Origin of the sequence: Streptococcus lactarius, assembly GCF_016642265.1 — a bacterium.
Taxonomy (GTDB): Bacteria; Bacillota; Bacilli; order Lactobacillales; family Streptococcaceae; genus Streptococcus; species Streptococcus lactarius.
Genome location: NZ_MRXX01000001.1, coordinates 175,321 through 215,826, shown reverse-complemented (window position 1 = coordinate 215,826; position 40,506 = coordinate 175,321). Strand labels below are relative to the sequence as shown.

Below are 40,506 nucleotides of genomic sequence, written 5' to 3'. Positions count from 1 at the left end.
AAACAATTGAGAGGCTAAGACTTTTGTCCCAGCCTCACCTTTTTGATGTTTACCCGTATAAAAAAGAAATGTTTTTTGGAAAGAAATTTGCTATAATAAAGTTATGAGATTAAAGCCTGTAAGAACCATATTATTAGTCATCGTGAATCTCCTTTTACTTTCTATCCTTTTTATTGGATACCGTAAAATCCAAACCATTCGTGAAAATAAAGCCTATCAAGACCAATTTTCGAAAGTGGTACAGTTAGAAGGAGATACAGAAAAAGGGAAAAAAGCACAAGTCCAAGAAGGGATTTTAGGAACATCCTATGTGACGGCCTATTTTCCTACAAGAGATGGTCAACCCATCACTGTCATTAAAGACAAGATATCTGAAGACCTCAAACGCTTGGGATCGGACGAAAAAACCAAGAAGCCAGAGCATCTGACTTTCTACCATAGTGAAGAAATAGAAGCTCCCTTTGTTGGCTACCATCCGATTCAGATTAAACGGGCGGAATACCAGTATAAAAAGGGCCAATTCATCAAAGATGAAACTGTGAAATTGCCTTTATTCTATTTAGATGATGAGGATAATCCTTTGACTTTGACGGAGGTATTCGCTGATCCAGATGGAGCAAAGCAGATTTTCTTAAACGAATTGAAAACCAATCTTTCGTTTCGTCAGCTAGATGATGCCAGTATTGATCAAATGGTGGCGCATTTTTCAGAAATGGATTTGAGCCAGTGGACTTTCCAGTATGAAAAGGGAAATTTCATCATTTCGTTTCCATCTAAGGTTAAGGGGGATGATACCTTCAAGGTTCCACTTTCCAAATTCTATGATGTGATCGATACCGATCGCCTGCTTCCTGAAGATCTTGAATCGTACCAATCCTATATTGAAGAGCGCCGTCAAAAGATGGTCGCTTTGACCTTTGATGATGGGCCAGATCCCAAGACGACACCACAAGCTCTCTCCATCCTTAAGAAGTACAATGCCAAGGCCACCTTCTTTATGGTTGGTAAAAATGTCGACGCTTATCCAAATATTGCCAAGCAGGTCCGTAAAGAAGGTCACCAAATTGGGAACCATACATGGGATCACCCGCAATTACCGAAATTGAGTTTGAGTGATGCGAAAAAGGAGATTTTGGATACGCAAGAAGCGATTCAAAAAGCGACAGGTGTGCAAACCAAGATTACCCGTCCACCGTATGGAGCGATCAATAACGCCATCCAATATGGCATAGACCAGTCCTTCATCATGTGGGATGTGGATAGTTTAGACTGGAAGAACCACAATACAGCTTCCATTCTCAATGAAGTGAAGAAAGAAGTCAAACCAGGTTCGATCATTCTCATGCATGATGTTCACCAGACCACGATTGATGCTTTGCCGACGGTTCTAGATTACCTCAAAGAACAAGGCTACACTTTTGTTACGGTGGATGAATTGTTGAATTACCAACTTGAAAGTCATCGTATTTACTACAATCGAAATTAAGCAAAAATCCTCTGCTGGAAATGGCAGAGGATTCAGATTGAAGATAGAATCTTCTTAAAAACTTTCCTTAGGTGAGTACGGACGTCAGCGAACTTCTTTGAAGTTCCATGACTTAGTTTTGGATCTAAGGTTCCAAAACTCCCTAGTGCTAGAAACAATCGTGTTTCTAGCACTTTTCTCACAGCGGAAAGTTTAGGCTTTATATTGATTCATTCTAAAAATTAGAACATATTTATATTTCTTTGCAGAAACGCTTAACTTATTTTACTATACAATAGTTTGTCTGAATTTTAAATCCTCTGCTGGAAATGGCAGAGGATTTTGTTAGTCATTGAGATAGAGTTGGGAATTTTTCAGGACAATCTCTCGGATAGAAGCGTACTTTTTCAAGGTTTTGAGTTCTTCTGAGTGGGTGATAAAGGTAATCACATAGCCCTCACGGCCCATCCGTCCCGTACGACCAGATCGGTGGGTGTAGGTTTCTTTGTCTCGAGGGAGATCGTAGTTGATCACACATTCCAGATGGTCAATATCGATTCCACGAGCTACCAAATCGGTCGCAAGTAGAAGGGTTAGCTGGTGATCTTTGAAGCGTTCCAGGATAACCTTGCGGTATTTGACATTGACATCACTGGCGAGCGACACGGCCTCTACGCCACGGTATTGCAGCTTTTCTTCTGCACTTCCTAGATCAGATAGGCTGTTGAAGAAGGCAAGACCACGAAAGTCTTCGACGTGGGCGAGTTTGCGAAGGAGTTCGACCTTATCACGTTGATCCACTTGCATATAAAAATGCTGAATATTGTCTAAGCGAACCCCATCAACTGTGATTTGGATGGTATTTTCTTCTAATTGGTCTGGATCGACCTTAGCTGTCGCGCTCATATAGATATATTGGTGATCACGAGGAGCATAGTGACTGATTTTATCGACAAAATGGTACTGAGAGTCGCTCAGTAACTGGTCAAATTCATCTAAAATGATGGTCTCCACATTCATCATTTTAATTTTTTTCAGTTTGATCAGTTCAAAGACCCGACCAGGAGTACCGACTAAGATTTCAGGTCCTTTTTTTAGACGCTCAATTTGGCGTTTTTGACTAGATCCGGACAAGAAAAGTTGTGTTTGGAGGCCGAGTGGTTCAGCCCATTGCTTGGTCACATCAAAAATTTGTCCTGCCAACTCGGTATTTGGAGCCAAAATCAAGAGTTGTTGAGCTTTTCGGGGTTTGAGCTTCAGTAAGCTCGGAAAGAGATAGGCAAGGGTCTTTCCAGTACCAGTCGGACTGATTCCTAAGACATTCTCTCCTTCATAGATGGGAGAAAAGATCTGCTCCTGAATGTCAGTGAAGGTATCAAAACCAAGTGTTTCTAGCTGGTCTAACCAGCTTTTGGGGAAATGTTCTTTCATTCTTTTTCATCCTTAAATTGAATTCCAGCGCTTTGACGCATCTGGTAGAGGGTCTCGTGGACTTGCTCTGCAGTTTGTAACCATTCGAGATAAGCAGTCTCCTTTTGACCAGCCATGGCAAGGGCAAAGGCTTCCGCCTCTTCTTGCATGACATGACTACAAGGCGTGAGAGGAAGATCGATGACTTCACCAGAATGGCTGACAAATTGGGCCTGGTTGATAGCTGCTACAGCATTTAGAGTCAGCGTTCCAGTCTTGGTATAGATTTCAGCTGGTAGATGACTGGTGATGTTTTTTCCCGCCTGAATGGCAACCTGAAACTCTGGATAAATCAAGACACCCTGACCATAGAGATCAACCGAATTAGGTAATTGCTGAGCGGTGTAGTGGCTGGAGATTGGAGTTTCAAAGAAACCAATCGCTAGGTAGAGGCAGTAGACTCCGAGATCCATCAAGGCGCCACCGGCATAGACATCTGAGAAAATATTCGGCATCTCACCAGCAAGAAGGGTAGGTAACTTGGAAGAATATTTTGCAAAGGTAAAGTTAGCACCTAAAATTTCTTGACCGGCTAGAAAGTCTTTGATGACTTGAAAGGCAGCTTCTTGGTAATTTCTGGCAGCTTCAAAGAGATAGACCTGATGCTCCTTAGCAAGCTTGGTTAACTCTGTCCACTCAGATGGATTCGTCACAGCGGGCTTTTCAATGATGACATGCTTCTTTGCCAGGATAGCGAGCTTGGCCTGAGAAAAATGAAGGGAGTTAGGACTGGCAATGTAGACGACATCTAAATCACTATCCAAGAAGTCCACCAAGTCCGTGTAGCAAGAAATAGAATCATAAGGTTCACAAAAGTCTTGAGCAGTTTCTAAACGCCTTGAATACACCGCCTGTAAGCCATAGCGCCCAGTCAAGTGCGCTGCCTTAATAAATTCCTGTGAAATCCAACTCGTTCCAATAATTCCAAGCCTTAGCATTATCAATCCTCCATCCAATGTTTCATCCTATTATAACATGAAAATAGGGAAGGGCGGGATGAAAAATGCTAGGGATTATGAGAGTTTTTTGTTACAATAGAAAGTGAATAAGTCAAGGAGTAAGCAATGACCCTATCAGTTGTAGTCCCATGTTTTAACGAAGAAGAATCAATTCCATTGTTTTACAGAGAAATGGAACGTGTTCGGATGGAGATGGGAGAAAAATTTGAATATATTTTTATAAACGACGGCTCTTCCGATAGTACGCTATCGGTTCTTCGAAAGTTACATGTTACAGATTCAAATGTGCATTACCTTTCTTTTTCTCGGAATTTCGGAAAAGAAGCAGCACTGTATGCTGGACTTGAGCGTGCTAGTGGTGAATACGTGACCGTCATGGATGTGGATCTGCAGGATCCTCCAGAGTTACTGGTTCAAATGAAGCAAAAATTGGATGAAAACTCAGAATTGGACTGTGTCGGAACCCGACGAGTAACCCGTGATGGAGAACCACCGATTCGCTCATTCTTTGCACGGATGTTTTATAAATTGATCAATCATATCAGTCAAGTAGAAATGGTCGACGGTGCGCGTGATTTCCGTTTGATGCGCCGTCCCATGGTCGATGCAATTCTAGAGTTATCAGAATACAATCGCTTTTCAAAAGGAATTTTTGCCTGGGTAGGATTTGAAACAGAATACCTAGAATACAAGAATGTTGAACGCGTGGCAGGGGAGACGTCTTGGAATTTTTGGTCCCTCTTCAAATACTCGATTGAAGGGATTGTTAACTTCTCGGATGCCCCACTAAATATTGCCTTTATCGGTGGGCTCCTATCTTGGCTTTTAGCTTTTATCATGGTAATTTTGATTGTGATCCGCACACTAGTCTTTGGAGATCCGACTTCTGGTTGGCCATCTCTTATGACAGTGATTCTTTTCCTAGGAGGGTTCCAATTATTAACCATTGGGATTTTAGGGAAATACGTTGGTAAGATCTTTATGGAAACCAAGAAACGACCAGTTTATGTTGTGAAAGAAAAGAGTGATGATTAGGATGCTTAAAAAAACATTGTCTAGTTTCTATGATAAAATTGATGTTTTTTTTGATAAGGTTGCTCATTTACAATTTGTAGAACGATTTCAAGGAAAATTTGAATCAATAAATAATTTCTGTAATTTGATTAGTGATAGAGTTTACTATCTATTTTTAATTACTTACTCAATATTATTTACGTTTTTATCTTTTAACTTAATAAATTTTCAAAGTCGAACATATGATTATGTTTTTCATTTATCCAGGATTGTTGGACTTTCGGAGTCTATAAGACATCTGGATTTTCTTCCAAATCTGAATTATATATATGCCTATGGGACTGGCTATGCCTCTCCTATGTTTTATGGGAATTGGCAATTTTATCCATCAGCATTAGTATATATGGTTACAAAAAATGGTAACTTATCTTATTCTATTTTTGCCCATTTGATTATATTATCTACACTTATCACTGTTTATTTTGTAGTTGAAAAAATTTCTAAGAATAAAATGTTAGGAATTATAACTGCAATTACCGTACCGTGTTACTACACACTATTTGGTTATGGTATGACGATGGTAGTTCCATTAGTTCCTCTACTTTTTTATTCAATTTATAGAATACTTTTCTTAAACCAAAGAAATCCAATATATTTAGGCATTGTAGTAGCATTATTAATTCAAACCCATATACTTTCCACGATAATATTAGCCATTTTTTCTTTTATCTTTTTATTATTAAATTTTAATAAGATAAGTGTGAAAAAGTTAGTTTCTTTTATATTATCGGTTTTGATTGCATTATTTTTGTCTGCTGGATACATTTTGCAATACGTAGAGCAGGTTTCTTCTCAACACTTTCTTTTTTCTTGGTTAGGAAGAAATTTTCCTGTTAATGTCAATGATACTTTCTCTGTACCTTATCCATTTCAAGCAGACAACTCAGGATTTTATAAGCCATTCACTCCACTAGAATGGCCAATCCATCATTTAATAAGTATAGGGTTGCTCATTTCAAGTTTTATAGTCATATTACTATTTCGACGTATGACTTCCCTTAGTAAGACACTCTTTCTTAGTTGTTGGATATTGTATTTCTCTGCTACTAGTTTTTTACCTTGGAATACTATGCTGAAACAGACTTTCTTAGGAAGCATGCAATATTCTGGACGATTATTGTTTTTCATACCATTAATATTTATCTTATTTTTAGCTTTTACAAATGTAAAAGGTTTTCTACCACTTTTTTTGTGTATGGCTAGTTTAACTTTTTATTATCGCCAAGTTTTACCTCAGTACTTTAGTTCATCTAAGACCTATAGTCAAATGCAAAATGAAAATAAACTTAGTGAGGAATTGTTAAAAGCAGTATATATGGGGGATAAGACGAAATTTGTTGATACCAGTGGAGACGAGTATTATAATATAGATGTTGACAATGTGCATGTACGCAATCCTCAATTTTCAGAATTCTTGGATAATGGAGAACTAACTATTTCTAATATCAAGAAAAGTTATAATCTTCTAGAATTTGATGTTGATTTTAAAAATAATATAAATAAAAGTAGTTTTGTTGTTCCTCTAGTATGGTATAAAGGCTACCAAGTAGATTATTCGAGAGGTGCCTCTGGTTCTAAAGCAATGATGAAAACTCGTCCATTCACTGCTCAAGAAAATCGAGAAAATCAAAAATTGAGGAGACCAAATGAAAATAAGAAAGTGTTAAATGATGGTAAGATATACATAGAAATAAATAAACCTGGACATATCTCGATTTCTTATCATAAAACTTTCTTGCAATATTTAGGATATTGTATTGAAATAATTTCTTGGTTAAGCGTATTCGGTATCTTTTTAACACGATATAATAGATGTAAAAAAGTGTTAGAAAATTTATAGGTATTTTAAAGTTAAAGAACAGATTCTTTATTGAAAATCTAAATACAAGGAGAAAAATATGATTTTAGTAACAGGTGCAAATGGCCAACTCGGAACTGAACTTCGTCACCTTCTTGACGAACGCAACGAAGAGTATGTAGCAGTAGACGTAGCAGAGATGGACATCACAAATGCAGAGAAGGTAGACGAAGTGTTCGCAGAAGTGAAACCAACTTTGGTCTACCACTGTGCAGCTTATACTGCAGTGGATGCTGCTGAAGATGAAGGAAAAGAGCTGGACTATGCTATCAACGTGACCGGTACGGAAAATGTAGCGAATGCGTCTGAAAAGCACGGTGCAACTTTGGTCTATATCTCAACAGACTATGTGTTTGATGGTAAAAAACCAGTGGGTCAAGAATGGGAAGTAGATGATCAACCAGATCCTCAAACAGAGTACGGACGTACCAAACGCATGGGGGAAGAACTGGTTGAGAAGAATGTCTCTAACTTCTATATCATTCGTACAGCTTGGGTATTTGGTAACTACGGTAAGAACTTTGTTTTCACCATGCAAAACTTAGCCAAGACTCACAAAACTTTGACGGTCGTTAATGACCAACACGGTCGTCCAACTTGGACTCGTACTCTTGCAGAGTTTATGACCTATTTAGCTGAAAATCGTAAAGATTATGGTTATTACCACTTGTCTAATGATGCAGAAGAAGATACAACTTGGTATGACTTTGCAGTTGAAATCCTAAAAGATACGGATGTAGAAGTGAAGCCAGTGGATTCCAGCCAATTCCCAGCTAAGGCGAAACGCCCACTTAACTCAACAATGAGTTTGTCTAAGGCTAAGGCTACAGGATTTGTCATTCCGACATGGCAAGATGCTTTGAAAGAGTTTTATAAACAAGAAGTGAAATAATGTTTTCAAAAGAGGGTGGAGTGTTTATGACCTTACCTCAAAAGTTAGAAAAGGTAGACATAACTTTTGGGGATTTGGTCATTAGTGCTCCTCTCTTTTTTATTGGGTTTATGGTATAATAAAAGCAATATACTGATTGAAAGTGAGTTGTAATACTTGAAAAATGTAACTCCCCAAAAGGTTTTTTTCTGGAATATTTTAGGCAGTTTATCTTCGGCAGCTGTTTCAGTTATTCTTCTTTTTATTGTTACACGTACTTTGAATAGTTCTTCGGCAGATATTTACAGTTTTGCCTATGCGATTGCAAACCTATTTGTTATTGTCGCTAGTTTTCAAGTCAGAGACTTCCAAGCAACAGATATAAGAGAAAAGTATTCTTTTGATACCTACTTTGTTACGAGGATACTTTCAAACATTGCTATGGTTCTTCTTTTAGTAATGTATCTCATTTTTAATCCGAATACGCATTCAAATGTTGGAATCATATTTTGGGTCTCTTTCTTCCGAGTTAGTGAAGCTTTATCAGATGTTTTTCAAGGATTATTTCAGCAGAAGGAACGTTTGGATATTGCTGGGAAATCTCTCTTTCTGAGAAATACTCTTTCAACAATTGTCTTTGCTCTAACTTTAGTTATTTCTAAAAATCTCTTGTGGTCTGTCATCTCACAAACTATCAGTTCATTCGTATTCATTGCTTTATTTGACTATCCTCATTCAAAGTTTTTCCATAGATTGACCCCTTTCAGTGTTAAGCTTGGTAATATCTTTAGTGTATTGAAAGATTGTTTACCTTTATTTATTAATGCTTTTTTGCTGGTTTCAATATATAACCAACCTAAATATGCTTTGAATGATATTTTTAACCAGGGACTAATTGGTAATGGTGTTCAAAGGGATTTCAGTATTTTGTTTACCCCTATTTTTGCTATGAATCTGATGATTGTCTTTCTTAGGCCAATGATTACCCAGCTTGCTGTATTTTTGGAGGAAAGGAAAATATCGCATTTTATAACTTACAAGAATAATCTCTTCAAGATTTTACTTGGTACCTGCACCTTCATTTTTCTTATTGGTGCTTTTATAGCAATGCCAGCACTGGATATTGTATATGGAACCCATTTAAAACAGTATCAAACTAGTTTTGTAGTTTTGTTATTAGGGGGGATTGCAAGTACCTTTTCAACAGTATGTGATAATATCTTGACAATATTTAGAAAGCAACATTTTCTAGTGATTTCATTTGTCGTTGGTTACATTGTGTCACTCTTAACGGCAAAGCCTTTAGTTTCTAAATTTGAGATTTTTGGGGCATCCCTATCATTTCTTTGTGCGATGATAGCATGGTTACTGACATCCCTAGTAATTTATTTTATAACGAATCCATATACAATTTTTAGAAGGAAAAAATAATTGGCATGAAATTTTCTGTTATTATCCCTGCTTACAATGTTTCAAGCTATTTGGAGTGCTGTGTTCAGAGCATACTAAAGCAGACGTTTGAAAATTACGAGATAATCATTGTGGATGATGGTTCAACAGATAATACAGGTATTATCGCAGATGAGCTTTCGAAAAATTATCATCAAGTGGCTGTAATCCATCAGAGTAATGGTGGTGCATCAAAGGCGCGTAATACTGGAATAAGTAAGTCTTCTGGTGATTATCTTTTATTTCTAGACGGTGATGATTTTTGGAGCGATTCGCAGTTTTTAGATGCGATCGCTACCAAAATTAAAGCAAAGGCTGTTGATGTAGTTATCTTCGGTTACAGTTATTATTACGACAATGAAATAAAGGAAATTCCTATTTCTAGTCAGAACAACTTGCTTACAGCAACTAATTTTGGTTTGTTTAACGGTCCAAATTGGAATAAGTGTATTTCTAAAAAATTGATAAGTAACGGTCTATGTTTTCCAGAGGACTTGGTATCAGAAGATAGTTTATATTGTTCCTACATACTAAAGCTAGTGGAGAGTTTTTCAGTCCTAACAAGCACACAATATATGTACCGTCAAAACAGAGCAGGAAGCTTAACGAATGTAGTAAAAGAAGCAAATGTGTTGGATACATTGAGAGGAATAGAGCGTGGCTTGTTTGATGTGTCTGAGTTGCCAGATACAAAACAAAAAGCTTTGACGACTTATTTTGCAATTTCTTATATTTCAATTCTTCCTTATGCTAAATCTTATCTCTCAAATATAGAGATAAAGGAATTGTTACGAAAATATAAATATTTGTTAAAGGCTTCGATTCGTATTGAGAATAAGGCTTTTAAGTTGACTGGTATTTTTACTAATTTTTTTGGAATCAATATCTCGACAAAAATATTTTCTTACCTATTAAGATTTTATAAATAAGATAAGTTAGAAAGAGAAAGAATGAATAATCCAGCCATTACAATCATAATTCCTGTTTATAATGCACAAGATGGGCTTAAACAATGCTTAGATTCGCTTTTAAATCAGACCTTTAGGGATTTTGAAATTATTCTTTTAAATGATGGTTCCACAGACAACTCCTTGATGGTTTTGCAAACTTATGCTTCTGCTCACAACTTTATTAGAGTTATCGACAAAAAAAACGAGGGAGTTGCTAAAACTAGAAATAAAGGAATACACCTCGCTAAAGGTGAGTATATTGTCTTTATTGATAATGATGACTTTGTTGATTCTGATTATTTAGAGCGTTTTTACAATGCCATTCACCAAGAACAACTAGATATTGTTCTTGGTGGCTATAAGCGTGTTAATCAGGACTTGAAGACACTTTTCAAGCAAGATCTCACACAGTCAGAATGGTCTAAGTATATTATAGTTGCACCTTGGGCACGTATCTATCGAACTTCATTTTTAATCGATAATGAGATTGAGTTTTTTGATTATCCAATTGGTGAGGATGTTATTTTTACGCTATCAGCTTACAATTTAACGGAAAAGATAAAAATAATTGATTATAATGGCTACAATTGGTTTTTCAACGAGAAAAGTATTTCAAATACATCACAAAGAGGGTTTAATCCGAATATAGATATTGTGTACTTCTTGAGCCACCTACTTCAAGTTGCTGGTGATTCAAAATATATTCGTTATTTTATTAAACGCTATTATATTTGGTACTTACTTTTTTCTGGAAGAGCAGCCTCTAGCTTATTATTTATGGATCAATATAAAAAGATTAAGCAGTGGATTTCTAAAGAAAATATAGACTCAAGTTTAACCCCATTATCATCGGAGATAACAGGAGAACGAATGCAAACAGTTGTTTCGGTAATGGCTTTTAGAATCTTCGAACGCTTGAAACTTGTCTCACTGTTTGCAAAATTATACTGTAAAGGAAAGGAGAAGTAGTTGAGAGTTTTAATGATTATTCCTGCCTATAATGAGGAGGAAAGTATTTTCGACACGGTAACAAGTATCTTGAATTACCGCAAGAAAGTTGATTTTGATTTGGATTATGTTGTGATCAATGATGGATCAACAGATAAGACAAAACAAATTCTGGAAGAGAACCATTTTAATGCTGTTCATCTTGTGATGAATCTTGGGATTGGCGGTGCGGTTCAAACAGGCTACAAATATGCACTAGAGCATGACTACGATGTAGCAGTTCAATTTGATGGTGATGGCCAGCATGATATTGAGTCTCTATCAGAACTTCTTGAGCCAATTCGAAAAAATGAAGCGGATTTAGTTATTGGATCTCGTTTTGTTGGTGACGTTAAATCAGAGTTTCAAACGACTTTTATGCGACGTTTTGGTATTGGTGTGATTTCTAATCTCATCAAATGGACAACAGGCCAAAGAGTTTTAGATACGACATCGGGCTATCGTTTAGCTGATAAAGCTATTATCAAACAATTCGCTAAACGTTATCCCATCAAGTATCCGGAACCAGAGACTATTGTTCATATTTTGAAACGTAAATATCGAGTTGTTGAGCAACCAGCGAATATGTTTGAACGTACTGGCGGCGTTTCTTCTATTACGCCAATTAAATCCATTCGCTATATGCTTGAAGTGTGTTCATCGATTGTTATTGCAGCTTTTATGAGGGAGAGTGAATAATGTCAGTTTTATCTATTGTGATGTTGGTAGCTTCTATCTTTTTCCTTTATCTAGTCATTAGAAATATCAATAAGAATAATATTTTATTTGAACAGGCATTCATGTGGATTGTTATCAGTCTTATCTTGATAGTAATTGCGGTTTTTGACACTATTCCTGGGTACTTTGCTAGATTACTTGGATTTGAATTGACCTCCAATTTTCTATTGTCTCTTACTATCTTTTTCCTGTTGGTTATTGCATTTTTACAAACCATGACTTTGTCAAAACAAAAGGAGCAGATTAAGCATTTGGTTCAAGAATTATCGATTCTAAAAAGCCATGTAGAAATGAAAGAGGAGAATAATGAACAATAGTCACACCTGGGTGATTTGTGCTTATGGAGAGAGTGAATATTTAGACGCTTGTATTCAATCCTTGAAAAAACAAACTCTCCAATCAAAGATTATCTGTTATAGTTCAACACCACTGGATTCAATCAAGGAACTTTGTCAGCGTTATGATATTCCCTTTTATACCAAACAAGGTGGAGGAATTGGCAAGGACTGGAATAATGCCATGTCTTTTGTAGAGACAAAATATGCAACTATCGCCCATCAGGATGATTATTATGAGCCGAAATATGCTGAGAAAGTATTGGGCAAAATGGAAAGGAATTCTGATGTTTTAATAGGATATTCTGATTATTTTGAAGAAAAAGATGGACATAAAATTCCTGCTAACACGAATCTGAAGATCAAAACCTTAATGCTAAAAACCATGAATCTTTTCTCAGCTAGTCATTTTTGGCGTAATCGTGTGATGGCTTTTGGAAATCCGATTTGTTGTCCTGCAGTTACCTATAACCGTGAGAATTTGAAGAATTTCTTTTTTGATGAAGGAATGAGAGTGAGTTTAGACTGGTACGCATGGTATAAAATCAGCGAATATAAAGGTCGTTTTGCGTATGTAGCTGACAAGCTTATGTGCCACCGGATTCATGAAGAGTCTGAAACTTCAAAAACCATTGCGGATAATACCCGTAGTAAAGAAGACTTATACATGTATCAACTTTTCTGGCCCAAATGGATGGCTAAGTTACTAATGAGACAATATGTGAAGAGTCAGAATTCGAATAATTAGTTTAGTATGTTCAGGGAGAAAAATGAAAAATAGTAAAAGATTTTATTTATATATACTTATTGTAGCTGTGTTGTATGCAATACAGTATTATATTAATAATAAAATTACTCCAGTTGGAGACCAAACAGCATTTTTGAAATATGCAGAAGAATATCACTATAATTATCTCTTTTTTGGAATTGACCGTTACTTTACATGGAGTAGCAGACTACTAATTGAATCAGCAACACTTTTATTTTCTATTCATGAAAAACTTTTTGTCATTGTATCTGTTTTAGCAACTTTTGTATTACTATTACCTAGCAAAAAGTTTTCAAAGGAACTTCCATGGCTTCCGGGTTTCTTATTATTCATTTGTATTCCGGCAAGTGAATTTTTAAGTGCAGGCTCTATTCCGACCTATGTAAATTATGTTTTTCCGGCATCCTTTTTGTTATTTTCTATTTATTATCGTCATTCATCTAACCATTTTGTAAAGATTATTAGTTTTGTTAGTTTTGTATTCGCTGTTATGCAAGAACAACTAGCAGTTTATTCTTTTTTATGGCTAGCTTTTGAGTTGGTGAGAGACTGGAGAGTAACCAGGTTTAGAATCAGAAATGTATTCTATACTTTTGTTTCTTTAGCTGGCATAATCTCAGCTAAATTAGCTCCTGGTAATGGGGTTAGATTTACTAAAGAAGTGATGACTTGGTTTCCTAATTTTTCAAAGCTAAACAGTGTCCAAAAGTTAGGGCTAGGTATCTTAGAAGCAGGTGATGGACTTTTATCAGTTTCTTTCACTTTTGTTTTCCTATTCTTAATTGTAATGATAATGCTGGCTTTTTATAAACGAAACCTTATTTGTATATCCCTAAGTGGCTTTGTTTTCCTATCTATATTGAGTCAAAAGTTCGAATGGCGTAGTATTTTCTTTACGCTTTCTGCTATCAGTAAGCATGCTAGAGAAACGGGGACTTTTCAGTTTAATCTGGTATATTGTGGAGCCGTTTTATATTACATTATTCTTTTAGGTTTAGTACTTTTTGTTATTTGGAGTCTGGCTGACTTAGATGATAAAATTTGGTTACCGTATCTATTGGTAATTGGTCTTGTTGGACGTTTGGTTATTTCGTTTTCACCAACCTTATATGCTTCAGGAACTAGGACTTATTTACCTGTAATGCTTAGTATATTTATAATAACTTGTAAATTTATAAATCAAATTTATTTAAAAATGAAGATTGAAAAAATTAATTAGTTAAAAGTAGATTTTTTCTACTTTTTTTAATTTTCTAATGAAGAAGTAGTTTCCCATTTTTGCCAAAACTATAGTATAATTAGTATTGTATAGACTCTTTTAGAAGACATAGTATATTGTGCTTTTTTGGACTAAAGTATATTATAAATATTTGGTTCAAAACTTTGATTTTCTATTGTTATAAATATCGAAATGGATGGAAAAATGACTAAACTAATATCAGTAGTTGTAACCTGTTACAACCATGAAAACTATATTGAACAATGTATAAGAAGTATTTTTCATCAGACTTATCGGAATATTGAGTTAATTGTTTTAGATGATGGTTCAACAGACAATTCAAATGAAATTATTCAGGAAGTTCTGAAAGATTCGCCTTTCGTGACGAAATTTGAATCTCATGAAAATGTAGGTGTTGTAAAGAATCGGAATATGGGTCTTAGTCTAATCAATGGAGACTATTTGCTGTTTGTAGATAGCGATAACTATCTGGATATGGATTATATTGAGCAGTTGTATAGTAAATTGATCGAGACAAATGCTGATATTGCATATTGTGACCTGTTTAATCCAGAAAAAGAGGAATTTTATCTTAAAAGTCGTGAATTTGACCTCACTGATTTTCTAAATGCTAGTTTCATTGATAATTGTTCTTTGATTCGTAGAAGTATTATTGGGGATGCTCGTTATGATGAGAAGTTAAATCGTAAAAAGCTTGAAGATTATGACTTTTTATTAAATCTCATTCTTAATAATGGAGCTAAAGCAGCATATCAACCAAATACTAAGCTTAACTATCGAGTATTTGAAACAGGATCCATTTCTGGACGTGACTCTGTTCGCCATCATTATGAAATCTATCTTGAAGTTCTAGAAAAGTATCTTGATAAGTTGCCCCATGAAATCTATCAAGCAGTTAGTGATAATCTTATGACTTTAGAGGATCGATTAGAAAATTTAATAAATCATCATAATGAGGTTTCTGAATATGTAAAAGAATTACAAAGAAAACACAAGCAACTTCGTCGTAAGAGTCAAACTCAAGTAACAGAATTGAAAGAAGCGCGTAATGAGATACAATTGATTCGAAGTTCTCTTTCCTATCGTATTGGCAATTCTTTGATTCAACCTATTAAGATTTCTAAGGTTTTACTGCAAAATCCACGAAAAATTAAAGAATATTTGAAAGCTATTAAAAGAAAAATCACGAAATTGCGGAGACGTTTAATATCTCTGAAAACTTATCAATTACGTCATCGTAGAAATAGTCAACGTTCTGCCTTGTCATTTACTGGCAAAAGAGCGCTAGTCTATGTCATTTTTGAATCTGAAAACCGTTTACAAGAATACAAATTACGGTTTTTACAGGCTTTATCTCCGTTAATGGATGAGGTCATTGTTGTTGTGAATGGTTCTCTTCGTGTTGAGGATGTCAACAATCTTAAATCTTATGGACAGGTTTTAATTCGTGACAATAAAGGATATGATACAGCTGCCTTTAGAGAGGGCATCTTTGCTTTTGGCAAAGATAAGCTTAAAAATTACGATCAACTGTTCTTGGTAAATGATACCAATATTGGACCAATGAGAGATTTGTCTCAAGTATTCCATGAAATGGTTGATAAGCAACTAGATTTCTGGGGAATTTCCTTTGGAGAAGAGCAAGAGGATGTTACTAAAGAGAATCCTTATGGTTACATTCCTAAGCATCTTCAATCTTATTTCCTAGTTATTGAAAAGCTCATGCTAAATGATGATGCCTTTTATTCTTATTGGACAGATTTGACTGATACAGATTCTCGTGATAAGGCTATTGGTCGACATGAGACTCGTTTTACCAAGTATTTTGCTGATTTGGGTTATCGTTTCGATGCTGTTGTGCAAGAATACGAAGATTCTGCTATGTATATTCATCCGTTGAGGATGCTTAAAGCAGGTAGCCCTTTGGTTAAATACACAGCTTTGAAAAATTACGATGAGGAGCAATTCTTGTGGCAAGGTCTTGAGCGTGAATCAGAAATCCCTGATTTACTAGAGTATATTACTGATAAGACAGATTACCCAGTGTCAATCTTGGAAGAGATTATCAATAAATTCAAGGCTGTTCCTCGTGAACAATATATTTTATTGATTGATGGGGTTGAAAATATTATTCCGCAATGTACCCGTTACCGTGTTTTGAATAAGGCAGAACAATTACGTAAGCATGGCTTTGAAGTTAAAGTTACTAACTTATCAGATTTTCAATTGTCAATGGCCCAAAATGCTAGTCATATTATTATCTATCGTTCTCCAATTTCGCCTGAGCTTCTGCGTCTCTGCCATTTGGCTAAGGATTATGGAAAACCTGTTTTCTTTGATATAGATGATTTGGTATTTGATACGGTTTACACGGACCAATTAAGTTATACGCAAGGTCTTAATCCGGTTGAAAAAGGAAATTATGATGCTGGGGTTCGTAATTACGGTTATATGTTAGAGAACTGTGATGGTGCCATTACTTCAACCAACCAGCTGCAAGAGGAGTTGAAGAAGTATCAAAGCACGGTTTTGCTGAATCGTAATCTAGCATCTGATGAGTTAATCTCTATCAGTAGTCAATTTCTTAAGGACTATTCTCAAGTCTCAGACGTGGTTAAAATTGGTTATTTCTCTGGTTCAATTAGTCATAATGAGAATTTTGAATTGATTAAACCAGCTATTAAGCAACTGCTTAAGAAATATAGTAATGTTCAATTACATATTGTCGGAATTCTTGATATTCCAAAAGATATGAAGCCCTTTGGAAATCAAATTGTCACTCACGATTATGTGGACTGGGACAAACTGCCTGCCTTGATTAGCGAGGTTGATATTAATCTGGCGCCACTTGTGGACTCTATCTTTAATCGTGCCAAATCTGAGATTAAGTGGATTGAAGCTGCTTTGGTGAAAGTACCAACAGTAGCAAGCAAGATAGGAGCTTTTTCGGATGAGGTTGTTGATGGTGAAACAGGGCTGTTAGCTACTGATGATGAGTGGTTTGACAAACTAGAATCGTTGGTTTTATCTCTAGAATTAAGGCAAAAATTAGCAGAATCAGCTTACCGAGCAGTCCTTGAGAATTGTACCTTAAGCAAGAAAGATGAAATGGTGACTTATTTTGAACAGAATTAAACAGATAAAAGTTGAAAATTTATTTTTCATCTTAGCGACGATTTTTATTTTCTCATTTATGATTGTGTTTCCGATTAATCGTGTTCCAGATGAAATGAATCATGCGCGTATGACTTGGGAGACTTTACACAGACCAACGGATACTTCCTTTAAGTGGATGGATGAGATCCCAAGCAATGATAAAGTTAAACCAAGGGAATATAAACAGCTTCTAGCACGTAAAATTGAGATGAAGAATGAGCCATTTAGATTCGGCATTAGTCTCAAAACGATTTCTTTTATACCTCAATTAATTGGAATGACGATTGGAAGTTGGATTAGTCCCACGGTAGGTATGATCATTTATATGGGGCGTATCTTTAATGCATTAGCATACATACTTGGACTATACTTTTTAATACGCTATTTTAAGTATGGAAAGATAGCCGTGATGTTTATATCACTTTTACCTATTATGGTCCAACAAGCATCATCTCTGTCTTATGATGTGATGAATTACTTGGAAGTGATGCTAGCTATTGGTTTTATAACGAATATCGCCTATTCGAAACGATTTAGCAATCGTAATTTTGTTCAAGTAATAGGCCTTGCTATTTTGCTTCTAGCGACAAAACCAAATAATATTTTGTTATTAGGTTTGATACCTTTTGTATCATTTGAATTTAAGGGTGTATTAAAAACTTTAAATAGACCGTTTAAGTCATTAAAGCTTATAGTTTCTAGATATAAGTTTGTCTTTTATCTTTTACTACTTATAACAATAGGTTTCATTTTACAATTTTTAATGCGAAATGAAGGTGGTCTCTTCCATTATATTCATGTCCTGTTAAATACACTTGTAGATGCAAAGCAAAATGGAGACTTAAACTCCATTCTCACAATAGGAATTTTTGGTTTTTTAGGAAACTTTACATTGCAGTTACCTCTATGGTTGATTTTTGTTGATGTAGCAGTATTGTTTTTGATCTTTTTAGCAGATAAAAAAGATTTCTTTTCAAAAGATTTTTCAATTCTTGCAGCCTTGTTATTTCCAATTCAAGTCATCGCTACTGTAACAGTTATGTATCTTCAATGGACTCCCATTGTTCTTGGCCATGGCGCTTCTGTTTCAGTGGGTTCACAAGGAAGATATTTTACACCATTTTTGATACTCTTTTTACCTTTAGTAGCAAATTTAGGAAATTTTGAAATCTCGCAAAATAAAGTTTTAAAAATTTCAACCGTTACATTACTAGTAAATTATTTAATTTCCATTTTTTTGATCATTCCTTACTATTGGATGTAGGTGAAAACTATGAGTAAAACAGTTCTATTTATTTCCCCCACGGGGACTCTGGATAATGGTGCTGAAATTTCAATTGTCAATTTGATGAAATTTCTAGTGGACAAAGGATGTCGTGTCTTAAATGTTTTTCCAGATTATAAAGTCGCTTCTCAGGAAGAGTATCGAGCAGCATTACAGAATGCAGGGATTGAAACCTATGGACTTTCGGCAGTTAAATGGTGGTGGGAAGAAGCACCAGGTGGCTTACCAGGTAATCATTTTATGCGAGTGAACTCTTACAATAAGAATATTAAAGATATTCGAAATATTATTGTAGAGAACAAGGTAGACCTTGTCATCAGTAATACGGTCAATGTTTTTCAGGGTGCACTTGCTGCAGCTTACGAGAATGTCAAACATTTTTGGTTGATTCATGAATTTCCTGAGGGGGAATTTGGTTATTATAAGGAAAAATTGGACTTTATAGATAGCTTCTCGGATGAAATTTTTGCTGTAACAGGGGCTCTGACAGAGAATTTGCAAAATTATTTTCCTAAAAGAAAGATTTATTCTTTTGCACCATACACTCATATTGAATCTGTAGAAAGTGTAAAAACTGAATCTAGCTACCAACATCGTATTATTTCTGTTGGACGTCTGACGGAGAGAAAAAACCAGCTTGAGCTCATAAAAGCTTTTGGTTTACTTGACAAATCTGATGTTGATCTCGTTTTTTTAGGTGGCTGGGATGAGGACTATAAACAAATTTGTGATGATTATATCGCAGAACATCAACTGAAGTCAGTTTCCTTTTTAGGACATGTAGATGATCCTTGGTCTATGATTACTGATAAGGATATAGCGGTTTTCCCATCTAGTATGGAGACGTTTGGTCTTGTTTATGTTGAATCTGTTTTAAATGGCATTCCAACAATTTTATCTGATAATGAGGGACACAGGTCTGCCTTTGAATATATGAATGAGCAAGGCCATATGTATCATTTGGGTGATTTGGATGCATTAACAAGAACAATTTCAGATACTCTTGCTCAATTTAATCAAGAGAAACTTGAAGCAGTACAAGCTGTTCCAAGTTTGAAAGAAAGATATTCTCTTGAGAGAGTTTATTCTACAATTGTTGAGAAGCTTAAGGACAGCAAAATGAATCATAAAAAAGTAAATCAGGCAGATGTAAGTTTTCTAAATAGTAGAAAAGCTTTTAAAAAGTGTGTTCAATCGGCTCTAAAAAAACTATTACGACTGAAAAAACTTAGTTAGAATTTTTAATCTATGAGGGAGTGGTACAGAAAGGAATGTTATTTAAATATTCCTCCCGTACTATTCCTTTTTTGTTTGCATTAGGCAAAAAGCCTAGAAAATGGTATAATTGAGTAGACTGTAAATTGTTAGAAAGGGAAAATTATGCAACACGTTTTTATTATCGGAAGTCGTGGGCTTCCGGCTCAATATGGCGGTTTTGAGACTTTTGTAGACCAGTTGGTTTCGCGTCAAGTGGCTCCAGATATCCAGTACCATGTTGCTTGCCTTTCTAATGATCAAGCCTATCATCATTTTGACTATAAGGGTGTCGATTGTTTCACGATTCAAGCACCCAAGCTTGGGCCTGCGCGTGTCATCGCCTATGATATGATGGCCATCAACTATGCCTTGAAGGTCATTAAGAAGCAGGGAATTGAACAGCCAATTTTTTATGTTTTGGGCAATACCATTGGGGCCTTCGTGGCACCGTATGCGCGCAAGATCCATAAGATTGGTGGTCAATTCTATATCAATCCAGATGGACTGGAATGGAAGCGGGCCAAGTGGGCCAAACCGATCCAAGCCTATCTCAAGTATTCTGAAAAGATCATGACGCGCCACGCGGATTTAGTGATTTCAGACAACCCTGGTATTGAATCCTATATCAAGGAAGCCTATCCTTGGTCTAATACAACCTATATAGCTTATGGGACGGATTTGTCTCCGACTAGCCTGACCAGTCAGGATAAGAAAGTCAGAGAACTCTATCAGAAGTGGCAGACGCATGAAAAAAACTATTACTTGATTTTGGGGCGCTTTGTTCCAGAAAACAATTACGAGACCGCCATTCGTGAATTTATGGCTTCTTCAAGCAAGCGGGATTTGGTCATCATTTGTAACCATGAAGGCAATCCCTATTTTGAAGAACTCAGGGCTCGAACTGGATTTGATCAGGATCCACGTGTAAAATTTGTAGGAACGGTTTATGACCAAGACTTGTTGAAGTATATCCGTAAAGAAGCCTTTGCCTATATTCATGGTCATGAAGTGGGAGGAACCAATCCGGGCCTCCTAGAGGCTCTTGCTCAGACGGATCTCAATTTAGTCCTAGGAGTCTCCTTTAACCAAACGGTCGCAAAGGACACGGCTCAATATTGGACAAAAGAAAATGGGAATTTAGCTCATTTAATTGATCAAGTCGACTCTTTAGAGGACGTATCTAAATGGGGTCAATTGGCCAAAGCCAATATGAAGCAAAACTTTACCTGGGAAAAAATTGTAGGTGAGTACGAGGAATTATTCTTATCATGAAAGTAAATATCTTGTTGTCCACCTATAATGGTGAGCAGTATCTAAAAGAGCAGGTCAAAAGTATCCAAGACCAGACCTATCAGGACTGGCAACTCTTGATTCGGGATGATGGATCAAGAGATGGGACGGTAGAGATCATTCAAGAGTTGGTGGCGCAGGATGAGCGCATTCGCTTTATCAATCAAGGAGCCATCGAAAATCTCGGAGTTATTAAGAGTTTTCACACACTGTTAAAATATGAAAAGGCTGATCTTTATTGCTTCAGTGATCAAGATGATGTCTGGCTACCAGAAAAGATTGCCCTACAAGTGGAAGAAGCAGAGAAACATCTGCAAGAAGAACCTTTGCTGGTCTACACAGATTTAAAAGTGGTCGATGAGAACTTGAATGTGCAGCACGAAAGTATGATTCGCACCCAGTCTGATCATGCCAATACAGAACTGATTCAAGAATTGACGGAAAATACGGTAACTGGCGGAGTAGCCATGATTAACCATGCCCTGGCGGAATTATGGACCGGTCAGGAACAACATGCGCTTCTCATGCACGATTGGTATTTGGCTTTGGTGGCAACTGCCTTCGGGAAGCTCATCTATATCGATCAACCGACAGAGTTGTACCGTCAGCACAGTAGCAACGTTCTAGGAGCTCGAACCCTAAGAAAACGGGTTAAAAACTGGGTTCGCCCTCATATTCTTTTTGCTAAATATTGGAATCTCATCGAGTCCAGTCAAGAACAAGCAAAAAATTTATTGGATCTGCCAGTCAGTCTCCAAAATAAAGAAATCATCGAAAACTTTGTGACCATTATGAATGTGCCATTTAGACAACGTCTAGCACGGATTCGTAAATATAGTTATCGCAAGAATAGGGCTTTTCACACGTGTGTGTTCACGACCTTGATTTTAACAAAGTTTGCATATAGAGGTAGAAAATAATGTTTGACGTTTTTAGTCAGAAAAATCGAATTTTATTACGAGAGTTAATTAAAACAGACTTTAAATTACGCTACCAAGGATCAGCGATCGGTTATCTTTGGTCGATTTTAAAACCCTTGATGATGTTTAGCATCATGTATGTGGTTTTTGTTCGTTTTTTGAGGTTTGATGATGGAACTCCACATTATGCTGTCGGACTTCTCTTGTCCATGATTTTTTGGACATTTTTTACAGAGGCAACGAATATGGGTATGTTATCAATTGTTTCAAGAGGAGATTTGCTACGCAAATTAAATTTCCCTAAGCAAACAATTGTTGTTTCCTCAGTTTTGGGAGCCGCAATAAATTTTTCTATTAATCTTTTAGTAGTATTTGTGTTTGCTCTTATAAATAATGTTTCATTTGGTATTCATTCTCTAATAATTATTCCTTTATTTATTGAGATGTTAATCTTAGCTATGGGGTGTGCCTTTATTCTATCGGCCTTATTTGTTAAATATCGTGATATCGGGCCAGTCTGGGAAGTTGTTCTTCAAGCAGGTATGTACGCCAGTCCTATTATTTATTCGATTACCTATCTATTGCAACGAAATCATTTAGCAGTTGCCAAAATGTTGATGATGAATCCAATAGCTCAAATGTTACAAGATATGCGTCATTTTATTATTGATCCAGTCAATCCACGTGGTTGGGATATCTTTGAGAATAAAATGATAGCTTATATTCCATATTGTATTCCTGTATTTATTTTTGTAATTGGTTTAATTGTATTCAATAAAAATTCGAAACGATTTGCGGAGATTTTATAATGTCAAGTAATGTAGCAGTTAAGGTAGACCATGTAAGTAAATTTTTTAAGTTACCAACAGAGTCAACTCAAAGTTTACGCACAACACTAGTAAACCGTTTTAAAGGAATAAAAGGTTATAAAAAGCAAGAAGTTTTACGTGATATTTCCTTTGAAGTCCAAAAAGGAGATTTTTATGGTATTGTCGGTCGAAATGGTTCTGGAAAATCGACTCTCTTAAAAATTATTTCCGAAATCTATGTGCCGGAAAAAGGTTCCGTTACGATTGATGGGAAGTTGGTATCTTTCATCGAGCTTGGTGTCGGTTTTAATCCTGAATTAACTGGTCGTGAAAATGTCTACATGAATGGAGCTATGCTAGGCTTCTCAACAGCGGAAATTGATGCTATGTACGATGACATTGTAGACTTTGCTGAGTTGCATGAATTCATGAACCAAAAACTCAAAAACTATTCATCAGGCATGCAGGTTCGTCTTGCTTTTTCAGTTGCGATCAAGGCCCAAGGTGATATCTTGATTTTGGATGAGGTCCTCGCAGTAGGAGACGAAGCCTTCCAGCGTAAATGTAATGATTACTTTATGGAGCGTAAAAAGTCAGGAAAAACTACCATTCTTGTCACTCATGATATGAATGCGGTTAAGAAATATTGTAACAAGGCAGTACTAATTGAAAATGGTCTTGTTAAAGTAGTTGGTGATCCTGATGAAGTCGCGAACCAATATAGTTATGATAATGCAGCCAGCCAAACAGTTTCTAATGATGATGTAACAGTAGAGCATGAAGCAGTCACCAATTTAAATGTAAAACTACTTTCAGATAAGATGACTCAACCTGAGGCTCCAATAGAGTTTGAGATTTCTTATGATGTCAATCGAGACATACAAACCTATATTGCATTTTCACTGACGGAGATTGATCGAGGTCTTTGGATCTATAATGATAATTCCTTGGATGTTATGACTAAGGGATGTGGGAAAAAAAGATTTCGTTACTCATGTAGTTTGTCTTGCCTAAATGATATAAAATTGAAATTACAGGTTTCTGTAAGAGATAATACTAATACAATGCTGGCATTTGCAAAAGGTGACAATGCCCCCGTGATTTTAATCAATCGGACTGATATTTCAGATAATGATATATCAGCTAAAGACTCTGCTACAGGTTTAGTACAGAGAAACGGTAACTGGGAGACTATTGTCAATGAATAGAATTCTTTTGTATATTCACTACAATAAATCAGACGAACTAAGTGGCCATGTTCTTTACCAATTGGAACAAATAAGACCACTTTTTTCTCGAGTAATTTTCATATCCAACAGTCATTTAGATCAGAATCACATAGAAAAATTGAAAATGATTGGAATATTTGAAATTATTCAAAGAGAAAATATCGGATTTGATTTTGCAGCTTGGCGAGATGGAATGACATACGTTGGTTTTGATCATTTGGAAAAGTATGATTCTGTGACATTGATGAATGATACATGTATAGGTCCTCTTTGGTCATTGGAACCTTATTTTAGATCATTTGAATCAGCTATAGATTGTGATTTTTGGGGAATGACAAACTTTAAAAAAACGAAGTATTTTCGAGAACATGTTCAAAGTTACTTTGTGTCATATTCTCAAGCGGTAGTATTATCTAAAGTTTTTCAAAAATTTTGGACGAGTATAAAAAATTTTGAAAATGTTAGACAAGTAATTGATAACTATGAAACCAAATTGACATCTAAACTAAAAAAATCGGGCTTCAATTATAAAGTTGTTTTTAATACTTTGAACGAACAGTCTGAAGGAATGGTTCATCCTGATTTTTCTTACTATAAACCTTTTAAAATATTAGAACATCGCGTTCCGGTTTTAAAAGTTAAAGCAATTCAGGCGCATCCTCTTCAAGCTGATCAGTTAAAAAATAAAATAAGAGAAGTTACAGAATTTCCCATTGATATCTTAAATAGTGTCTATTCGTCAATAGAATTTTTTCCTGTTGAAAATGAACAAACAGAAACATATACTTTATTAAAAAAAGTTCGAAATAAAATTAAAAGAGTAATAGGGAGAAAAGGATAATGGATTTGAATAGGATATATCGCTTTTATAATAATTATCTAAGAAACCATATATTAAAAATCACCTCATTCTCCCTTGCTTTTGTGTTGTTAATTTTAAGTGTTATTAATATACAATTTACAGTCAGATCTCACTACCGTCTCCAATCAGTACCTTATTTTAATAGTTCAATGTTATTAATCGGAATTACTTGTATCTATTTAGGTATGTTTTTATCAAAAATTTGGAATAAGAAATTTTTATTAAATTTGGAGTAATCTATGGATTGTATTTGTTCTTCTCATATATACTTGATGTTAGTTTAAAATTAAATGAGAAGCAGTTTACTTTTTTTAAACATTTGCAATACTCTTTTTTAAAAGTAGATTTCATATTTTATATTGTATTAATTTTTCTAGTTGCTTTTGTCTATCATTATCTCATTTCCGTATTTTTCTCATGGTTTGAAAAATATCTAATTCCAATCTCAAATGATAGAGAGAAGTATACTTTTATATTTTATGCATTTTCTTTAACAGCTTTTTGTCTTACCGATAGTAAATTTTTTGATGCTGTAATGGAAACTAATTTCATTACTCATTTTCTTAAAAATAATATTTTAAAACTTACGATTCCTAATTTACTAGAGTTAGATATACTTATTTTAATTTTGATTATTTTTGTTTTCTTTATTTCATGTTATATTGTAAAAGGTATAAGTGAGTTAGAGAATAATAAACCGGGAGTGGGCTTAGCCATCTTTTCAAGTGTTGTTTTCTCTATACTATTAAATTATTTTCTTCAATATAGTATTCGAGCAGATTTAATCATAATGGAGAAGTACATTTTTCCAGGGGCAACATTGTTTCAAATTAGTATTTTCTTTGCTATATTTTTGTTGTTGTACTCTATTATCAATGAGTACCTGTTAGCTTCCATCATAAATATATTGCTTCTTATTGGGATTTCTATTTCAAGTTATTTAAAATATCAGTTTCGCCAAGAACCATTGTTGCCAAGTGATTTAAGTTGGTTAAAAAATCCAGTCTCTCTTTTGGGGTTTGTTGGGGTTAGTTCATATTTATATGTGATAGTGTTACTAGCATTACTTTTTTTTATTTATTGGTTTTTTAGAGGTATACTTCTTTACGGAAAAGTATTTAAAATACAACTGGTAAGGCTTGTAACAATCCTTTTAATTCTATTTTTCTATATCGGTGTCTATTATTCTTTTAAAAATAGACAAGATGGTAAAATGGATGAAAAAATTCCTGTATTAGCAACCTTAAATAATCGTTATGATATTGCATGGTTTGGAAATACAGTTAATGCACAAATGAAATCAAATAGTTATGTTTGGTTTTCTCAGTTAACATCTGAGCTTATGTATAAACCTGACAAGTACAGTAAATCTTCCATGGAAAAAATTGAAGAAAAATACCGCCTAAAATCAATCGACATAAATAAATCACGAAATCAATTTATCAGTGAACATACTGTAATTTATGTATTAAGTGAAAGTTTTTCAGATCCATCCAGGATAGAAAAAGTTCAAGTTTCATCAAATCCAGTTAAAAAAATTCAAGAAATAAAGAAAAATACAACCAGTGGATTGATGAAATCTGATGGATACGGTGGAGGAACAGCTAATATGGAATTTCAAACTTTAACAGGATTACCAATGTACAACCTTTCTCCGAGCATTTCCATTCTATATACTCAAGTAGCGCCTAAAATGAAATATTTTCCTTCAATTAGTAATTATTTTAATCCTAGAAATCGGGATGTTATTCACGTCGCCAGCCCAAGTAATTATTCAAGAAATGTTATCTATGGAAACTTAAAATTCAATAAATTCATACATTATGGAAACAAAGGGAATAAAGGATATAATGTCGGTGGAAATTATAGTGATGACTCTACCTATCGTTTGATTGAAGAAAATCTTAATAAGAATAGTCAATTTTTCTCTGTAATTACAATACAGAACCACACTCCATGGACTGAACAAAATCCTATAGATATGAGTGCAAGTTATCCAGGGTTTTCGGATGGTCAAAACAAATCTTTGTCATCTTATGTGAGAATGCTTTCTCAAACCGACACCGCCACCCAATCCTTCCTGGAAAGTCTTTCTAAAAAGGATAAAAAGATTACGGTAGTCTTCTATGGGGATCATTTGCCAGGTCTCTATCCTGAGTCAGCTTTTAAAAATAACCCTGAGAGTCAGTATCAGACGGATTACTTCATTTGGAGTAATTTTGATACGCCGAAGTTGAATTACCCTTTAGTTAACTTGAGTGATTTTTCTGCTATGGTCTTTGAACAAACCAATTCGAAAGTATCTCCTTACTATGCGCTTTTAACAGAAGTGTTGAAGAAGGCAAGTGTAGATAAAAAAGCTTTAGAAGGAGAAGCTCAGGAAATTGCGGATGATTTAAAAATGGTTGAATATGACTTGATTAGTGGCAAAGGCTACCTCTCAAAAGATTTCTTTAAAGTTCCAACCAACTAATTCAATTCAAAGGAGCACGAGCAGTTAAAAATCTTTGTATTTTTAACTGTCTGGCTCCCTTTTTTTTGTTTTTTATGCTAAACTATTAGATGGGGGTACGCTCATGATTAAGATATTTGGAAAGGTCCATTATCATTGGCAGCCGGACTTATCGGTTCTTGTGACTTATTGGTCCATTGCAGTGATTCCAGTCTTTATTGGACTGGCCTTGATGTATGAGAGTTCTAGTGTGCCGACGCTAGTTTTGTTCTCGTTCTTTTTGTTTATGGCCTTACTTGCGATCGGGATTCATCGCTATTTTACCATTTATGATGATGGAATTTTGCGGATTATTACAGCCAATCCTTTTACACCGATCAAGGTGAAGATTGAATCAATCGAAAAAATCGAAGTGAACAAGAAGTCGATCAAGCTGATTTTTAATAACGGCTCACGCAGTCGTACTTTCTGTATGCGGAAATGGCCTAAAAAATACTTTATCAATGCACTTGCTTTAAATCCCTATTTTAAAGGAGAAGTCGTCTTGACGGACAACTTTATCCATGTGGATTATTACGAGATGTATTATGCGACCAAATAAAAAACTCTCTTAATCTTTTAAGAGAGCATGTGTGGGGCATTCTTTGATGGCCTCAAGAACATCGTCTGTGATAGGAACTTCCTTTTCGAGGAGGTCATCTTCTGTGGCAAATTTAACGATGCCATTGTCATGGTAATCGAATAATTCAGAATAGGTTTGGCAGAGACCGCAAGCGATGCAACGATCTGGAATTAACGTAACTTTCATATTTCTATTGTAATGATTTTTACGAGAAAAAACAAGGAGGAAGTCATGGCAAAAGAACCATGGGAAGAAGATATTTATGATGATGGAGAAGAAACATTGAAGCGAACGAGTAAATTGAATGGGATTAAGGCAGATCGTCTATTGACGATTTTAGCGATTATTTTCTTTGTAATAGTAGTAGCAATGGTTTGTTTGCTGATTTTCCTATCTACTGGAGGTAGCAACAAATCCAAACAAATGTCTGGCTTCTACAATGGAGAAACCAAGGTTGAGCAGAAATCCTCTGCGCCTGCTGCTCAAACAGCCAAAGACGATAACTCAAAAGATGAAAAATCGTCGGAAGGAACTATCACTGTTCAAGCTGGTGAAGGTGAAGCAGCCATTGCTGCGCGTGCTGGTATTTCCATTGCGCAATTAGAACAGCTCAATCCTTCTCATATGTCTACAGGATCTTGGTATGCCAATCCTGGTGATGAAGTGAAAATTCGGTAGGAGTAGCTCATGAAACAAATTCAAATTGCAATTGATGGGCCTGCTTCAAGTGGGAAGTCTACGGTTGCAAAAATTATTGCCAAGGACTTGGATTACACCTATTTGGACACGGGAGCTATGTATCGAGCAGCGACCTATTTAGCGTTGCAAAACAACTTGTCTGCGGAGCAAGTGGAGGACTTGTTGGCTCTGTTGGATCAGTATCCGATCAGCTTTGGTCGTTCGGAAGAAGGAGAGCAGCTTGTTTTTGTAGCCGATGTGGATATTACCCATCCAATTCGTGATAACCAAGTAACCAATAATGTTTCGTGGGTCGCAGCGCTTGCGCCTGTCCGTGAAAAGTTAGTGGCTCTTCAGCAAGAGATTGCTGTCAAGGGTGGAATCGTCATGGACGGTCGCGATATTGGAACAGTTGTCTTGCCAAATGCAGAGTTGAAGATTTTCCTAGTGGCATCTGTAGAAGAACGTGCAGAACGTCGCTACAAGGAAAACGTTGAAAAGGGCATCACAGCGGATCTTGAATTGTTGAAGAAGGAAATTGCTGAACGGGATTACAAAGATAGCCACCGGGCTGTTTCGCCATTGAGACCTGCAGAGGATGCCATCCATTTTGATACAACAGGTGTTGGAATTGCAGATGTGGTGGCCTTTATCGAAGAAAAAGCGAAAAAAATTCTTGACAAAGAATAAAAAACTTGATATTATATAAAAGTTGAGAAAAGCAGAAGTGAGAACTTCTCGCCTTGTGACGCAAGTTGCCTGGCCCCTACGGATCAAGTTTCAGTAATGAAATACATCATGTAGTTCGGGCCTGCTTTGCAGGTCCGTTCTTGTTTTTCTCGAATAATAAAAGAGAGGTGAAAACCATAGCAAAACAAGACTTATTCATCAATGATGAAATTCGTGTACGTGAAGTTCGCTTAATCGGTCTTGAAGGTGAGCAATTGGGGATTAAACCACTTAGCGAAGCGCAAGCACTTGCGGACGACGCTAATGTAGACTTGGTTCTCATTCAACCTCAAGCTAAGCCTCCTGTTGCGAAAATTATGGACTACGGTAAGTTCAAATTTGAGTACCAGAAGAAGCAAAAAGAACAACGCAAAAAACAAAGTGTTGTGACCGTGAAAGAAGTTCGTTTGAGCCCAGTGATTGACAAGGGTGATTTCGATACAAAACTTCGCAATGCTCGCAAATTCCTTGAAAAAGGAAATAAAGTGAAGGTATCCATTCGCTTTAAGGGTCGTATGATTACCCACAAAGAGATTGGTGCTAAAGTTTTAGCCGACTTCGCTGAAGCGACACAAGATGTGGCGATCATCGAACAACGAGCTAAGATGGATGGACGTCAAATGTTCATGCAATTGGCGCCAGCAACTGATAAGAAATAATCTATCAGAAAGTTAAAAAAAGGAGAAAATATCATGCCAAAACAAAAAACACACCGCGCATCAGCTAAACGTTTCAAACGTACAGGTTCTGGTGGACTTAAACGTTTCCGTGCTTACACTTCTCACCGTTTCCACGGAAAAACTAAGAAACAACGTCGTCATCTTCGTAAAGCATCTATGGTGCATGGAGGAGATTTCAAACGTATCAAAGCAATGCTTACTCGCTTGAAATAATCGCGTATTTGTAAGTAAACAATTCTAGGAAATATTGGAGGAAATATAAATGGCACGTGTTAAAGGTGGCGTTGTATCACGCAAACGTCGTAAACGTATTCTTAAATTAGCTAAAGGTTACTATGGAGCTAAACATATCTTGTTCCGTACTGCAAAAGAACAAGTAATGAACTCTTACTACTATGCATACCGTGACCGTCGTCAAAAGAAACGTGACTTCCGTAAATTGTGGATCACACGTATCAATGCGGCAGCTCGTTTGAACGAACTTTCATACTCACAATTGATGCATGGTTTGAAATTGGCTGAGATCGAAGTGAACCGTAAAATGCTTGCTGACTTGGCTGTTAACGATGCAGCAGCTTTCACAGCTCTTGCAGATGCAGCTAAAGCAAAACTTGGTAAATAATAACGATCAGACTGAGGAAATTTTCTCAGTCTTTTTTTCTGTCTTAATTCATGCTATAATGAAATCAATGATAGCAGAATTCATATTAGATGGAGGACCGAAAGGTGACACACAATCGACTAGCATGGGATGAGTATTTTGCAGCTCAGGCCTTACTGATTTCGAATCGGGCGACCTGTAATCGGGCGAAAGTAGGGGCTGTTTTGGTTAAGGATAATAAGGTCATTGCAACAGGTTATAATGGATCTGTTTCTGGAACAGATCATTGTTTAGAGGATGGATGTCTCATGGTCGAGGGACACTGTGTCCGGACCATTCATGCAGAAGTTAATGCGATCTTGCAGGGAGCTGAAAGAGGAATTCCCAAAGGCTTCACAGCTTATGTGACGCATTTTCCTTGTCTCAATTGTACTAAGCAGTTACTTCAAGTTGGCTGTAAGCGGGTGGTATACATCCATCAATATCGCATCGATGAATACGCAGAGTACCTCTACCGTGAAAAAGAAGTGGAGCTGGTCAATCTACCGATTGAAGAGGTAAAACGAGCCATTGCAGAGGCAGATTTTATTTAAGGAAGCTTTCCCGTCTATTTCATTACATGTCAGAAATCTAATTGGAAATCCGTCCAAATCAATTTTTAAGAAATAGCATTGCATAGATGAAATCATGTATAATGGTGTTAAAAGAAAATATAAAAAAGAAAGGTAGGGAAAGCTATGCCAGACCAAGAGAAATATTTTGAAGAAAATAAAGAACATAGTAGGATGGGTGAAGACGGTTTTAATGCTGCATCTATTCAGAATCATCCAACAAAAATCGGATTTACATCCATTCTTCTTTCAGCGGCCTTTTACTTATCCATTATCTATCTTGTATTGTTTGTCTCTTACTTTGCACTTTCGGGTAGCGCTTGGGGATTTGTCGTTTTGATTTTCCTTGGTCCAAACTTATTCAGTCTTGCGATTGGAGCCTTTTTACTTCGACTCGGGATGAAGAAGGGGAATAAAAGCCTTCTCCATGCGAGTATTGGGCTCTATCTGCTGTCTATTGTCTTAGCTTTTGATCCAGACTGGGAAATTTTTCGAATTGGACCTTTATGTTTAGGCGTTCTGGATTTAATCGGAACACTGTTGGTTAAAGAAGATACAGAAGTATTGAGATATTAAAGAGAAGTGGTAACATTTTTAAATAAGTATTTGCTTGATTAATAATCTTATCGAGTCAAGATTTTCTGTCAAGTTGTGTAATTTTAAGATGTCATTAGGATGAATGGAAGAATTCAGTGAATATCACTTATAAAATCTTTTATTCCAGCTTTTTAAGAAAAGCAGTATATTTTAGAAAATTGTTAGGAGAAAGTTATGACAGATCAACAAAATTATGAATCAAACCATGAGAAAGAGAGTCTGCTTGAAGAGAATGTTCAGCCACCAATTGTTGAGCAAGATCAACAAAAGCATGTCCCTACTTCAGTAATTCTAAGCCTGGCATTTTACTTAGCCCTCAGCTATCTTAGTATACTTCTATGTTTTACAGTTGCATTGGGAGCATTGGGAATTATACTACTAGCTTTCCTATGGCTTCATCTACTCTGTTTTATTATTGCAACAGTCCTGCTTTGGAATGGAAAAAACAAAGGGAATAAAACAACTCTTTACATAGCCTCAGCCCTTTATTTCGTTTCGATGATTGCAGCGTATGATCCTGAGTGGGAGTGGTCTCCCTTTTTCTTTTCATCTCTTATAATGGCAACACTGGTTTTTCTTGGAACTGTAACGTTTGAAAATGGAGAGTAATTATAGAAGATAGGGCCAAAAGTCCTATCTCAGAACGTAGACAANNTTGTCTACGTTCTGAGATATAGTTTTAAACTATATCTTTTTCTTTTTAGAAACAAAGAGGCTCTATGGAAAATTATGGTATAATGAAGTGTTATATGGTCCCGATAAGGTGGTAGAAATCTTCTACCAGTGCTTTGTAACTCTATAACGAATATTTTTAAGGGGGGACATTTTTATGTCAGAACGTAAATTATTCACGTCTGAATCTGTATCTGAGGGGCATCCAGATAAGATTGCAGACCAAATTTCAGATGCGATCTTGGATGCTATTTTAGAGCAAGATCCAGAAGCGCACGTTGCGGCTGAAACAGCTGTTTATACAGGTTCAGTCCATGTTTTTGGTGAAATTTCAACAAATGCCTATGTGGATATTAACCGTGTGGTGCGTGATACGATTGCAGAGATTGGCTATACCAATACAGAGTATGGATTCTCAGCTGAAACAGTAGGAGTACACCCATCCTTGGTAGAACAATCACCAGATATCGCTCAAGGGGTTAATGAAGCCCTAGAAGTGCGTGGAAATGCAGACCAAGATCCACTTGATTTGATTGGAGCTGGAGACCAAGGTCTCATGTTTGGTTTTGCAGTGGATGAAACTGAAGAACTCATGCCGTTGCCAATCTCACTCAGCCACAAGTTGGTTCGTCGCTTGGCAGAATTGCGTAAGTCAGGTGAAATCAGCTACCTTCGTCCAGATGCCAAATCACAAGTTACTGTTGAGTACGATGAAAATGATCGTCCAGTGCGCGTGGATACAGTTGTTATTTCAACCCAACATGATCCAGATGTCAGCAATGAACAAATCCACGAAGATGTGATTAACAAGGTCATCAAAGAAGTGATTCCAGCTTCTTACCTAGATGATGAGACTAAATTCTTCATCAATCCAACAGGTCGCTTTGTAATCGGAGGACCTCAAGGAGACTCTGGTTTGACTGGTCGTAAAATCATCGTGGATACTTATGGTGGTTATTCACGTCACGGTGGTGGTGCCTTCTCTGGTAAGGATGCGACTAAGGTTGACCGTTCCGCTTCTTATGCCGCTCGCTACATTGCGAAGAACATTGTTGCGGCAGGTCTTGCTAAGAAAACAGAAGTGCAATTGGCTTACGCGATTGGGGTAGCCCAACCTGTCTCTGTTCGTATCGATACCTTTGGTACTGGAACAGTTGCTGAGAGCAAATTAGAAGCAGCGGCGCGTCAAATCTTTGACCTTCGTCCTGCAGGAATCATCCAAATGCTGGATCTCAAACGTCCGATTTACCGTCAAACAGCGGCTTATGGACATATGGGACGGACAGATATCGATCTTCCATGGGAACATTTAGACAAGGTTGAAGCCTTGAAAGAAGCAGTGAAATAATCGATTTTGAACAGAAAGTTAGGCTCGACAAGAATCCTAGCTTTTTTGTTTCTGTAAATTTCTACAGATGGAAAAGCAAGTGAATCTGTGGTATAATAGTTTTAGTATTTTAATACGTCATTCCTTCTATTTCCTTGATGAATAAGGATAGTAGGAGAAATTGATTTGAAAGAGCTAATGAATGATTGAGATGAAAAAAATTGTGATACATGGTGGTCGCCCTCTAAAAGGAGAGGTGACCATTAGTGGTGCTAAAAACAGTGTGGTTGCGTTGATTCCTGCGACAATTCTTTCAGATGATATCGTGACCTTGGATGGTGTGCCGGATATTTCAGATGTTGAGAGTTTAATTGATATTATGACCATTATGGGGGCAAAGATTGAGCGTAAGGAAGACAGCTTGATCATTGATCCGCGTGGTGTCAAAGATATGCCGATGCCTTTTGGAAAGATCAATAGTCTGCGAGCATCCTATTATTTCTATGGTAGTTTATTAGGACGTTATGGCCAAGCGACTGTTGGATTGCCTGGAGGATGTGATCTTGGGCCTCGTCCGATTGACTTGCATTTGAAAGCTTTTGAAGCCATGGGGGCTGCCATGACGCAGGATGGCTCAAGTATGAGGCTCGCAACAGATGGTAAGCCACTAAAGGGTGCCAATATCTTTATGGATACCGTAAGCGTTGGTGCAACGATCAATACGATTTTGGCAGCTGTAAAGGCTGAAGGACGTACCGTCATTGAAAATGCGGCGCGAGAGCCTGAAATTATCGATGTGGTCACCTTACTGAACAATATGGGAGCCCACATTCGTGGTGCAGGGACAGATATCATAACCGTTGATGGCGTTGCTCATCTGCATGGGACGAGACACCAGGTGATTCCTGACCGCATTGAAGCAGGAACCTATATTGCTTTGGCTGCGGCTATCGGTGAAGGAATTCAGATCAACAATGTCTTGTATGAGCATTTGGAAAGTTACATTGCCAAGTTAGAAGAAATGGGAGTTCGTATGACCATTTCTGAAGACAGTATTTTTGTTGAAAAACAAACAGGCTTAAAAGCGATTCAGATCAAGACTTCCCCTTATCCTGGTTTTGCGACGGATTTGCAACAACCCATTACTCCCTTGCTCTTGACAGCGAGAGGTCGTGGGCGAATTGTGGATACGATTTATGAAAAACGGGTAAATCATGTTCCGGAATTAGCCAAGATGGGGGCTACAATTTCGACATTGAACAACCATATTATCTATGAGGGTCCGAATCAACTAACAGGATCAAGTGTAAAAGCAACAGATCTTCGTGCAGGAGCTGCCTTGGTGATTGCTGGGCTTATGGCCTCTGGTAGAACTGAAATTACCAATGTTGAGTATATTCTTCGGGGCTATTCAGATATCATAAGTAAATTGACGCAGCTTGGAGCAGAGATTCAGTTGGTTGAAGACTGATGTTGCTTGTGCATCTTACTTTAGCTGTGAAAAAGTAATTGGAGTAGACGATGAATATTTGGACGCAGTTAGCTGCCAATTCACTAATTGAGACAGAGAGGCTGTATTTACGACCTTTTCTCTTTGAAGATGCGGGCGATTTTTATCAGATTGCTTCAAATCCAGAAAATCTTGAATTTATCTTTCCATTACAGGCGGATTTGGCAGAAACCCAGTATGTACTGGCCAATTATTTCATGAAAAATCCTTTAGGGGTCTGGGCTATCTGCGATAAGAAAACCAAGCAAATGATTGGTTCCATCAAGTTTGAAAAGTTGGATGAAATTAAGGGTGAAGCTGAGTTGGGTTACTTTCTGCGCAAGGATTTCTGGGGGATAGGTTTGATGACCGAAGTGGTCAAAAAATTGGTCACTTTGTCTTTTGAAACATTTCAACTAAAAGAGATCAAAATTGTCACCCATGTTGAAAATGCAGCTAGCCAAAAGGTTGCTTTAAAAGCAGGTTTTCGTCTTTTCCGTCAGTTTAAAGGAAGTGACCGTTATACGCGTAAAATGCGCGATTATTATGATTTTCGCCTAAGTAGAGGGGACTTCTATGAGTAAACACCAAGAGATTTTAGATTATCTCGAAAAATTGCCGATCGGGAAACGGGTCAGTGTCCGCAGCATTTCTAATTTTTTGAATGTTAGTGATGGGACGGCTTATCGGGCTATCAAAGAAGCTGAGAATCAAGGGATTGTGGAGACGCGGCCTAGAAGTGGGACCATCCGTGTCAAATCACAAAAGGCCGTCTTAGAACATTTGACCTATCGAGAAATTCAAGAAATCACAGGCTCTGAGATTTTAGCTGGTGATCAAGGGCTTGAAAAGGAATTTAATAAATTTTACATCGGTGCCATGACGGAAGAACATGTCTTAGATTACGTTTCTGAAGGGGGATTGTTGATTGTTGGAGATCGTACCAATATTCAACGTCTTGCCTTAAAACATGATAATGCCGTTTTGGTGACGGGTGGCTTTGAGGTTGATGAAGATGTGATTCGCTTAGCGAATCAAGTTCAGATCCCTGTCATTCGGACAAGCCACGATACCTATACTGTCGCTACCATGATCAACAAAGCCTTGTCCAATATGCAGATCAAGACGGATATCTTGACGGTCGAGCAGGTGTATCGTCCGATGCATGAGTATGGTTATCTCTCTGAGACAGATACGGTCCGGGACTATCTGGATTTGGTCCGAAAAAATCGCTTTAGTCGCTTTCCGGTTGTCAATCAACACCAGATGGTAGTAGGAGTTGTAACCATGCGAGATGCGGGGGATAAGGCTCCTCAGACCACTCTTGACAAGGTAATGTCGCGAACCATCTTTACGACCAATCTTTCTACCAGTATTGCGACGATTAGCCAGCGCATGATTGCTGAAGATTATGAGATGATTCCTGTGATTCGCACCAACCAGACCTTGCTTGGTGTCATCACGCGCCGTGATGTCATGGATCGAATTAGTAAGGTTCAATTTTCGAGTCTACCAACCTTTAGCGAGCAAATCGGCCAGAAGATTCAAGCAGAGAATGATCATTACCAATTCACGGTAGAACCGAGTATGCTGGAGAAAAGCGGAGTTTTAGCCAATGGGGTCGTGATCGAAGTCTTGATGAAGATTGTTCGCAAGATCATGCAACATAGTGGACGTAGCTTGATTGTAGAACAGTTAATCATCAATTTTTTACAGGCCGTACAGGTGGACGATGTGATTCGTATTGAGCCTCAACTAGTCAGACGTACTAGACGTTCTGCCTTAGTAGACTTCAGTCTCTATTTGGATCTCCAGCTGATAGCCAAAGCAACCATTACCATTAAGATTAATTAAGCAAAAGAAATGAGAAAGCAATGATTACATTAAAATCACAACGTGAAATTGAAGCCATGGATCGGGCAGGAGATTTCCTTGCAAGCATCCATATTGGACTGCGGGATTTGATCAAGCCAGGACTTGATTTGTGGGAAGTAGAAGAGTATGTTCGTCGTCGCTGTAAGGAAGCCAATGTCTTACCACTTCAGATCGGTGTAGAAGGCAGTTTAATGGATTACCCCTATGCGACTTGTTGTGGACTAAATGATGAGGTGGCTCACGCTTTTCCCCGTCATGTTATCCTGAAAGATGGTGATCTCCTCAAGGTAGATATGGTCTTATCAGAACCACTCGACAAGTCTGTTTTAGATGTTTCAAAATTGGATTTTGATAATGTAGCCCAAGTCAAAAAATATACAGAGTCATACACTGGTGGATTAGCAGATTCTTGTTGGGCCTATGCTGTTGGCAATGTTTCCCAAGAAGTCAAAGACTTGATGGATGTGACTAAAGAATGTCTGTATAAAGGAATTGAGAAAGCAGTTGTTGGCAATCGTTTGGGAGATATTGGTGCTGCGATTCAAGACTATGCAGAAAGCAAAGGTTACGGAGTTGTGCGTGATTTGGTTGGGCACGGTGTCGGCCCAACCATGCACGAAGAACCGATGGTACCGCATTATGGACGGGCTGGTCGAGGTCTTCGTTTGCGTGAAGGCATGGTCTTGACCATTGAACCAATGATTAACACCGGTACTTGGGAGATTGATACAGATATGGAAACTGGCTGGGCACATAAGACCCTCGATGGTGGCCTTTCTTGCCAATACGAGCACCAGTTTGTCATTACAAAAGATGGTCCCGTGATCTTGACCAGTCAAGGTGAAGAAGGGACATACTAGAAGATAGAGAGGAAAGAATGGAGCTGAAGACAATCGTTTGGTTTCGCTCTTTGCTCTTTTTTGGTAAATGGGGAGGTGAAGGATGAAAAAGGTCCTACAAAAAGTGTTCGATCAGCCGTTTATCAAGGGCTTCGTGCGATTTTATCAGAGTGCAGAATCTGATATTACCAGTATCGCTGTGGCCTATTATTTGCTGATCTCCATTTTCCCTTTGATGCTGATTGCAGCGAACATTCTACCCTATTTTAGAATCCGGCCAACTCAGATTCTTTTGAGCCTGCAACAAGTACTTCCAGAAACTCTGTATCGAACCGTGGCTCAGATGATTTCCAATATTTTAACAAAGCCCTCGACTGGTTTATTGAGTTTCTCCATTATTTCGGCTTTGTGGATCTTTTCCCAGAGCATTGCTTACCTTCAAAGGGCCTACAACAAGAGTTATGGGGTTGAAAAAGAACGTGGGATCATCTGGGGACGTATCTTTAGCTTTCTGATTAGCTTTGCTTTACAGGGTTTATTTGGTCTCTCCTTGATCCTTTCGATGTTTGGCAAGATGATTGTCCGCTATCTCTACCATACTTTTTCCTTTGACCGGACGATTTATGTCCGTCTATTGAATTTAACAGAGCCTATGATTTACCTTTTGCTCTTTGTGAGTTTGGTTTTGCTCTACTACACACTTCCAAATGTTAAAATTCCTAGATTCAGATATGTTCTACCGGGGGCTAGCTTTGTAGTGGTTGTCATGTATGCGATTCTAAATATCTTTTGGAAATATGTTGACCACTATGTGAGTCATTTCTTAGATGCTCGATTCTTCGGTTCGGTCGTCCTTGCTATTATTATGTTCTGGTTTATCTTGGTAGCAAAAATTATGATTATTGGCTGTATTTTAAATGCCAGTATTCAGTTTGCTAGAGAATCCAAATTTGAAACGCGCAATGGCGTAATTGTTTCTAAATTGCAATCAGAGGAAGTAGCCTTCCAACACCAGAAAATAACCAAAAAACTCAAAGGACGCCTACGCTTTAAAAGAAGAATTAAAGACGAATAAAAGAAATCAGATTAGAGTCTGGTTTCTTTTTTGTTGTTATTTTATTGCATTTGCAACAAAAAAATGTTATAGTATTGCTACTAGGAAAGGAGGAGTGGATGAATATTTTACGTGAGATTGGTATCATTGCACGTGCGCTGGATTCCATTGCAAATATCGAATTTCGAGATTTGAATTTGGCGCGTGGTCAATATCTTTATCTGGTGCGAATAGCGGAACAACCTGGAATTATTCAGGAAGAACTTTCAGAACTTTTAAAGGTAGACCGATCTACTGTCGCTAGGTCCGTAAAAAAATTAGAAGAAAGAGGCTTGATTCAGCAATGCCCCATGGGGGAAAACCTCAAAACAAAGGAATGGGCTTTAACTGAGAAAGGTCAACAGCTATACCCCTTCATTTTAGGGGAGCATCTTTACTCCGAAAAAACCGCCTTGAAGGGGTTTTCAAAAAAAGAAGTTGCTCGGTTAGAGGAGTATCTAGTCCGAGTGCGTGAGAATATTACCTTGGATTGGGAACTGGTTAAAAAAGGTCAAAAAAGAAACTATGGTGAGGTAAAACAATGAAAGTTACAGTCGATCAAGCATTTTGGGATTTATTTCCAACAGCAACTATTACAGTCATGTCTTTAGTTGGCATCGATAATACAGTAGATGAAGCCAAGGATCTTTATTTTAAAGACTTGTTAGACAAAGGAGCTAAGCGCGCTTGGGAATTTATCGATGAAGAAAACTATACTCAGAGTGAATTCGTCCAAGAATGGCGTCAGGCCTTTACTAAATTTAAAACAAAAAAAGGAGCCAGATCTTCGATCGAGGCACTCCTAAAACGTGTGTTCCAAGGGCGTGAATTTTATCCTATTAATCCTTTGGTTGATTTATACAATAGTGTGTCTATGTCTTATGCCTTACCTTGTGGGGGAGAAGATATGAGTAAATTAGTAGGAGGCCTTTCTCTGGGACAAGCAAAAGGTGGTGAACCTTTCTTTCCGCTGGGCGCTGAAGAAGATGCTCCAGCTTTGGAAGGGGAAATCATTTATTATGACCAAGAAGGAGCCGTTTGTCGTTGTTTGAATTGGCGAGAAGCCCAAAGAACCATGCTAACAGAAGATACCAAGGATGCTATTTTAGTTATTGAAGCCATCAATGATGAGCAAGCTAAACGAGCTCGAACTGCCATGCAGGAATTGAAAGATTTGGCTAAGGAATATTTTGGAGTTGAAGGGACTATCTACCAATTAAATGCTCAACAAGCAAGTTTAGAAGTATAGAAGAAAAGAGAGTGGGACA

The 40,506-nt window shown here is 37.1% G+C and carries 40 protein-coding genes and 1 other annotated feature; of the genes, 37 read left to right on the top strand and 3 right to left on the bottom strand.

Translation table 11 applies throughout. From position 1 onward, the window contains the following. The first annotated feature begins 103 nt into the window (after nucleotides 1-103). A complete protein-coding gene (locus BTU61_RS01105) occupies nucleotides 104-1,486 on the top strand; it encodes a polysaccharide deacetylase family protein (protein ID WP_200771975.1) in 1,383 nt (460 codons plus the stop codon). A gap of 324 nt (nucleotides 1,487-1,810) precedes the next feature. Here the strand turns inward: BTU61_RS01105 and BTU61_RS01100 are convergent, their stop codons facing one another. Beyond that, on the bottom strand, nucleotides 1,811-2,896 hold the full coding sequence (locus BTU61_RS01100) for a DEAD/DEAH box helicase (protein ID WP_200771974.1): 1,086 nt from the start codon (nucleotides 2,894-2,896) through the stop codon (nucleotides 1,811-1,813). Beyond that, nucleotides 2,893-3,873 carry a Gfo/Idh/MocA family protein gene (locus BTU61_RS01095; RefSeq protein WP_200771973.1) on the bottom strand — a complete coding sequence of 327 codons (981 nt, stop codon included), beginning with the start codon at nucleotides 3,871-3,873 and terminating at the stop codon, nucleotides 2,893-2,895. The genes BTU61_RS01100 and BTU61_RS01095 overlap by 4 nt, the downstream gene beginning before the upstream one ends. A 126-nt stretch (nucleotides 3,874-3,999) precedes the next feature. Here BTU61_RS01095 and BTU61_RS01090 point away from each other — a divergent pair, with 126 nt between their 5' ends. The 20 genes from BTU61_RS01090 (at nucleotide 4,000) to BTU61_RS00995 (ending at nucleotide 28,026) form a co-directional block, all read left to right on the top strand. Next, a complete protein-coding gene (locus tag BTU61_RS01090) occupies nucleotides 4,000-4,929 on the top strand; it encodes a glycosyltransferase family 2 protein (protein WP_200771972.1) in 930 nt (309 codons plus the stop codon). A 1-nt stretch (nucleotide 4,930) separates the two neighbouring features. Further along, on the top strand, nucleotides 4,931-6,808 hold the full coding sequence (locus BTU61_RS01085) for a glycosyltransferase family protein (RefSeq protein WP_200771971.1): 1,878 nt from the start codon (nucleotides 4,931-4,933) through the stop codon (nucleotides 6,806-6,808). Between the two features lie 58 nt (nucleotides 6,809-6,866). Beyond that, complete coding sequence (gene rfbD, locus BTU61_RS01080) at nucleotides 6,867-7,718, top strand: dTDP-4-dehydrorhamnose reductase (protein ID WP_200771970.1); 852 nt, start codon at nucleotides 6,867-6,869, stop codon at nucleotides 7,716-7,718. Nucleotides 7,719-7,874: 156 nt separating this feature from the next. Continuing rightward, complete coding sequence (locus BTU61_RS01075) at nucleotides 7,875-9,128, top strand: oligosaccharide flippase family protein (RefSeq protein WP_200771969.1); 1,254 nt, start codon at nucleotides 7,875-7,877, stop codon at nucleotides 9,126-9,128. A 5-nt stretch (nucleotides 9,129-9,133) separates the two neighbouring features. Next, nucleotides 9,134-10,075, top strand: coding sequence for a glycosyltransferase family 2 protein (locus BTU61_RS01070; protein ID WP_200771968.1), 942 nt, complete (start codon nucleotides 9,134-9,136; stop codon nucleotides 10,073-10,075). A gap of 21 nt (nucleotides 10,076-10,096) precedes the next feature. Beyond that, entirely contained in the window at nucleotides 10,097-11,065 is a 969-nt protein-coding gene (locus BTU61_RS01065) for a glycosyltransferase family 2 protein (protein ID WP_200771967.1), read from the top strand. Continuing rightward, complete coding sequence (locus BTU61_RS01060) at nucleotides 11,066-11,782, top strand: glycosyltransferase family 2 protein (RefSeq protein ID WP_200771966.1); 717 nt, start codon at nucleotides 11,066-11,068, stop codon at nucleotides 11,780-11,782. Beyond that, nucleotides 11,782-12,138: a DUF2304 domain-containing protein gene (locus BTU61_RS01055; protein WP_200771965.1), complete on the top strand. Its 357-nt coding sequence runs from the start codon at nucleotides 11,782-11,784 to the stop codon at nucleotides 12,136-12,138. Before BTU61_RS01060 ends, BTU61_RS01055 begins: the two co-directional genes overlap by 1 nt. Further along, nucleotides 12,128-12,904: a glycosyltransferase family 2 protein gene (locus BTU61_RS01050; protein WP_200771964.1), complete on the top strand. Its 777-nt coding sequence runs from the start codon at nucleotides 12,128-12,130 to the stop codon at nucleotides 12,902-12,904. The genes BTU61_RS01055 and BTU61_RS01050 overlap by 11 nt, the downstream gene beginning before the upstream one ends. 22 nt (nucleotides 12,905-12,926) lie before the next feature. After that, nucleotides 12,927-14,144 (top strand): beta-carotene 15,15'-monooxygenase, encoded by a 1,218-nt coding sequence (locus BTU61_RS01045; RefSeq protein WP_200771963.1) that lies wholly within the window; start codon nucleotides 12,927-12,929, stop codon nucleotides 14,142-14,144. A gap of 204 nt (nucleotides 14,145-14,348) precedes the next feature. Next, the gene (locus BTU61_RS01040; protein WP_200771962.1) at nucleotides 14,349-17,300 is read left to right on the top strand and encodes a rhamnan synthesis F family protein; all 2,952 of its coding nucleotides are present in this window, start codon (nucleotides 14,349-14,351) and stop codon (nucleotides 17,298-17,300) included. Then, entirely contained in the window at nucleotides 17,287-18,585 is a 1,299-nt protein-coding gene (locus tag BTU61_RS01035; protein ID WP_200771961.1) for a DUF2142 domain-containing protein, read from the top strand. The genes BTU61_RS01040 and BTU61_RS01035 overlap by 14 nt, the downstream gene beginning before the upstream one ends. A 9-nt stretch (nucleotides 18,586-18,594) precedes the next feature. Continuing rightward, a complete protein-coding gene (locus tag BTU61_RS01030; RefSeq protein ID WP_200771960.1) occupies nucleotides 18,595-19,842 on the top strand; it encodes a glycosyltransferase family 4 protein in 1,248 nt (415 codons plus the stop codon). Between the two features lie 144 nt (nucleotides 19,843-19,986). After that, nucleotides 19,987-21,135 (top strand): beta 1-4 rhamnosyltransferase Cps2T, encoded by a 1,149-nt coding sequence (cps2T, locus tag BTU61_RS01025; protein ID WP_200771959.1) that lies wholly within the window; start codon nucleotides 19,987-19,989, stop codon nucleotides 21,133-21,135. Next, nucleotides 21,132-22,073, top strand: coding sequence for a glycosyltransferase family 2 protein (locus BTU61_RS01020; protein WP_200771958.1), 942 nt, complete (start codon nucleotides 21,132-21,134; stop codon nucleotides 22,071-22,073). Before cps2T ends, BTU61_RS01020 begins: the two co-directional genes overlap by 4 nt. Further along, nucleotides 22,073-22,882 carry an ABC transporter permease gene (locus tag BTU61_RS01015; protein ID WP_200771957.1) on the top strand — a complete coding sequence of 270 codons (810 nt, stop codon included), beginning with the start codon at nucleotides 22,073-22,075 and terminating at the stop codon, nucleotides 22,880-22,882. The genes BTU61_RS01020 and BTU61_RS01015 overlap by 1 nt, the downstream gene beginning before the upstream one ends. Further along, entirely contained in the window at nucleotides 22,882-24,090 is a 1,209-nt protein-coding gene (locus tag BTU61_RS01010) for an ATP-binding cassette domain-containing protein (protein ID WP_200771956.1), read from the top strand. The genes BTU61_RS01015 and BTU61_RS01010 overlap by 1 nt, the downstream gene beginning before the upstream one ends. Further along, a complete protein-coding gene (locus tag BTU61_RS01005; RefSeq protein ID WP_200771955.1) occupies nucleotides 24,083-24,952 on the top strand; it encodes a rhamnan synthesis F family protein in 870 nt (289 codons plus the stop codon). The genes BTU61_RS01010 and BTU61_RS01005 overlap by 8 nt, the downstream gene beginning before the upstream one ends. A 271-nt stretch (nucleotides 24,953-25,223) precedes the next feature. Further along, nucleotides 25,224-27,446, top strand: a complete 2,223-nt coding sequence (locus BTU61_RS01000) for an LTA synthase family protein (protein WP_200771954.1) — start codon at nucleotides 25,224-25,226, stop codon at nucleotides 27,444-27,446. 103 nt (nucleotides 27,447-27,549) lie between these two features. Next, nucleotides 27,550-28,026 carry an EbsA family protein gene (locus BTU61_RS00995; protein WP_200771953.1) on the top strand — a complete coding sequence of 159 codons (477 nt, stop codon included), beginning with the start codon at nucleotides 27,550-27,552 and terminating at the stop codon, nucleotides 28,024-28,026. Nucleotides 28,027-28,035: 9 nt separating this feature from the next. Here BTU61_RS00995 and BTU61_RS00990 read toward each other — a convergent pair whose 3' ends face one another. Next, complete coding sequence (locus BTU61_RS00990; protein ID WP_187539140.1) at nucleotides 28,036-28,233, bottom strand: ferredoxin; 198 nt, start codon at nucleotides 28,231-28,233, stop codon at nucleotides 28,036-28,038. A gap of 45 nt (nucleotides 28,234-28,278) precedes the next feature. On the opposite strand from BTU61_RS00990, the gene BTU61_RS00985 reads away from it, so the two are divergent. The 16 genes from BTU61_RS00985 (at nucleotide 28,279) to BTU61_RS00910 (ending at nucleotide 40,487) form a co-directional block, all read left to right on the top strand. Next, nucleotides 28,279-28,725 (top strand): SAG1386/EF1546 family surface-associated protein, encoded by a 447-nt coding sequence (locus BTU61_RS00985; RefSeq protein WP_200771952.1) that lies wholly within the window; start codon nucleotides 28,279-28,281, stop codon nucleotides 28,723-28,725. A 9-nt stretch (nucleotides 28,726-28,734) separates the two neighbouring features. Further along, complete coding sequence (gene cmk, locus BTU61_RS00980; protein ID WP_200771951.1) at nucleotides 28,735-29,415, top strand: (d)CMP kinase; 681 nt, start codon at nucleotides 28,735-28,737, stop codon at nucleotides 29,413-29,415. A gap of 23 nt (nucleotides 29,416-29,438) precedes the next feature. Continuing rightward, nucleotides 29,439-29,567 (top strand) — a sequence feature (ribosomal protein L20 leader region). Between the two features lie 15 nt (nucleotides 29,568-29,582). Further along, nucleotides 29,583-30,113, top strand: coding sequence for a translation initiation factor IF-3 (gene infC / locus BTU61_RS00975; RefSeq protein WP_003003721.1), 531 nt, complete (start codon nucleotides 29,583-29,585; stop codon nucleotides 30,111-30,113). Nucleotides 30,114-30,146: 33 nt separating this feature from the next. Further along, nucleotides 30,147-30,347: a 50S ribosomal protein L35 gene (rpmI, locus tag BTU61_RS00970; protein ID WP_187539134.1), complete on the top strand. Its 201-nt coding sequence runs from the start codon at nucleotides 30,147-30,149 to the stop codon at nucleotides 30,345-30,347. Between the two features lie 49 nt (nucleotides 30,348-30,396). Further along, complete coding sequence (rplT, locus tag BTU61_RS00965; protein ID WP_200771950.1) at nucleotides 30,397-30,756, top strand: 50S ribosomal protein L20; 360 nt, start codon at nucleotides 30,397-30,399, stop codon at nucleotides 30,754-30,756. 104 nt (nucleotides 30,757-30,860) lie between these two features. Beyond that, complete coding sequence (locus BTU61_RS00960; RefSeq protein WP_049490930.1) at nucleotides 30,861-31,328, top strand: deoxycytidylate deaminase; 468 nt, start codon at nucleotides 30,861-30,863, stop codon at nucleotides 31,326-31,328. Between the two features lie 144 nt (nucleotides 31,329-31,472). Continuing rightward, nucleotides 31,473-31,922: a hypothetical protein gene (locus BTU61_RS00955; protein WP_200771949.1), complete on the top strand. Its 450-nt coding sequence runs from the start codon at nucleotides 31,473-31,475 to the stop codon at nucleotides 31,920-31,922. A gap of 195 nt (nucleotides 31,923-32,117) precedes the next feature. After that, the gene (locus BTU61_RS00950; protein WP_200771948.1) at nucleotides 32,118-32,552 is read left to right on the top strand and encodes a hypothetical protein; all 435 of its coding nucleotides are present in this window, start codon (nucleotides 32,118-32,120) and stop codon (nucleotides 32,550-32,552) included. A gap of 220 nt (nucleotides 32,553-32,772) precedes the next feature. Next, entirely contained in the window at nucleotides 32,773-33,963 is a 1,191-nt protein-coding gene (metK, locus tag BTU61_RS00945) for a methionine adenosyltransferase (protein ID WP_200771947.1), read from the top strand. A 190-nt stretch (nucleotides 33,964-34,153) separates the two neighbouring features. Then, the gene (locus tag BTU61_RS00940) at nucleotides 34,154-35,413 is read left to right on the top strand and encodes a UDP-N-acetylglucosamine 1-carboxyvinyltransferase (RefSeq protein WP_200772069.1); all 1,260 of its coding nucleotides are present in this window, start codon (nucleotides 34,154-34,156) and stop codon (nucleotides 35,411-35,413) included. A 50-nt stretch (nucleotides 35,414-35,463) separates the two neighbouring features. Next, nucleotides 35,464-36,015: a GNAT family N-acetyltransferase gene (locus BTU61_RS00935; protein WP_200771946.1), complete on the top strand. Its 552-nt coding sequence runs from the start codon at nucleotides 35,464-35,466 to the stop codon at nucleotides 36,013-36,015. After that, complete coding sequence (gene spxR / locus BTU61_RS00930; RefSeq protein WP_200771945.1) at nucleotides 36,008-37,285, top strand: CBS-HotDog domain-containing transcription factor SpxR; 1,278 nt, start codon at nucleotides 36,008-36,010, stop codon at nucleotides 37,283-37,285. Before BTU61_RS00935 ends, spxR begins: the two co-directional genes overlap by 8 nt. Nucleotides 37,286-37,305: 20 nt before the next feature. Then, complete coding sequence (locus BTU61_RS00925; protein ID WP_200771944.1) at nucleotides 37,306-38,166, top strand: methionyl aminopeptidase; 861 nt, start codon at nucleotides 37,306-37,308, stop codon at nucleotides 38,164-38,166. Between the two features lie 82 nt (nucleotides 38,167-38,248). Continuing rightward, entirely contained in the window at nucleotides 38,249-39,220 is a 972-nt protein-coding gene (locus BTU61_RS00920; RefSeq protein ID WP_200771943.1) for a YihY/virulence factor BrkB family protein, read from the top strand. A 98-nt stretch (nucleotides 39,221-39,318) separates the two neighbouring features. Continuing rightward, nucleotides 39,319-39,783 (top strand): MarR family winged helix-turn-helix transcriptional regulator, encoded by a 465-nt coding sequence (locus BTU61_RS00915; protein ID WP_200771942.1) that lies wholly within the window; start codon nucleotides 39,319-39,321, stop codon nucleotides 39,781-39,783. Beyond that, on the top strand, nucleotides 39,780-40,487 hold the full coding sequence (locus tag BTU61_RS00910) for a B3/B4 domain-containing protein (RefSeq protein WP_200771941.1): 708 nt from the start codon (nucleotides 39,780-39,782) through the stop codon (nucleotides 40,485-40,487). Before BTU61_RS00915 ends, BTU61_RS00910 begins: the two co-directional genes overlap by 4 nt. Nucleotides 40,488-40,506 lie beyond the last annotated feature (19 nt).

What these genes read in the sequence shown, in the direction of transcription:
- BTU61_RS01105 (WP_200771975.1), top strand. Translation starts at nt 104, where the DNA reads ATGAGATTAAAGCCTGTAAGAACCATATTATTAGTCATCGTGAATCTC.
- BTU61_RS01100 (WP_200771974.1), bottom strand. Translation starts at nt 2,896, where the DNA reads ATGAAAGAACATTTCCCCAAAAGCTGGTTAGACCAGCTAGAAACACTT.
- BTU61_RS01095 (WP_200771973.1), bottom strand. Translation starts at nt 3,873, where the DNA reads ATGCTAAGGCTTGGAATTATTGGAACGAGTTGGATTTCACAGGAATTT.
- BTU61_RS01090 (WP_200771972.1), top strand. Translation starts at nt 4,000, where the DNA reads ATGACCCTATCAGTTGTAGTCCCATGTTTTAACGAAGAAGAATCAATT.
- BTU61_RS01085 (WP_200771971.1), top strand. Translation starts at nt 4,931, where the DNA reads ATGCTTAAAAAAACATTGTCTAGTTTCTATGATAAAATTGATGTTTTT.
- rfbD (WP_200771970.1), top strand. Translation starts at nt 6,867, where the DNA reads ATGATTTTAGTAACAGGTGCAAATGGCCAACTCGGAACTGAACTTCGT.
- BTU61_RS01070 (WP_200771968.1), top strand. Translation starts at nt 9,134, where the DNA reads ATGAAATTTTCTGTTATTATCCCTGCTTACAATGTTTCAAGCTATTTG.
- BTU61_RS01065 (WP_200771967.1), top strand. Translation starts at nt 10,097, where the DNA reads ATGAATAATCCAGCCATTACAATCATAATTCCTGTTTATAATGCACAA.
- BTU61_RS01055 (WP_200771965.1), top strand. Translation starts at nt 11,782, where the DNA reads ATGTCAGTTTTATCTATTGTGATGTTGGTAGCTTCTATCTTTTTCCTT.
- BTU61_RS01050 (WP_200771964.1), top strand. Translation starts at nt 12,128, where the DNA reads ATGAACAATAGTCACACCTGGGTGATTTGTGCTTATGGAGAGAGTGAA.
- BTU61_RS01045 (WP_200771963.1), top strand. Translation starts at nt 12,927, where the DNA reads ATGAAAAATAGTAAAAGATTTTATTTATATATACTTATTGTAGCTGTG.
- BTU61_RS01040 (WP_200771962.1), top strand. Translation starts at nt 14,349, where the DNA reads ATGACTAAACTAATATCAGTAGTTGTAACCTGTTACAACCATGAAAAC.
- BTU61_RS01030 (WP_200771960.1), top strand. Translation starts at nt 18,595, where the DNA reads ATGAGTAAAACAGTTCTATTTATTTCCCCCACGGGGACTCTGGATAAT.
- cps2T (WP_200771959.1), top strand. Translation starts at nt 19,987, where the DNA reads ATGCAACACGTTTTTATTATCGGAAGTCGTGGGCTTCCGGCTCAATAT.
- BTU61_RS01020 (WP_200771958.1), top strand. Translation starts at nt 21,132, where the DNA reads ATGAAAGTAAATATCTTGTTGTCCACCTATAATGGTGAGCAGTATCTA.
- BTU61_RS01015 (WP_200771957.1), top strand. Translation starts at nt 22,073, where the DNA reads ATGTTTGACGTTTTTAGTCAGAAAAATCGAATTTTATTACGAGAGTTA.
- BTU61_RS01010 (WP_200771956.1), top strand. Translation starts at nt 22,882, where the DNA reads ATGTCAAGTAATGTAGCAGTTAAGGTAGACCATGTAAGTAAATTTTTT.
- BTU61_RS01005 (WP_200771955.1), top strand. Translation starts at nt 24,083, where the DNA reads ATGAATAGAATTCTTTTGTATATTCACTACAATAAATCAGACGAACTA.
- BTU61_RS00995 (WP_200771953.1), top strand. Translation starts at nt 27,550, where the DNA reads ATGATTAAGATATTTGGAAAGGTCCATTATCATTGGCAGCCGGACTTA.
- BTU61_RS00990 (WP_187539140.1), bottom strand. Translation starts at nt 28,233, where the DNA reads ATGAAAGTTACGTTAATTCCAGATCGTTGCATCGCTTGCGGTCTCTGC.
- BTU61_RS00985 (WP_200771952.1), top strand. Translation starts at nt 28,279, where the DNA reads ATGGCAAAAGAACCATGGGAAGAAGATATTTATGATGATGGAGAAGAA.
- cmk (WP_200771951.1), top strand. Translation starts at nt 28,735, where the DNA reads ATGAAACAAATTCAAATTGCAATTGATGGGCCTGCTTCAAGTGGGAAG.
- rpmI (WP_187539134.1), top strand. Translation starts at nt 30,147, where the DNA reads ATGCCAAAACAAAAAACACACCGCGCATCAGCTAAACGTTTCAAACGT.
- rplT (WP_200771950.1), top strand. Translation starts at nt 30,397, where the DNA reads ATGGCACGTGTTAAAGGTGGCGTTGTATCACGCAAACGTCGTAAACGT.
- BTU61_RS00955 (WP_200771949.1), top strand. Translation starts at nt 31,473, where the DNA reads ATGCCAGACCAAGAGAAATATTTTGAAGAAAATAAAGAACATAGTAGG.
- BTU61_RS00950 (WP_200771948.1), top strand. Translation starts at nt 32,118, where the DNA reads ATGACAGATCAACAAAATTATGAATCAAACCATGAGAAAGAGAGTCTG.
- metK (WP_200771947.1), top strand. Translation starts at nt 32,773, where the DNA reads ATGTCAGAACGTAAATTATTCACGTCTGAATCTGTATCTGAGGGGCAT.
- BTU61_RS00940 (WP_200772069.1), top strand. Translation starts at nt 34,154, where the DNA reads ATGAAAAAAATTGTGATACATGGTGGTCGCCCTCTAAAAGGAGAGGTG.
- BTU61_RS00935 (WP_200771946.1), top strand. Translation starts at nt 35,464, where the DNA reads ATGAATATTTGGACGCAGTTAGCTGCCAATTCACTAATTGAGACAGAG.
- spxR (WP_200771945.1), top strand. Translation starts at nt 36,008, where the DNA reads ATGAGTAAACACCAAGAGATTTTAGATTATCTCGAAAAATTGCCGATC.
- BTU61_RS00925 (WP_200771944.1), top strand. Translation starts at nt 37,306, where the DNA reads ATGATTACATTAAAATCACAACGTGAAATTGAAGCCATGGATCGGGCA.
- BTU61_RS00920 (WP_200771943.1), top strand. Translation starts at nt 38,249, where the DNA reads ATGAAAAAGGTCCTACAAAAAGTGTTCGATCAGCCGTTTATCAAGGGC.
- BTU61_RS00915 (WP_200771942.1), top strand. Translation starts at nt 39,319, where the DNA reads ATGAATATTTTACGTGAGATTGGTATCATTGCACGTGCGCTGGATTCC.
- BTU61_RS00910 (WP_200771941.1), top strand. Translation starts at nt 39,780, where the DNA reads ATGAAAGTTACAGTCGATCAAGCATTTTGGGATTTATTTCCAACAGCA.